Source organism: Polymorphum gilvum SL003B-26A1, assembly GCF_000192745.1.
Classification (GTDB): Bacteria; Pseudomonadota; Alphaproteobacteria; order Rhizobiales; family Stappiaceae; genus Polymorphum; species Polymorphum gilvum.
In genome coordinates this window covers 3291572-3346744 of the sequence record NC_015259.1, presented here as the reverse complement: position 1 = coordinate 3346744, position 55173 = coordinate 3291572, and the positions used below count along the sequence as shown (strand labels likewise).

Genomic DNA, 55173 nt, shown 5'->3' with positions numbered 1-55173 from the left:
GGCTTGTGCCACACTTGATCGCCCCGCGCAAGCGCTTATCGGCCTGATTTTCGTGCGCCTTTGTGGACAGCGCAGGCTACCATCTGCTCAACCGGCTTGGAGCTGCGGCGTGGCTGGGATAAAGCTGAAGGAATGAAGGAAAAGGACACCGGAAAGGACCAAGCCGCGGCCGGGCGCGAAGAGCGTCTTGCCGAGGCCCTGCGCGCCAACCTCAAGCGGCGCAAGCAGGCCGCGCGGATGCGAGCGCAAGCGCAGGCGGAGCAAGGCGTCGAGGCGAAGGACGGCGCCAAGGCCTAGGAGCCGGAACCGGCCGGGCCGGTTGCCTTGCGTCCGCCATTGTCACGGTGTAGAGGCGGACCGCAGGCTGTTTCGGAAGTCTGCCAGCAACAAGTCAGGGTGGTTTCATGGACAGCATCAAGATCGTCGGCGGCACGCAGCTCAACGGTGCGATTCCGATCTCCGGCGCCAAGAACGCCGCCCTGCCGCTGATGATCGCGTCCCTGCTTACCGACGAGACCCTGACGCTCGAAAACGTGCCGCGCCTGCGCGACGTCGCCCAGCTCACCCACATCCTGACCAACCACGGCGTCGACTATTCCGTCGACGGCAAGCGTCTCGGCCAGGACCAGCTGACCGGCCAGACGGTGCATCTGCGCGCCCGCGAGGTCGTCGACACCACGGCGCCCTACGAGCTGGTGTCGAAGATGCGCGCGAGTTTCTGGGTGGTCGGGCCGCTGGTCGCGCGCATGGGGCGGGCCCGGGTTTCGCTCCCAGGCGGCTGCGCCATCGGCACCCGGCCGGTCGACTTCTTCATCGAGGGGCTGAAGGCGCTTGGCGCCGACATCGACATCGACTCCGGCTATGTGGTGGCGCAGGCGCCGAACGGCTTGAGGGGCGGGCGCGTGACCTTCCCGAAGGTCTCGGTCGGCGCGACCCATACCCTGATGATGGCGGCCGCACTTGCGCGTGGCGAGACGGAACTGGTCAACGCGGCGCGCGAACCGGAGGTCGTGGACCTCGCCGACTGCCTTGTCGGCATGGGTGCCCGCATCGAGGGCGCGGGCACCGGCACAATCCGCATCCAGGGCGTCGAGCGCCTGTCCGGCCATCGCCATTCGGTCATCCCCGACCGGATCGAGACCGGAACCTACGCCATGGCCGTGGCCATGACCGGCGGAGATGTCGTGCTGGAGGGCGCGCGCGGCGACCTTCTGGAGGCCGCGCTCGACGTGTTGCGGCAGACCGGTGCCGAGATCACCGAGACCAATTCCGGGCTGCGGATCTATCGCAACGGCAACGGCATCGCCTCGGTCGACGTGACGACCGAGCCCTATCCGGGCTTCCCGACCGATCTGCAGGCCCAGTTCATGGCCCTGATGACCCGGGCCCACGGCCACAGCCGCATCACGGAGACGATCTTCGAGAACCGCTTCATGCACGTCCAGGAACTGGCGCGCCTCGGTGCCCGCATCCGCATCGATGGCCATACGGCGATCGTCGAGGGCGTGCCGGCCCTGCGCGGGGCACCGGTGATGGCCACCGACCTGCGCGCCTCCGTCTCCCTGGTCATCGCCGGGCTTGCCGCCGAGGGCGAGACCACGGTCAGCCGCGTCTACCACCTCGATCGCGGCTTCGAACGGCTGGAGGAAAAGCTTGGCCGGTGCGGCGCCCAGATCGAGCGGATCTCGGCCTGACCAACGGGCGGTTTTTCGCCGCAACCCGATTGTCAAAGCCGGCGAGAACCGCTAGGTCACACCCTCGGGGACGAGGGGAAGCCCTCGTTCCCGGGTCGATTCCGGGGACACTGCCGCAAAGCGATGGATCAGCTGAAGCTCGCCGCTCTCGACGAAGAAGACCTTGCCGTGATCTCAGCGCACGTTCAGGACGCGGTCCTGACCGTCGGCGATATCCGCTATCTTCCGCGGGAGAAGAAGGCGATCGTTGCTATGAACCGCTTCGTCTGGGACAAGGCCGCCGACAGACGCGCCGGCACCCATGAGCGCCGCCGGGCGGCGATGGCCTTCTCCCGCGTCATCTGCATGAGGGCGAACCACGTTCGCCAGGAAGCAAAGGACGCCGTGCTGGAGCTTCTTGCCGTCCGGTTCGTGCCGGGCGAGGCGCCGGCGGGAACAGTCCGGCTCGACTTCGCGGGTGGCGGCGTGATCGCCCTCGATGTCGAATGTATCGAGGTCCAGCTCGCCGATCTCGGCGCGGCCTGGGCGACGCCCCGCAAGCCGCATCACGATCTGGATTGAACAGCGGGCGGCGCGGCCGGCAAGCGGTCTGCGTGAGCCCTGATAGGAGACGAGCGCGTGGCCATCCGACTGTCGAGTGACCAGGCCGATTTCGAACCCCGCTTTTCCGCGTTGCTGGCCGGCAAGCGCGAGGTATCCGAAGACGTCGACCTGATCGTACGGGACATTCTCGACGATGTGCGCGCGCGTGGCGACGCGGCGGTCGTCGACTACACGAACCGCTTCGATCGGGTTTCGGTCACCGGCTTCGAGCAATTGACCGTGCGCCAGGACGAGATCGATGCGGCCATCGGCCAGGTTCCCGCCGAGACGCTCGACGCGCTGCGCTTCGCGCGTGATCGCATTCACGCCCATCATGCCCGACAGATGCCGAAGGACGACCGCTACACGGATCCGATCGGCGTCGAACTCGGCTCGCGTTGGACGGCGATCGAGGCAGTCGGTCTCTACGTGCCGGGCGGCCTTGCCAGCTATCCGAGTTCGGTTCTGATGAATGCTGTGCCGGCCCTTGTCGCAGGCGTCGAGCGCATCGCGATGGTGGTGCCGAGCCCGGACGGTGTCCTCAACCCGCTGGTGCTTGCGGCGGCCAAGGTGGCCGGGATCACCGAGATCTATCGCATCGGCGGCGCCCAGGCGATCGCGGCGCTCGCCTATGGCACGCAGTCGCTCGCCCCGGTCAGCAAGATCGTCGGGCCAGGCAATGCCTTCGTCGCGGCGGCCAAGCGGCGCGTCTTCGGTACCGTCGGCATCGACATGATCGCGGGCCCCTCGGAGATCCTGGTGGTGGCTGATGCGGAGAACGATCCGGACTGGCTCGCGGCGGATCTGCTCGCCCAGGCTGAGCACGATCCGGTTGCACAGTCGATCCTGATCACGGACGACGTCGGTCTGGCGCGGGCGGTGGAAGAGGCGGTCGACCGCCAGTTGCGGACGCTGCCGCGCGGCGAGGTCGCCGGCGCGAGCTGGCGCGATTTCGGTGCGGTCATCCTGGTCGCCTCGCTGGAGGAGGCGCTGCCGCTGGTCAACCGCATCGCGCCGGAACATCTGGAACTCGCCGTCGCCGATCCGGAGGCGCTGCTGGCCGGCGTCCGCAACGCCGGCGCCGTCTTCCTCGGGCGTTACACCCCGGAGGCGATCGGCGACTATGTCGGCGGCTCCAACCACGTGTTGCCGACGGCGCGCTCGGCGCGGTTTTCCTCGGGGCTTTCGGTGCTTGACTTTGTCAAGCGGACATCGATCCTTAAGTGCTCGGCGGAGACGTTGCGGGCGCTTGGTCCCGCGGCGATCGCCCTTGGCGAGGCCGAAGGACTTGGCGGTCACGCCCGGTCCGTTGCGATCAGACTGAACCTTTAGCAAGGGACGATCCGGACGGATGGGCGAGGACGGCCGCCAATCGAAGCAGGATGCCTGCGGCAAGCTGGTCGACGTCTTGCTCGACGAGATGTCGATCGCCCGCGCCACGCCGGATATCGAGCATGATCGGGCCGTCGCGATCTACGATCTGATCGAGGAGAACGCGTTCCAGCCGATCGGCCATCCGCCGGCCCGCTTCGTCCTGCGCCTTTCGGTGGTCGAGAAGAAGCTGGTGTTCCAGATCACCACAGAAGCAGGCGAGCATGTCGCGACCCACGTGCTGTCGCTGACGCCGCTGCGCAAGATCGTGAAGGATTACGATCTGATCTGCCAGAGCTATTACGACGCGATTCGCCACGCCACGCCGAGCCAGATCGAGGCCATCGACATGGGCCGGCGCGGGGTCCACAACGAGGGCTCCACCATCCTGATGGAGCGGCTGGATGGCAAGATCGCGGTCGACATGCCGACGGCGCGCCGGCTCTTTACCCTCGTCTACGCCCTGCACTGGAAAGGCTGACCGCTGTGGCCGGGCCGGGCACGCGTCCGACTGCGGTTCTGTTCGCCTGCGGCATGAACGCGGTGCGTTCTCCGATGGCGGCAGCGATCACCCGGCACCTGTTTGCCAACCGGATCTATGTCCGCTCGGCCGGGGTACGACAGGGGGAACGCGATCCGTTCGTTGACGCGGTGATGGCAGAGATCGGCATGGACACCAGCGCGCACCAGCCGAAGACCTTTGAAGATCTTGACGAATCTGGTTTCGATCTGATCATCACCCTGGCGCCGGAAGCGCATCACCGGGCGCTTGAGCTGACCCGTACGGAAGCGGTCGAAGTCGAATACTGGCCGACCATCGATCCGACCGTGGCGACCGGCAGTCGGGAACAGATCCTCAACGCTTATCGCCAGGTGCGCGACCAGCTGATGGCACGGATCAAGAAACGCCTGGCCTGGACACCGTCGCCGAGCGGGTGAAATGGCTGGCAGGAGCGCGTCGGCACGGATTGACGGGCGAAACATGACCCGTGGGACAACTGCGCTGTTCACTTTCTGGGCGCGATCCGTTAGGTTCCCGCCACCTCAAGACGGTTTGACCGGGATACCATATGGCCAAGGAAGAAGTACTTGAGTTTCCGGGGGTAGTCACCGAACTGCTGCCCAACGCGACCTTTCGCGTGAAACTCGAAAACGATCACGAGATCATCGCCCATACGGCAGGGCGCATGCGCAAGAACCGTATCCGGGTGCTTGCCGGGGACAGGGTGTTGGTCGAGATGACCCCCTACGACCTGACGAAGGGCCGGATCACCTATCGATTCAAGTAGGCCAGCGCGTTGTCCCGAACGCCGCATAAGGGGCGTTTCGGCGCCGGACGGACGGAACGATCATGAGCGACACGCCCCCGCTGATCCTGGCCTCGGGCTCCCCGCGCCGCTTGGCGCTGTTGCAGCAGATCGGCATCGATCCGGACCATCTCATCCCTGCGGACATCGAGGAAACGCCGCTGAAGGGCGAGAGGCCGCGCGCGCTCGCCAGCCGGCTCGCCCGCACCAAGGCGGTGACGGTGCGCCGCATCGCCGACGCGGATAGCGACCTCGCCCGCGCCCTGGTGCTGGCCGCGGACACGGTGGTCGCCGTCGGCAGCCGCGTGCTGCCCAAGGCGGAGCTGACGGAACAGGCCGAGGCCTGCCTGTCGCTGCTGTCCGGGCGGGGACATCGTGTCTATACCGGTCTTGCCGTGGCGCTGCCCGGATCGGGGACAGTGCGGCACAAGGTGGTCGAGACGCGCGTGCGCTTCAAGAAGCTGTCGCGCCGCGAGATGGACGACTACGTCGCCTCCGGGGAATGGCGCGGCAAGGCGGGAGGCTATGCGATTCAAGGACTTGCGGGCTGTTTCGTGGTCAAGCTGGCCGGCTCCTACCCCAATGTCGTCGGCCTGCCGCTGTACGAAACGGCGACCTTGCTCGCCTCCGCCGGCTACGACGTGCGCCGCCTGTGGCGGGATCCGCTGAAGATTCCGGCCTGACGGAAAACCTGTCGCCATGGCCGGAGAAAAGAAAAATAGCGAACAAGATAAACGCCGAATGCGGCCGTGCCCGATCTGCTCTAAGTTGTCGACGCTGGAGCACTATCCGTTCTGCAGTGATCGCTGTGCGAAGATCGATCTGAACCGCTGGCTGTCTGAAAGCTATACGATCCCCGTTGTCGAGACGGATGACGCGGTGCCCGACGAAGACTGACGGAAGACTGGATCAAAGCCCGCGTCGGCCTGCCGTCGTTCGGCCGCCTCACCACCTCACGACTCCCTCCGGCATCCCTCCGACATTCCTCCTGCTTGCCTGCGAAAACCGGCCTGAGATGTGCCGATGACCGGCCGATGAGTTGTCCCGATCCGTGCGCTCCGCATGGGCCGCCCGGACTGCCTGCAACTTGGGCAGGGGCTGTGAAAAAAAACTCTTGTGACGAAAAAATTTTCGCTGCCATACTTCTGTCGTGAACCGCGGCCGCCGGTCGGCATCCCCACCCCGACTGCGACCGGTTCGCACGGTCGCCTTCGGGCTTCTGCGACGGGGCGGTGCTTGACGGGGGCGGTGCTTGAAGCGGCCGCCTCGCACCGTCGGAAAAACCGTCGCATCCGTGTGTCAGACTTGAGCCGTCCCGACCGGCTATGGCGGGTCGTTTTTCTTGAGGTGAGGCGAGCAATGAAAAAGCTGTTTCTCGGAGCATCCGCCCTTTTCGCCAGCGTCGCGGTCTGCGCGCCGGCCTTGGCCGACTTTTCGCTGACGATCCTGCACACCAACGATCTGCACAGCCGGATCGAACAGGTGAACAAGTACGATTCGGCCTGCAGCGCGGAGGAGGACCAGAAGGGCGAATGCTTCGGCGGCGTCGCCCGGGTCAAGGCCAAGATCGAGGAGCGCCGCAAGGCGCTGACCGAGGCGGGCCGGAACGTGCTCGTGCTCGATGCCGGCGACCAGTTCCAGGGCTCGCTGTTCTACACCTCCTACAAGGGCAAGGCGGAAGCCGAGTTCATGACCATGATCGGCTACGACGCCATGGCGGTCGGCAACCACGAATTCGACGACGGCCCGGCAACGCTCGCCGACTTCATCGGCCTGGTCGACTTCCCGGTCCTGTCCGGCAACATCGACGTCATCGGCGAGCCGCTGCTCAAGGGCAAGGTGCCCGGCGCCGTCGTGCTCGAGGTCGGCGGCGAGAAGGTCGCCATTGTCTCGACCCTCGCCGAGGACACCGGCGAGACCTCGTCGCCGGGCAAGGGTGTGCGCTTCATCCGTTCCGAGGACTATCTCAAGGGCGTGGTCGACGCTTTCGAGCTGGCCGGCATCAACAAGATCATCGCGCTGACCCATGTCGGCTTGCCGCGCGACCGCGAGATCGCTGCCGCGGTTCCCGGCATCGACGCCATCGTCGGCGGCCATTCGCACACCCTGCTGTCGAACACCGACGACAAGGCCGCCGGGCCTTATCCGGTCATGGTCGGCAATCCGGACGGCGTCGAGGTGCCGATCGTCCACGCCTACGCCTACAGCAAGTATGTCGGCGAGATCGAGCTGACCTTCGACGCCGCCGGCACGCTGGTCTCTGCCAAGGGCGATCCGATCCTGCTCGACGCCTCTGTCGAGCAGGATGCGGCGGTCGCCGCGCGCGTCGCCGAACTCGCCGCGCCGCTGGAGGAGATCCGCGCCAAGGTGATCGGCAGCGCAGACGCGATCATCGACGGCTCGCGCGACAGCTGCCGGGCCGGCGAGTGCCCGATGGGCAACCTCGTCGCCGACGCCATGCTGGAGCGCGTCAAGGGCCAGGGCATCCAGATCGCGATCCAGAACGGCGGCGGCCTGCGCGCCTCCATCGACGCCGGCGAGGTGACCATGGGCGAGGTGCTGACCGTGCTGCCGTTCCAGAACACCGTGGCGACGTTCCAGCTCAAGGGCGCCGATATCGTCGCGGCACTGGAGAACGGGGTTTCCAGGGTCGAGGAGGGGGCCGGCCGCTTCCCGCAGGTCTCCGGCCTGCGCGTCAAGTGGACCCGCGCCCGGCCGGCCGGCGAGGGCCGCATCATCACCGTCGAGGTGCAGGACGGCGACGCCTTCGTGCCGATCGATCCGGACAAGGTCTATGGCGTGGTCACCAACAACTACATGCGCGCCGGCGGCGACGGCTATGCCGTGTTCGCCAAGGAGGGCATGAACGCCTACGACTTCGGTCCGAACCTGGAGGACGTGGTGGCCGAGGCGATCGCCGCCGCCGGTGCCTACCAGCCCTACACCGACGGTCGCATTACCGAGGTGCAGTAGGCCTCGCCCCCTTCCGCCTCTGCGCCGCCGCGCCGCTCCCATTGGTGCGGTGGCGCGTCCTCCCTTCCACCACTGCGGCATGGGTCCCCGCGAGGGGGGCCCGGCTCTGCGCTGCGCTTGGCCGGGGTAACGGTGGGGAGCGCAGGGCGTTGGCCGGAAAGGGAAAATCGGCCGCCGGCCAGGGCGGCGGCAGGGTGGCCCCAAGGCGGCTTCGGGGCGGGAAAAGTTTTGCCGGGGCGCTGGACAAGGTCCGGGCGATTTTCTATAAGACGCGGGCTTCCGGCGGTCGCCCGACCGCGCGAGCAGGCCCAGGTAGCTCAGTTGGTAGAGCAGCGGATTGAAAATCCGCGTGTCGCTGGTTCGATTCCGGCCCTGGGCACCATCCATCTCCTTGAGAAACAGACTGGAAATCGACCAGCAGCCGATTGCGCGACCTGGACGGGCACGCCCGACGATTGCTGGCGCGCCGGTATTGACTGCTGCCGATGCGTGGCCGCGTCGTTTTATCCCGGCCGGCGATTTGGTTTTGCCATGGTCTCTTGCTATGTCTGAAAGCGAACGGGCCGCTCCTTCCGGCAGCCCGGGCGCCGGTGATCGCGGCTGCCGCAGGGCGGTTGCGGCGCCTCGCGCGTGACCGACCGACCGGCCGACACCGCCCAGCCGACACCGCCCAGCCGACACGGAGACGACATGGCCGAGGCCTATCACGCAAAACCCGCCGACGACGTGCTTGCGGCGCTCGAGACGAGCGCCAGCGGATTGAGCCAGGAGGAGGCGGAGGCGCGGCTGCGCGCGCACGGGCCGAACCGGCTGCCCGAGGCGAAGAAGCGCCACGTGGTGCTGCGCTTCCTCGCGCATTTCCACAATGTCCTCATCTACGTCCTGCTCGCCTCCGCGGTGATCACTGCGGCGATGGAGCATTTCGTTGACACCGGCGTGATCCTGGCGGTGGTGATCGCCAATGCCATCATCGGCTTCATCCAGGAAGGGCGGGCCGAGAAGGCGATGGAATCGCTGCGCAGCATGCTGGCGCCCAAGGCCGCAGTGCTGCGCGACGGCACCCGCCGCAGCGTCGACGGCCAGGATCTGGTGCCCGGCGACATCGTGCTGCTGGAGGCGGGTGACAAGGTGCCGGCCGACATGCGGCTGCTGCGCGTGCACGGCTTGCAGGTGCAGGAGGCGATCCTGACCGGCGAATCGGTGCCGGTGGAGAAGGCGACCGCGCCGGGCGCGGAGGATGCCCCGCTCGGCGACCGCAGCGCGATGGCCTTCAGCGGCACGCTGGTGACCGCCGGCATCGGCCGCGGCGTCGTGGTGGCGACGGGGGCGAAGTCGGAGATCGGCCGCATCAGCAGCCTGCTGTCGGAGGTCGAGGTGCTGACGACGCCGCTGGTGCGCCAGATGGACGTCTTCGCCAAGTGGCTGACGGTGCTGATCCTGATCGTCGCCGCAGTGCTGCTGCTGTTCGGTTATTTCGTCGAGCATCACGAGTTCGCCGACATGTTCATGGCGGTGGTCGGCCTGTCAGTGGCGGCGATCCCGGAAGGCCTTCCGGCGGTGCTGACCATTACCCTGGCGGTCGGCGTGCAGGCGATGGCCAGGCGCAACGCCATCGTGCGCCGCCTGCCGGCGATCGAGACGCTGGGCTCGGTGTCGGTGATCTGTTCCGACAAGACCGGCACGCTGACCCGCAACGAGATGATGGTCGCCTCGGTTGCCGTCGATCGCGACCTGTTCGTGCTGGAGGGCGAGGGCTATGCACCCGAGGGCGCGATCCGGCTGAACGACCGGGTGATCGAGGGCCGCGACCACGCCCTGCTGCAGGAACTGGCGCGCGCCGCCGCCCTGTGCAACGATGCCGAACTCCACCTCAAGGAGGACGGCTGGATCGTCGAGGGCGACCCGATGGAGGGCGCGCTGCTGGCGCTGTCGGGCAAGGTCGGCCTCGATCCGCGCGCCGAGGCCGACGCCTGGGCCCGCACGGACGCCATTCCCTTCGACGCCAAGCACCGCTTCATGGCGACGCTCAACCACGACCACGAGAGGCGCGCCTTCGCCTTCGTCAAGGGCGCGCCGGAGCGCATCCTGGCGATGTGCGCCGAGCAGCGGGCGGCCGACGGCGGCACACAGGCGCTCGACGACGACCACTGGTACGAGACCGCCGAGGCGATCGCGGCACGCGGCCAGCGCGTTCTGGCCTTTGCGGTGCGTCCGGTCGAGGCCGATCACACCGTCCTGGACTTCTCCGACGTCGAGGGCTCCCTGATCCTCGTCGGCCTGGTCGGGCTGATCGATCCGCCGCGACCCGAGGCGATCGCGGCGGTCGCCGAATGCCGAGAGGCGGGCATCCGTGTCAAGATGATCACCGGCGACCACGCCGGCACGGCGGCCGCGATCGGACGCCAGATCGGACTGGAGAACCCGGACAAGGTGCTGACCGGGGCCGATCTCGACGCCCTTGATGAGACCGATCTCGCCGCGGCGGTGCTCGACACCGACATTTTCGCCCGCACCAGCCCCGAGCACAAGCTGCGCCTGGTCATGGCGCTGCAGTCGCACGGGCTGACGGTGGCGATGACCGGCGACGGCGTCAACGACGCCCCGGCGCTCAAGCGCGCCGATGCGGGTATCGCCATGGGCCGCAAGGGCAGCGAGGCGGCCAAGGAGGCGGCCGAGCTGGTGCTCGCCGACGACAACTTCGCCTCCATCGCCGCGGCGGTACGCGAGGGCCGCACGGTCTACGACAACATCAAGAAGGTGATCAGCTGGACGTTGCCGACCAACGCCGGCGAGGCGATGACCATCATCGTGGCGCTGCTGTTCGGCATGACGCTGCCGATCACGCCGATCCAGATCCTGTGGATCAACCTGGTCACAGCGGTGACGCTGGGGCTTGCGCTCGCCTTCGAGCCGACCGAGGAAAACACCATGCGCCGGCCGCCGCGCCCGCGCCACGAGCCGATCCTGACCGCGCATCTGGCCTGGCAGATCGTACTGGTCTCCGGCCTGTTCTTCGGCGGCGTGTTCGGCGTCTATGCCTATGCCACCGACCGCGGCTATCCGCTCGATCTCGCCCGCACCATGGCGATGAACACGCTGGTGGTGATGGAGATCTTCTACCTGTTCTTTGTCCGCAGCCTGTACGGGCCGTCGCTGACCTGGGCCGGCCTGCGCGGCACGCCGATGATCTGGACGATGGCGATCTCGGTGACGCTCGCCCAGTTCGCCATCACCTACGTGCCGCTCATGCAGCGCATCTTCGGCACCGCGCCGGTTCCGCTCGCCGACGGGCTGCTGATCGTCGGCGTCGGCGTGGTGCTGTTCGCGATCATCGAGGTCGAGAAGAAGCTGCGGCTGGTCGCCGCCGGCGGCACGCTGCGCTGAGGCCGGCCGGCGCCGGCCTTCTGCCCGCCCATGTTGCGATGCCGCGGCGTCCGGCCGGTCAGGCCGGCACCGCGACCCTGGCGCCCGGCGCGATCGTCGGCGGAGCCGCGTTGAGCGCCTCCATGGCGAAGCCGGCCGCCGCCTTGTAGCCGGCCATGAACGCGGCCCGCTCGTCGGGCGGGATGACGGCGTCGATATCGTCGAAGGCGCCGCCGCAGCGCTCGTCGACGAGGTTGAGCAGGCCGAACGGCCCGGCGCCGCGGTTGCGCAGGATGACCTGGGAGATCGGCCCGCACAGCCTGTCGTCATAGGCGGCGAGCGCCTCGGCGGTCACGCCGTGCTCGACCAGGCAGGCGCCGAGCACGCGGGCGTCGACGATCGCCTGGCTGGCGCCGTTGGAACCGGTCGGATACATGGCATGCGCCGCATCGCCCATCAGCGCCACCGGCCCGTCGCGCCAGGTCGGCACCGGGTCGCGGTCGATCATCGGGTTCTCGTAGGCAACGTCGGCGCCGCGCAGCAGCGCCGGCACGTCGAGCCAGTCCCATCGCCAGTCCTCGAAATGGGCGATGAAGTCGTCGATGGCGATCGGCCTGAACCAGCCGCTCGCCTTCCAGCCTTCCGAACCGTCGACGGTGACCTCGGCGATCCAGTTGATCGTCGCCAGGCCGCTCGCCGGATCGGGATGGGAGATCGGATAGATGACCATGCGCTGGCGGTGCGTGCCGAGGCCGACGAAGGACGAGCCGGTGCGGATCGGCCTCGCCTGCGTGGTGCCGCGCCACATGATCGCGCCGCCCCAGTGGATCGGTGGCTGGTCGGGATGCATCTGCGCGCGCACGGCAGAATGGATGCCGTCGGCGCCGATGAGCAGCGTGCCCGTCTCGCGCGCGCTCGAGCCGTCAGCGCGCTCGATGAGCGCCGTCACGTTGCCGTCGGCGTTGGTCTCGTAGCCGGTTACCCGGCAGCCGAGCCGGACCGCCCCGGCGCCGGCGCGGGCGACCAGCGTGTCGTGGAGCAACACGTGGAACAGGCCGCGGTGGACGGCGTATTGCGGCCAGCGGTAGCCGGCGAGCAGGCCGCGCGGCTCGCAATAGATGTCGTTGCCGTTCAGCCCGACCAGCGCCCATTCCTTCGCCGGCAGGCCGACCCGGTCGAGGGCGTCCGTGCCGATGCCGAGATCGCAGAGCTCGCGCACGGCGTTCGGCTGCAGGTTGATGCCGACGCCGAGCGGGCGCATCTCCCGCACGCTCTCGAACACCACGCAGGGCACGCCGATCTGATGCAGAGTCAGGGCCGTGGCAAGCCCACCGATGCCGCCGCCGGCAATCATCACGAGGGGTCGGCTCATCTCTCTCCCGTCCACTCAACAAGGTCGCGTTGTCTTAGCAGGACGCGGGCAGAGCACAAGCCGTTCCTTGGTCGGCTGCTCAGCGCGTGTCGTCGACCTCGACCCATTCGTAGCCGGTGATCATCGCCTTGAGATAGGCGGTCACCGTGGCGCCGGTGGTGGCCATGTAGACGTGCACGACCACGAACACCGCCATGGCATAGGCGGCGACCACATGGGTCCAGGCGACGGTCTCAAGCGGCAGCCCGGTCATGCCGTGTGCCGGGGCGGTTGCCCAATTTGACGCCGTTCGGGTCCGACGCCAGCAGTCGCTTTTCCCTTTCGAAACTGGACCGGCGTTTTCCAGTCTTGTTTCAAGATATTGAAATAAAAAGATAAAAAGGTATGTCGCGCGGTCGCGCTTCAAGAATGACCAGCGCGTTGCACAAATCTTAATCGCATCTCTTTCGGTCTTGCCGACTGCGCAAATGCGCGGCAGTGTCGGTCATCAGAGGCCATACGACACCGGCCACACAACACCGGCCATACAACACCGGAAGGGAACATCATGCGACGTCTCATCGGCTTTGCGCTTGCACTCGGACTGTCGGCATCGACCGCCGCGGCGGCGACCGACATCAAGTTCACGCTCGACTGGAAATTCGAAGGTCCGGCTGCGCCGTTCTTCATCGCCCTGGACAAGGGCTACTTCGAGGCCGAGGGCCTCAACGTCACCATCGACACCGGCGCGGGCTCGCGCGAATCGATCCCGCGCGTTGCGACCGGCGCCTACCAGATGGGCTTCGGCGACATCAATGCGCTGATCAAACTGATGGACGAGCAGCCGGACCTCAAGGTCAAGGCCGTCATGATGGCCTACGAGCGCCCGCCCTTCGCCATCATCGGCCGCAAGAGCCTCGGCATCACCGACGATCCGAAATCGCTGGAAGGCAAGACGCTCGGCGCGCCGCCGCCGGATGCCGCCTTCGGCCAGTGGCCGGCCTTCGCCGAGGTCGCCGGCCTCGACACCTCCAAGATCACCATCGAGAACGTCGGCTTCCCGGTGCGCGAGCCGATGCTCGCCCAGGGCCAGGTCCAGGCCATCTTCGGTTTCTCCTTCTCCTCGGTGCTCAACCTGAAGGCCCAGGGCATTGCCGAGGACGACATCGTCACGCTGATGATGGGCGATCACGGCCTCGACCTCTACGGCAACGTCGTCATGGTCAACACGGACTTCGCCGCCGCCAACCCGGACGCGGTCAAGGGCTTCGTCAAGGCGCTGGTGAAGGGCTACCTCGACGCCATCGCCGATCCGGCTGCGGCCATCCCCTACGTGATGAAGCGCAACGAGGTGCTGGACGCGGCGGTCGAGACCGAGCGTCTGGAGATGGCCGTTACCGACTCCATGGCCACGGCGGCCGTCAAGGCCAACGGCTTCGGCGGCGTCGACATGGACAAGCTGGCCAAGACCATGGAGTTCCTGAAGATCTCCATGGGCGTCAGCGCCAATCCGCCGGCGCCCGAGAAGGTCTTCGACCCGAGCTACCTGCCGCCGGTCGAAGAGCGGATGGTCAAGTAACCCGATCCCCGCGCGTCCGTCCGGACGTCCTCCGGGACGCCCGGACGGGTTTCTCCGTTCCAGAACACAGGCTTTCCCTTTGACCGGATTCGTCGATCTCAGGAATGTCCGCCTTTCCTACGGCGCCAGCGCGGATGCGACGCTGGCGCTCGACGGCCTGACCATGGCCGTGAAGAAGGGCGAATTCGCCGCCGTCGTCGGCCCGTCCGGCTGCGGCAAGTCCACCCTGATGAAGCTGGCGACCGGCCTGATGACGCCGCAGCAGGGCACCGTCGAGGTCGCCGGCAAGGAGGTCGCCGGCCCGGTGTCGATCGCCGGCATGGCGTTCCAGAACCCGTCGATGCTGCCCTGGCGCACGACGCTGCAGAACGTCATGCTGCCGCTGGAGATCGTCCAGCCGCATCGCGCGCGCCTGTCGCGCGAGCGCGACGCCTATGTCCGCAAGGCCGAGGACCTGCTCGCGGTGGTCGGGCTGAAGGGCTTCGGCGCGAAATTCCCCTGGCAGCTGTCGGGCGGCATGCAGCAGCGCGCCAACCTGTGCCGCGCGCTGGTGCACGACCCCGCACTCCTGATGCTCGACGAACCGTTCGGCGCGCTCGACGCCTTCACCCGCGAGGAACTGTGGCAGGTCATGCGCGACCTGCACGCGGAGAAGGGTTTCACCACCATCCTGGTCACCCACGACCTGCGCGAGGCGGTGTTCCTCGCCGACCGGGTCTTCGTCATGAGCGCGCGGCCGGGCAAGGTCATCGTCGAGCGCGAGATCGACTTCCCGCGCCCGCGGCCGATCGACCTGACCTACGAGGCGGCCTTCAACGACATCGTGCACGAGCTGCGCGGACACATTGCGGAAGCGAGAGCGGCGGCATGAACGAGCGCTGGATCAAGGCTGCCCCCTGGCTGTGGTCGGTCGGCCTGTTCGTCGTCTGGGAGGCGGCGGTCGCCGTCTTCGACTTCCCCGTCTACATCCTGCCGGCCCCGACCGACATCTGGGCGGCGATCGTCAAGTACTGGTCGCCGATCTGGAAGAACTCCCTGCAGACGCTGTTCACCACGCTGATCGGCTTCCTGCTGGCGGTCGTCGGCGGCCTGCTGCTCGGCCTCGCCATCGGCTGGAGCCGGGCGATCTACGCCGGCCTCTATCCGCTGATGATCGGCTTCAACTCAGTGCCCAAGGTGGCGGTGGTGCCGATCCTGGTCATCTGGTTCGGCATCGGCACGATCCCGGCGGTGCTCACCGCCTTCCTGATCGCCTTCTTCCCGATCGTGGTCAATGTCGCCACCGGGCTTGCGACCATGGAACCGGAGATGGAGGACGTGCTGAGGGCGCTGGGCGCCAAGAAGCTCGACATCATGCTCAAGGTCGGTATCCCGCGCTCGATGCCCTATTTCTTCGGCTCGCTGAAGGTGGCGATCACGCTCGCCTTCGTCGGCTCGGTGATCTCCGAGACCGTCGCCGCCAACGCCGGCATCGGCCACATGATGCTCGCCGCCCAGTCGCAGTTCAACGTGCCGCTTGTGTGGGCCGGCCTGGTTGCGCTCGCCGTGCTTGGCATCGTCATGTACGTGCTGATGGCCTGGCTGGAGATGCGCATGACCGGCTGGGCGCACCGCTCCGGCATGAACCGCGCCTGAGCGGCGTGCCCGAGCCGGAGCGAACGCCGCGCACGGCGGCAGCCCGCAAGGGAGGCATCGGCGTCCCTTTGGCTTCGCCTCGATGCAGACAGTCAGTCGTGGAAGGGCTTCGACACGGGGCCGTCGGCGGTCAGTTCGCAATAGGCAAGGGTCTGGTCGAGGCTCTGCGCCCTCCAGGCGAGCAGCCGCTCGGCGTAGCCGAGGCGCACGCGCAGGTAGCCTGGATCGCCGGACAGGTCGACCAGTTCGCCGGGGTCGTTGCGCAGGTCGTAGAGGAGCGGCGGCAGGCCGGCGAAATGGACATACTTGAACGCCTCGTCGCGGATCACGGCGAGGCTGCAGGCGCGCGAGGCAAGGCCGAAATGCCGCTCGCTCGTGCTGCCGGAAATGTCGCGGAAGTCGAACTCCCAGTGCGCGGCATCGCGCCAGCCGGGCGGCGCTGCGCCATCGAGGAAGGGCAGGAGGGAGCGCCCGTCCGGCGCGGTCTGAGGCGTCCCGTCCCACAGGTCGAGCAGGGTCGGGAACAGGTCGCTCGCCTCGGTGAAGGCGGCGACGCGGCGGCCATGGCCGGCCTTGCGGCCGGGCACGCGGACGACCAGAGGGATGTGGTAGCTCTGGTCGAACCAGCCGCCCTTGCCGAAGCTCCAGTGGTCGCCCATCATCTCGGCGTGGTCGGACGTGACCACGATCACCGTGTCCTCCCAGGCCCCGGCGGCACGGATCGCGGCGAAGATGCGGCCGAGCTGGGCGTCGACCTCCGAGATCATGCCGAAATAGATCGCCCGGATGACGCCATGATCCTCGGCGGTCCACTCGGCGCAGTCGCCCTTCATGCCGGCCAGGAACGACGAGCCCTTGGCGCGGGCGAACTCGTAGGCGAGATAGGGGTGCACCGCCGCCTCCGCCTCGCGGCTCGGCCGACGCACGAAGCCGTGCGGATCGGGCGCATACATCCGGTTGTAGGGTTCCGGCACCACGAAGGGCGGATGCGGGCGCAGGAACGAGATATGCGCGAACCACGGCCGCGTGCCGTCCTGCTCGCCCATCCAGCGCAGGAACTCGCCGGCCAGGAAGGCGGTCTGCGTCTCGTCGCTGGAATAGAGCGGCGGATCAGCGGTGACGGTGCCTGGCGCGTGGCCGACGGGCACGTGCACCCGTGCCGGATCCTCGATCCTGTGGCCGCGGCCCTCGAGCCAGGAGATCCAGGGGCGTTCGTGCTCGGGCAGCAACTGGCGCACGGTGAAGCCGGGCAGCACGCCCTCGTAGCTGGTCAGGTCCGGATCCTTTGGCGCGCGGTCGCGCGGATCGGGAGACACGTCGGTATAGCCGAACAGGGTCGGGTCGTAGCCGGCCCGGCGCGCCGCCCTGGCGACATTGTCGAGCGAGGCGGCCATCGGCGTGCCGTTGCGCGTCACCCGGTGGTTCATCTGGTAGAGGCCGGTATAGAGTCCTGCGCGCGCCGGCGAGCAGGGCGCGGCACCCGCGTAATGACGCTCGAACAGCACGCCTTCGGCGGCCAGCGCGTCGACGTTGGGGGTCCTGACCACCGGGTGGCCGACGGCGCCGAGCGCGCTGCCGCGCCACTGGTCGGCGGTGATGAGCAGGATGTTTGGCTTCCTTGACATGGCCCCTCCCGCGGGCTCAGCCTTGCGCCTCGAGGCGGTCGATCAGCGCCGGCAGATCGGCGACCGTGTCGATCAGGTGATCCGCACCGGCGGCCTTGAGCAGGGCGCCGGCCTTGGTGCGCAGCGCCTCGACCTCCTCGGCGCCCAGGGCGGCGAGCTGTTCCGGCGTCCTGCCGACCGCATTGCCGGACAGCGTGACGCCGACCGTGACGCAGCCGGCCGCGACCCCCTCGCCGATGCCGGGCTCCGTGTCGTCGACCTTGATCACCGCCGAGGGCGGATAGACGCCGAGATCGGCGAAGCACCTGTACATGCCGAGCGGCGACGGCCGGCCCTCGATCAGGTCGTCGGCGCAGACGAGATTGTCCGGCGCGTAGCCCTGGGCGGCAGCGACCGGCAGCACCCGCGCCATGATCGAGCGCGTGTAGCCGGTGGTCGAGCCGATCTTCAGCCCCCTGGCGCGCAGGGCGTCGATCGCCTCCCGGGCGCCCGGCACCAGCGTCGCATAGTCGGCGACGACCTCCTCGTTCATCGGCACGAACACCGCGTAGACGCGGTCGACGTCGGCGTCGGTCGGCGCGTGGCCGTGGACGGCCTGCCAGCGGGCGGCCATCGCCGGGGCGGTCATCATGGCCTTGATGTGGTCCCACTTGGCCATGCCCATCGGCGCGCGCGCCTCCTCGATCGTCGCCTCGACGCCGAAGCGCCCGAACGCCTTCACGAACACGCCCATCGGCGCGAAGGAGCCGAAGTCGATGACGGTGCCGGCCCAGTCGAACACCACTGCCTTGAACCTGCCCATGACGATGTCCCTATCCGAAAAGGCCCGAAACGGTTTCCTCGCCGATGCCGAAGGCGGTCGAGGCGCCGCAGCCGGCGGTGACGACGACGATGCGGGTCGCCGCGTCCGGCGCGTCGGTGAAGCGCCAGCGGTCGGCGGCGCTGGCATAGGTGCCGACCCAGTGTTCCTCGATCGTGCGGCCCGGCAGGTCGAGCACCTGGTCCATCTCGTCGAGGATGAGATCGCGCACGGCGACCGGCGCGAAGGGGTCAGGGGTGGTGTCGTAGTGATGGCTGTCGCCGACGACCAGCGAGCCGTCGGCCGACTGCACCACGATCAGGTGCACGCCGTTGGCGCGGTGCTCGGCCTGGTCACTGTCCAGACGCGCCTTCAGCGCAGCGGCTTCGGGCAGGTCGGCGTAACCCTTGTAGCGGGCAAGCCCGAGATCGGACATGACCGGCGCGGCGAAGGCCACCGGCGCGGCCGGGCGCACGCGCATCATCTGCAGCTTGCAGCGTGTCGCCCGGTAGGGCGCGATTCGGTCGGGGAACAGCGAGACGAAATCGTCGCCGGGACAGACGATCACGGTCTCGGCCTCGAGCACGCCGGCCGAGGTCTCGACCCTCGGCGTCGCCACCCGCGTCACGCTCGTCGACCAGCGGAACGCGACGCCGTGGGCCTCGGCCAGCCAGGCGGCGAGACGCGGGATCGCCGTCCTGCTCTCGACCCGCACCTCGTGCGGCGAATGGAGGACGCCGCTGAGCGCGTCCCTGCGCAGGGCGGGGATCGTCTCCTGCGCCTCGTCGAGCGTCAGCCGCCGGCACTCCGCCCCCATCTCGGTCTTCAGGAAGGCATCGATCACCGCCTCGGATTCCGGCCGGCGTGCGGTCACGACCAGGCCGCGCTGCAGGATCTCGATGCCGGCGGCCGGGGCCACCTCGCCCCAGATCTCCCGCGAGCGGCGGGCGAGCCGCCAGCAGTCGCCGGCCTCCTGGCCGGTGACGGTGACGAAGCCGAAGTTGCGGATCGAGGCGCCGTTGGCCTGTGTGTCGCGGTCGATGACGACGACCTTCCTACCCTTGCGGGCGGCGGCAAGGGCATGCGCGAGGCCGACAATCCCGGCGCCGACGACGGCGACATCGTATGACAAGGCCGAAAACCTCAGGACGTGGAAAAAAGCGGTCGAATCTATGTGAATGATAGCTCTATGCTGTTCGGAACATGAAGCTATTATGAAGCGTAGCCGGCTCCAGAAGCCGGTTGGGGGGTATTCAAGAAACTGTCACAAAACTGCAATCGATGTGTCGTCGGCTGTCGGTACTGGACCGGTCGTATCCTGTCCCGGACCGCTCCATGTCTCGTTGTCGAAGGCCTCGAGGACGTGGCGCCAGAAAGGCGAGGGTGGGTGTTTCGCGCCTGACGACGTCTGCCGGCATCGCCGCTGCTCCTGCATGGGGCCGGCCGACCGGGAGAGCCAGATCGGCTTGTGGCGGAGGGCCTGCAGTCGGCTCCTGCCTCGACGGTGCCGGCCAATGGCAGCATTGCCGACCTATCTGGCCGGCGGCGCGCGCAAACGGAATAAACACGAGCCGGTGCGGGGACATCGGCCAACCCAGGAGAAGCGAATGAACATCAGATTGAACCTTGTGGCGACGACCAGCCTCGTTGCCCTGCTGAGCGTTTCCGCCGCCTCGGCCCAGACGATGGAAGAACTCATCGAGGGCGCGAAGGCGGAAGGCATGCTGACCACCATCGCCCTGCCGCATGACTGGTGCGGCTATGGCGACATCATCGCCTCCTTCAAGGCCAAGTATCCGTTCCTGACCGTCAACGAGCTGAACCCGGACGCCGGGTCGGCCGACGAACTGGAAGCGATCCGCGCCAACAAGGACAACAAGGGCCCGCAGGCCCCCGACGTCATCGACATCGGCCTGTCCTTCGGCCCGCAGTCCAAGGCCGAGGGCCTGGTCCAGCCGTACAAGGTCTCCGTGTGGGATGAGATCCCGGATGCCGTGAAGGACGCCGACGGCTATTATTACGGCGCCTATTACGGCGTGATGTCCTTTGCCGTGAACACGGACCTGGTCGACAACGTCCCGACCGAGTGGGAAGACCTGCTGAAGCCCGAGTACGCCGGCCAGGTCGCGCTCGCCGGCGATCCGCGGGCCTCCAACCAGGCCATCCTGGGCGTTCTCTCCGCCGGCATGGCGCGCGGCGCCGCCGCCGGAACGGCCTCGGGCGAGGCCGGCCTCCAGTTCTTCAAAGAACTCAACGCCGCCGGCAACTTCGTTCCGGTGATCGCCAAGGCCGGCACCCTCGCCCAGGGCACGACGCCGATCATGGTGATGTGGGACTACAACGCCCTGGCCGCCCGCGACACGCTCGCCGGCAACCCGCCAGTCGAGGTCACCGTGCCGACCAAGGGCACGCTCGCCGGCGTCTATGTCCAGGCGATCAGCGCCTATGCGCCGCATCCCAACGCCGCCAAGCTGTGGATGGAGCACATCTTCTCCGACGAGGGCCAGAACGGCTACGTCAAGGGCTACTGCCACACCGCGCGCTTCAACACGATGGTCGCGCAGGGCAAGGTCCCGCAGGACCTGCTCGACGCGCTGCCGCCGGCGGAGCCGTACGAGAAGGCCTATTTCCCGACCGTCGAGGAGCAGGACGCCAACAAGAACGCCGTCGTCTCCGGTTGGGACTCGGTCGTCGGCGCCAACGTGCAGTAAGGCCCTCCGGGGACTGGAAACGGCTGCCCCGGCGGAACGCCGGGGCAGCCGCAACGTCCGTGCCGGCTGTCGAGCCCGCCGCGGACCAGATGCGGCGGAGCCTTCGCCGCCGGCCGACAGGGACACCGCCCGATGAGCATGGATTCGCGAGGGACGTCGCGGCACGTCAATCTCAACTGGCTGGGACTTCTGCCGTTTGCGCTGTTCGCGCTGCTGTTCCTGATCCTGCCGACGATGAAGATCGTCGTCGGGGCCTTCCAGACACCCGACGGCAGCTTCACCCTCGACAACCTGCGCGGGCTGAACACGCCGTCGATCATTTCGTCCTATGTGGTCTCGATCCAGCTCAGCCTGATCACCGCAGCGCTCGGCTGCCTGGTCGGCTTCGCCATGGCCGCCGCCGTCATCTTCGGCAAGCTGCCGCAGCAGGTGCGCGGACCGCTGATGACCTTCTCCGGCGTGGCATCGAACTTCGCCGGCGTGCCGCTGGCCTTCGCCTTTCTCGCCACGCTCGGCCCGGTCGGCCTCGTGACCGTCTGGCTGCGCGCCGAGTTCGGGATCAACCTGCGTGCCCTCGGCTTCAACCTGCTGTCCTTCTGGGGCCTCGTGGTCGTCTACCTGTTCTTCCAGATCCCGTTGATGATCCTCATCATCGCTCCGGCGCTCGACGGGCTGAAGCGCGAATGGCGCGAGGCCGCCGCGATCCTCGGCGCCACCGGCGCGCAGTACTGGCGCATGGTCGCCCTGCCGATCCTGTTCCCCTCGCTGCTCGGTACCTTCGCGCTGCTGTTTGCCAATTCCTTCGGCGCGATCGCGACGGCCTTCGCGCTGACCGGGCCGCAGCTCAACATCGTGCCGATCAAGCTGTTCGCGCAGATCCGCGGCGACGTGCTCGGCGACCCGCATCTGGGCTACGCCCTGGCCTTCGGCATGATCGTGATCACCGCCCTGGCCAACGGCCTCTACATCTGGCTGCGGGTACGCAGCGAAAGGTGGCTCAAATGACCCGTTTCTTCGCCTGGGGGACGCTCCTGCTCGGCTGCGTCTTCTTCGCGCTGCCGCTGGTCGGCATGACCGAGTTCAGCCTCAAGATGCGGCGCGGCGTCTATTCGCTCGACGCCTATGCCGTCGTGCTGGCCGATCCGCGCTTCCAGGCGACCTTCACCTATTCCGTGGTGATGGCGTTGGCGACCATCGTCTTCGGCGTGCTGCTGGTCGTGCCGACCGCCTTCTGGGTGCGCCTGAAGCTGCCGGCCGCCCGGCCGTGGATCGAGTTCATCACCCTGCTGCCGCTGGTGATCCCGGCCATCGTCGTCGTCTTCGGCTACATCCGGCTCTACAACACCTCATCGTTCCTGCCGCTGACCGGCAGCGTCACCGGTACCAACCTGCTGCTGATGTTCGGCTATGCCACGCTGGCGCTGCCCTACATGTACCGCGCCGTCGACACCGGCCTGCGCACCATCGACGTCGCCACCCTGACCGAGGCCGCGCAGAGCCTCGGCGCAGGCTGGGTGACCATCCTCGCGCGCGTCATCCTGCCCAACGTGATGGTGGCGGTCCTGTCGGGCGCGTTCCTGACCTTCGCCATCGTCATCGGCGAATTCACCATGGCGGCGCTGCTGAACCGCCCGGCCTTCGGGCCGTTCATGCAACTTCTGGGCGCCAACCGCGCCTACGAACCGGCGGCGCTCGCGGTGATCGCCTTCGCCATCACCTGGGCCTGCATGGCGCTGATCCAGCTGGCCACCCGGTTCTCCAGACACATGCGGGTCCAACGCTGATGGCCTTTCTCGATCTCAAGAATCTCCGCAAGTCGTTCGGCGCGCTGACCGTCGTCAAGGACTTCTCCCTGTCGGTCGAGGCCGGCGAGTTCGTCTCGCTGCTCGGCCCGTCGGGCTGCGGCAAGACGACCGTGCTGCGCATGGTGGCGGGCTTCGAGACGCCGAGTTCCGGTGCGATCGAGATCGCCGATCAGGACGTCACCAGGGTCAAGGCCAATGCCCGCAACATCGGCATGGTGTTCCAGGCCTATGCGCTGTTCCCCAACCTGACGGTCGCGCAGAACGTCGCCTTCGGTCTCAAGGTCAAGGGCATGAAGCGCGCCGAGACCGACGCCCGGGTCGCCGAAATGCTCAAGCTGATCGGTCTGCCCGATCTCGGCGGCCGCTATCCGTTCCAGCTGTCGGGCGGCCAGCAGCAGCGCGTCGCGCTGGCGCGCGCCCTGGCGCCGCGCCCGCGCGTGCTGCTGCTCGACGAACCGCTGTCGGCGCTGGACGCCAAGATCCGCGTCAGCCTGCGCGCGGAGATCCGCGAGATCCAGCGCGAACTCGGCATCACGACGATCTTCGTCACCCACGACCAGGAAGAGGCGCTGTCGATGTCGGACCGGATCGTGGTCATGAACGGCGGTGTGGCCGAGCAGGTCGGCGTGCCGTTCGAGATCTACAACCGCCCGGCGACCCGTTTTGTGGCCAATTTCGTCGGCACGCTCAACACCTTCCAGGCCCGCATCGACGACGCGGACCGTAGCGTCGTCAGCCTCGCCGGCGTGCCGCTGACCCTGCCCGGGGGCGGGCTCGACGGACGCGCCGGCGACAGCCTCGCGATCGCGCTGAGGCCCGAGGCGCTGCATCTGGGCCGTTACGACGGCTGCGAGGCGGTCCTGCCGGCGACCATCGAGGATGTCCATTTCATGGGCTCGATCATCCGCCTTCGCATCGACATCGCCGGCACCAGGGTGGCGCTCGACACGTTCAATCGCGTCGACCAGCCGCCGCCGACCGTGGGCAGCAGCATCGAAGTCAGCCTGTCGCCGCGCGACGTCATCGTGCTGCAGGGCTGAACGGGCAGGGGCCGCCGTCCCCGCCGCTAGCGCTGCGCCAGCATCCAGTTCAGCACCAGCCGCCAGTCGGTCATGCGTATCGGTGTGCCGTGGGTGCCGGTGTCGAACAGGGTGAACTTGACCGGATAGGACGGCGCGCGCTTCTTGATCGCCTCGAAGAAGCGCGCCTGCCCCTCCCAGTCGTAGACCTCGTCCGAACTGCCGTGGCCGAGATAGATCGGCACGTGACGGGCGCGATCGCTCAGCGTGGCGCTCGACAGGAACGCCTCGTCCTTCGGCGAGCCGAAGAACAGCACGCCAGACAGCAGGCGCGCGGCCGAGCCGTCCTTGAGCAGGTTCCAGCACAGGATGCCGCCCATTGAGCCGCAGGCGACCATGATCGGCGCGCCCGGCGAGTTGGCCGCATAGGTCCGGATCAGGGCCTTGACGTCCTCCGTGCCGCGCGGGCCGAAATCGGCGAACTCGGCCGACAGGTAGACGCCGCCGTTGCGCGACATCAGGTTCTTGATCCTGTTGAAGTTGCCGCCGAAGGTGACGTCGTTCATGCCCTGGAAGCGGTTGCCGCCCTGGCCGTGGATGTAGATCACCACCATGCGCGCGCCGCCGCCGGTCTTGCCGACGGCCATGAACTTCACCTTGCGCCCGTTGGCGGAGATCTCCAGGTCGGTCTGCGAACTGCGCGGGTGGTAGGAGACATAGTTGCCCCAGACCTCGCGCTCCGGCTCCTTGTCGCGCTGGTGCAGGTCGCGCTGCTTGACGTATTCGACCACCAGGAAGTCGCCGCCGTAATGCGAGGCGAGGATCTTCGGATAGGCGAACAGGCTGTCCTTGTACGACGGCAGGCCGTTGGCCTCGGCCCGACCGCCGCCGGCAAGGCCGAGCACGAGCGCGGCAAGGACCGCAAGGGCGGACGGGAAGCGGAGGGGCATGTCGCGTCGTCCTTTCGCTGGGACCGGGGCATCGTCGGCTCAAAAGTCTTACAAAAGCCCCCCGGCGGACGCAAACGCTCAGCGCGCCGGCGCCGGCGTTACGCACCGCGTTCGCCTTGCCGCCGTGGACGGACCTTGAGCCGGCGGCGCGCGGCGCAGGACTGTCCCTATTTCGTCAAAAGAGCATCGTTAAAAGTGACATGATCTCAGAAAAAGCATAGGTAGTTTTTTCGGTGAATATTGGATGCTAAATAGAAAAAATCGGTATTATGGATTTGTTAACCATAATTTACTGACACTCGCCTGCGACAAGGCCGAAAGCAGAACGCCGCCGGTTTTCGATCCAGGAGAGACGCCCATGCCCGTAATTTCCTTCGCAAACGCCAAAGGCGGAGCCGGAAAGACCACCGCGGCGCTGTTGCTGGCGACAGAAGTCGCCGAACGGGGAAAGACAGTCATCATCTTCGACGCCGATCCGCAGCGCTGGATCTCGACCTGGTCCGACCTGCCCGGCCGGCATCCCAACATCGAGGTGCAGAGCCAGCTGACTCCGGCGACCATCACCGACCAGATCCTGGACGCCACCCGGCAGGTCGACTATGTCATCGTCGACCTGGAAGGCACCGAGAACCTGATGGTCGCCAATGCGATCAGCGTGTCGGACCTGGTCGTCGTGCCGATCCAGGGCTCGTGTATGGACGCCCGTGGCGGCGCCAAGATCATCCGCCTGATCGCCAAGCTGGAGCAGGTCGTGCGCCACGACATCCGCCACTGCGTGGCGCTGACGCGCACCAATGCGGCGGTCACCACGCGGGCGCTGAAAGCGGTGCAGGACCATCTGGCGGTGAGCGGCATCGACGTGCTGCTGACGCCCATCGTCGAGCGCGCGGCCTACCGCGACATGTTCGAATTCGGCGGCGGGCTGGCCAACCTCGACCCGAAGACCGTCACCAACCTCGACAAGGCGCGTGAGAACGCAGAGATGTTCGCCGCCGAGGTGCTGGAACGCGCCGAGGTGCGCCGGCCGCGGCGCTGGTACGACGTGTTCCGCAAGGCGTCCTGACATCGTCGACGACGCTCGGGCGCGCCGCCTCAGCCCGGCGCGCCGAGCTGCCAGGCCTTGATCGCCTCGATCGGCCACAGCAGCATCAGAACGTTGAGCGCGAGATTGTCGCGGATCGCCCACAGCGCGACCAGTTCCAGAGCGATAGCGAGGGTGACCGACAACCACACCGGCGCGCGCATGGCGATCAGGATGCCGAAAACCGTCCAGACCAGGTCGAACAGCGAATTGATGACGCTGTCGCCGGCATAGCCCATGGCCAGCGTCGCCTCGCGGTAGCGCTCGATCACGATCGGCGTGTTCTCCAGGATCTCCCAGGCCGCCTCGATGGCGAGCGCATAGAAGCCGAGTTCGGGGCGCGGGCGGCTGCGCAGCACCAGCCACAGGCCGAAGTAGAACAGCAGCCCGTGCACCACGTGCGAGGGCGCGTACCAGTCGGCAATGTGCTGCGAACTCTCCGCGACGTTGTCCGCCGGCGTCCACAGCAGCACCGTGCCGCAGGGGCAGAGCGGTGGGCGGCCCATGGCGAGCAGGACGACGGCGGTGAGCGGGAACAGGAGCAGGCCGGCGATCACGGCCGCACGCAAGGTCAAGGGAGGGGCTACCTTTCGGCTGTCGGGCGGTGCGAGGATGGCGCGGCGCGTGCGCCGGCGCAAGGGTGGCCGGAACACCGGTGCGGCAGCAGTCAAATCTCCGCTGGCAATCGGCACCGATCCTGACTATGTCCTTGGCCAAAAGGAACCACCCCATGCCTGCCGCGGCCTGCCGCGCGCGCCGGACCTCTTCCGCGGATCGGCCTGCGCCCGCATGCGGCAGGCGCCGGCGCGCCCGGAACTGGAGGCAGCATGACCACCCTCGAAGCGCCCTCGCGCGCCGCCGGCGCCGCGGCCGCGCCCTATCTCAAGCGGCGCACCTTCGCCATCATCTCGCATCCAGACGCGGGCAAGACGACGCTGACCGAGAAGCTGCTGCTGTCGGGCGGCGCGATCCGGGCCGCCGGCGCGGTGCGCGCGCGGGGCGAGCAGCGGCGCGCGCGCTCCGACTGGATGAAGATCGAGCAGGAACGCGGCATCTCGGTGTCGTCCTCGGTGATGACCTTCGAGCGGAACGGCATCGTCTACAACCTGCTCGACACGCCCGGCCACGAGGACTTTTCCGAGGATACCTACCGCACGCTGACCGCCGTCGACGCGGCCATCATGGTCATCGACGCCGCCAAGGGCATCGAGACGCAGACACGCAAGCTGTTCGAGGTGTGCCGGCTCCGCGACATCCCGATCATCACCTTCGTCAACAAGATCGACCGCGAGGGCCGGCACGCGCTGGAGATCCTTGACGAGATCCAGGAGGCGCTGGCGCTCGACGTCAGCCCGCAGACCTGGCCGGTCGGCATGGGCTCCGACTTTTTCGGAGTCTACGATCCCCGGGTGAACCGGTTCTACACCAGCGAGGGCGAGCGCGGCGGCCCGTTCCGCCAGACCAGGGACGTCTCCGGCCTCGACGATCCGATCCTGACCGGAACGGTCTTCGATCGCGTCATGGAGGAACTGACCGAAAACGTCGAACTGGGCAGCGAGGGCTACGCCGCCTTCGACCGGGATTCCTTCCTGGAAGGCCACCTGACGCCGGTGTTCTTCGGGTCCGCCCTGCGCGACTACGGCGTCGAGGAACTGCTCGATTTCATCGCCGACCATGCGCCGCCGCCCCATTCCCAGCCGGCCACCGGCGGGCGCCGCATCATGCCGGACGAAAAGGCCGTCACCGGCTTCGTTTTCAAGGTGCAGGCCAACATGGACCCCAAGCACCGCGACCGCATCGCCTTCGTGCGCCTGTGCTCGGGCACCTTCCGGCGCGGCATGAAGCTCAAGCACGTGCGCGCCGGCAAGACCATCGCCGTCACCGCGCCGATCTTCTTCTTCGCCGAGGAGCGCGAGATCGCCGAGGAAGCCTATCCGGGCGACGTCATCGGCGTGCCCAACCACGGCCAGCTGCGCGTCGGCGACACGCTGACCGAAGGCGAGGAGATCCACGTCACCGGCCTGCCGGCCTTCGCGCCGGAAGTGCTGCGCCGCGTGCGCCTGTCCGACACCATGCGCGTCAAGCAGATGCGCCAGGGTCTGCAGGATCTCGCGGAGGAGGGACTGGTGCAGATCTTCAAGCCCGACCTCGGCTCCAACTGGATCGTCGGCGTCGTCGGCATGCTGCAGCTCGACGTCGTCGTTGACCGGCTGAAGGCGGAATACGGCACCGAGATCGGCTTCGAGACCGTGCCCTATACCACGGCGCGCTGGATCGAATGCGACGATCCGCAGAAGCTTTCCAAGTTCATCGAGGCCAACCGCATGTCGGTCGCCAACGACCGCGACGACAAGCCGGTGTTCCTGTTCAAGAGCGGCTGGGAAGTGAACTATGTCGGCGAGAAGAACCCGGACATCCGCTTCCGCGAGACCCGAGAGATCGTGCACACGGAGTGATCGGCGGCGGGACGGCGCTAGAGCATAGTCTTGTCGAGCAAGCGGGTCCGCTTGATTGGAAAGCGCTCTGGCCCTCGCTCTCTCAGTGGCGCCCGGTCGTCGCGCGCCGCCTGGCGAGCCACCAGCCGTACTGCTGCGGCCAGGACTCGAACGCGGACTCGGCGCCGAGGGCGTCCGCTGCATGGAGCGGCCAGTTAGGATCGGACAGGATCTCGCGGCCGAGCGCGACGATGTCGGCCTTGCCCTCGGCGACGATGGCGGCGGCCTGCGCCGGCTCGGTGATCAGGCCGACGGCCTGGGTCAGGAGGCCGGTCTCGGCGCGGATGCGCGCCGCATAGGGTACCTGGAAGCCGGGCGGCGGCGTGCGGCCGGCGGTGGCGGGACCCGAGATGCCGCCCGAGGAGCAGTCGATCACGTCGACGCCGAGCCGGGCGAGTTCGCCGGCGAGCCAGACGCTGTCGTCGAGGGTCCAGCCGTCGGGCGCCCCGTCGACGGCGGAGATGCGCACGAACAGCGGCTTGTCCGCGGGCCAGGCGGCGCGCACGGCCTCCACCGTCTCGAACAGGGCGCGCGCGCGGCCGGCGCGATCGCCGCCGTAGCCGTCGGTGCGCCGGTTGGACACGGGCGACAGGAAGCTCGCCAGCAGGTAGCCGTGGGCGGCGTGGATCTCGGCGACGTCGAAGCCGCACCAGGCGGCGCGCCGGGCCGCGGCGGCGAAGTCCTCGACGGTGCGCGCGATGTCGGCCGGCGTCATTGCGCGCGGCGTCAGCCAGCCGTCGGCGACGGGCAAGGCGGAAGGCGCGACGATGTCCCAGGCGACGTCGCCGCGCGCCCGGTCCGCCTCGCTCAGCGCGGCGTTGCCGAACCAGGGCCGCTGCATCGACGCCTTGCGCCCGGCGTGGCCGAGCTGGATCGCCGGCACCGCGCCCTGGGCGCGCAGGAAGGCGGTGATGCGGGCGAGCGCGGCGGCGCGGTCGTCCGACCAGATGCCGAGATCGCCGTGGGTGATGCGGCCGTCCGGCGAGACGGCGGTCGCCTCGGTGAAGACAAGCCCGGCGCCGCCCTGCGCGAACTTGCCGAGATGGACGAGGTGCCAGTCGGTGGCGAAGCCGTCGCCGGCTGAATACTGGCACATGGGCGAGACCGCGATGCGGTTCTTCAGCGTAACGGAGCGCAGGCTGAGCGGCGAGAACAGGGCGATGGTCATGGCAAAGTGCTAGAGGATGCGGCCGGGCCGATCAAGCCGCCTTGCGTGCGGCGTGGTTTCCGTTTTCCCGTTCCGGCGGGCTCGGCTACAGTCCGTCCGACATCAGAGGAGGACGTCATGGTCGCACGCATGCCCGGTTTGGTTTTCGTTCACGGCGCCTGGCACAACCACGAGACCTGGGACCACGTCCTGCCGCACCTGCACGACCGCGGCATCGTCACCACCGTGTTCGACATGCCGGGTGCGGGCGTCAACGCCAGGCTGCCGGCGTCCTACATTGTCCGGCCGCTGGACAGGCAGGCCTTTGCCGCCGAGCCGTCGCCGAACGCCGGCGTCACCCAGGACGAGCGCACCGACTTCGTCATCGGCAAGGTGCGCGAGACGGCGGAGAAATGCGGCGGAAAGGTCGCCATCGCCGGCCACTCGCTCGGCGGTGCCACCGTCTCCCATGTGGTCGAACGGGTGCCGGAACTGATCTCGGCGGCGGTCTACATCGGCGCCTTCCTGCTGCCGCCGGGCATGCCGCCGGTCGCCATGATCCGGGACGACTCGATGAAGGAGGCGCTGGTGCCGGGGCTGTTCTTCGCCGATCCCCCGGCGATCGGCGCCATGCGCGTCGACTTCCGCTCCGAGGATCCGGACTACCGCGCGCGCCTGCGCGAGGCCTACGCCGGTGACGTCGGCGAGGAGATGTTCGGCAAGGCGATCGCGCACTTCCACTGCGACGAGCCGGCCCAGGTGACGCTCGTGCCCTCGTCGGTGACCCGCGAGCGCTTCGGCACCGTGCCGCGCCATTACATCCACTGCACGCAGGACCGTGCGGTGACGCCGGCGGGGCAGAAGAAGATGATCGCGCTGACGGACGCGGCGATGGGCAATGCGACCCGCGTCCACGTCATGGCGACCAGCCACTCGCCCTTCGACGCCGACCCGAAGGGTCTTGCGGACATCCTTGCCGGCATCGCACAGGCTTGACCGGCGTCGGATGGTTTCCGGACACGGGCCGGAGAGATTCGGGACGGAAGCAGGACACGTTGGCCGGAACCCGACGCAGCCCTCAGGCGGCCTCGGCGTCTCCGGGCGCGGTCTGCCAGCCGAGGTCGGTCAGGGTGACGATGCGGTTGCCACGCAGGTCCGTGGCGCAGACCAGGAAGCCCCGTTCCTCCATATGCGCCAGCAGCCAGCGGGCGCGTCCCGGCGAGCGCGTGCCGTAGGCCTTGGCGATCTCGGCGTTCGGCGGGCAGGGCGCCTTGGCGAGCGCCGCCTTGGCCAGCAGCAGGTAGACGCCGCGCATGTCCTCGGGCAGTTCGCCGGCGATCAGCGCCGCCCGCTCCCAGTCGGTGGTGTCGATCTCGCCGCTGTCGACCCCGGCGCGGGCGACCGACAGTTTTTCGCGGAAGCTTGCCAGATCCGGAACGCCGCCGGGCAGCTTGGCGATGCGGCAGCGGACCTGGAAGTCCTGGTAGAGCGCGGCGGTCGGCTGGAACGCGGCCTCCGGTTCCGCCAGGATCTCGGCCAGGATTTCGTCGATGGCGGCGTCACGCCCGGCCAAATCTATCTCCGGCTCGGGCTCCGCCGGTGCGACGGTGCGGCCGGTGCCGGCAGACGAAAGCCTGCTGAGCACCTCGGCGGTCGAGACAGGCTCGGGCGCGCGCGGGCGGATGCGCACCGCCTCGTCGGGGGACGGCGTGAAGATCAGGTCCTTGGCGTCTTCGGCCGGCTGTTCGGGCAGCGGCGTCAGCTTGGGTCCGCCGCCGCGCCCGACCGTTTCGACGGGCCCGATGCGGATCGGTACCGGACGGCGCGACAGCGCCGGGCCGAGGGCTACGAAATGGCCGCGGTCGAGGTTGCGGAACGTTTCCGCCTGGCGCCGCTCCATGCCGAGCAGATCGGCCGCACGCGCCATGTCGATGTCGAGAAACGTCCGCCCCATCAGGAAGTTGGAGGCTTCCGCCGCGACGTTCTTGGCCAGTTTCGCCAGACGCTGGGTGGCGATGATGCCGGCAAGGCCGCGTTTGCGGCCGCGGCACATCAGGTTGGTCATGGCCCCGAGCGAGCGCCGGCGGGCCTCCTCGCTGACCTCGCCGGCGGCTGCCGGTGCGAACAGCTGAGCCTCGTCGACGACGACCAGCATCGGGTACCAGAGGTCGCGGTCGGCCTCGAACAGTCCGTCGAGGAAGGCGGCGGCGGCTTTCATCTGCCGGTCGGCGTCGAGCCCTTCCAGGTTGAGCACGACCGACACCCGGTGCTGGCGCACGCGCGCGGCGATCATCTGCAGGTCGCGTTCGGTGCCGACCGCATCGACGACGACATGGCCGAACCTGTCGGCTAGGCTGACGAAATCGCCCTCCGGATCGATGATCGCCTGCTGCACCCAGCTCGCCGACTGTTCGAGCAGGCGGCGCAGCAGATGCGACTTGCCGGATCCGGAGTTGCCCTGCACCAGGAGGCGCGTTGCCAGCAGTTCCTCCAGATCGAGCCCGGCCCGTGCCCCGCCCGCCATTTCGCCGATATCGATGCTGACCGTCATTCCCAGTTCCGCTGCGTCCGCGTGGCTTGGTCCGTCCGGCCAGGCGTCCGCGCTACACCCTCGTCCGTCTCGTCGCTCGTACGACGCGGGAGAATCCGCGATTCGCTGCCAAGGTCACAAGGCCGACCCGGCGGGGCGGCGGGTAAAAGGCCGGTTCGCCACAGGAAATCTGGTTCAAGCCGACAGGACATCGGCATAGGTTTCGCGCAAGGCGTTCTTCTGGATCTTGCCCATGGTGTTGCGCGGCAGGCTGTCGACGACGACGACCCTCTTGGGCTGCTTGAAACGGGCGAGCCGGTCCTGAAGTGCGCCGATCACGGCGCCTTCGTCGAGCCTCGCTCCCGGCCGCGGCGCCACCACCGCCACCACGCCCTCGCCGAAGTCGGGATGCGGCACGCCGATGACCGCGCTTTCCGCCACGCCAGGAATCTCGTCGATCAGCGCCTCGACCTCCGCCGGATAGATGTTGAAGCCGCCGGAGATGATCAGGTCCTTCGACCGGCCGACGATCGAGACGTAGCCCCGCTCGTCGACGAGACCCATGTCGCCGGTGACGAAATAGCCGTCGGTGCGGAACTCCTCCTCCGTCTTCTTCGGCATGCGCCAGTAACCCTGGAACACGTTCGGCCCCTTGACCTCGATGATGCCGACCTCGCCGGCCGGCAGTTCGCGCCCGGTGTGCGGATCTGCGATCCGGACGCCGACGCCCGGCAGCGGGAAACCGACCGTGCCGGCGCGGCGCTCGCCCTCGTAGGGGTTGGACGTGTTCATGTTGGTTTCGGTCATGCCGTAGCGTTCGAGGATGGCATGGCCGGTGCGGGCACTGAATTCCTTGTGCGTTTCGGCGGAGAGCGGCGCCGATCCGGAAATGAACAGCCGCATGTGCGCGACCAGGTCGCGGGTGAACTCCGCCGACCCGAGAAGCCGGGTGTAGAAGGTCGGCACGCCCATCATCGAGGTCGCCCGCGGCAGGAGCTCGAGCACGGCGTCGAGATCGAACCTGGGCAGGAACAGCATCGAGCCGGCAGCGAGCAGAAGCGTGTTGGTGGCGACGAACAGGCCGTGGGTGTGGAAGATCGGCAGCGCGTGCAGCAGCACGTCATCGGCCGAGAAGTGCCAGTATTTCACCAGTGTGCGGGCATTGGAGGTCAGGTTCTCGTGGGAGAGCATGGCGCCCTTGGAACGCCCGGTGGTGCCCGAGGTGTAGAGGATAGCCGCCAGATCGTCGGCGTCCCGCGCGACATCCGGGAACTGCGGATCGGCGTCGTCGATCGCCCGACGCAGTGAGCCCTCCCCGTCGGCGTCGAGCGTCTCGACCCGCGCGCCGACCCTGGCCGCGGAGGCTTCCAGCGCCGCCCTCCGGTCGGGACCGCAGACCACCACGGCGGGTTCGGCATCGGTGATGAAATAGTCCATTTCCGCCGGCGTGTAGGCGGTGTTGAGCGGCAGGAACACCGCACCGGCACGCACGGTGCCGAGATAGAGCATCAGGGCTTCCGGCGTCTTTTCCACCTGCGCGGCGACCCGGTCGCCCGGCGCGACGCCGAGGGCGGCGAGCGCATTGGCGACCTGTCCGGACAAGGTCTCGACATCGCCATAGGTCAGGATCCTACCCTCAGGCGTTTCGAGGAAGGTCTTGGCTCGATGCGGCATCGCCGAGCGGATCTCGGAGTAGAGATGATTGGTCATTTCGTGTCCATCGGCACCGGTTGTCTCGTCTCGGGTATGGCGCGCGCCAGCTTCGTCACCTGGGAGCTTGCCGCAACCGCACCCGTGGCCGCGAAGGCCTCGTGATTCTTCTCGATGTACTTCAGATCATAAAGATAGTTGACCATCAGGCCATGCGCCTGGGCAAGCCCGTTCGGGGACAGATCGCCGCGCCAGTTGACGCGTTCCAGCCGGGCGCCGTTGCCGATGTGGAAGCGCGCCACCGGATCGATCGGCCGTCCGCGACCGTCCTTCTCGCGCAGCAGGTAATGGGCGCCGAGCGCGGTCAGGGGCTCGCGCAATGAAGCGTCCGCGTGCTCCGGCCACGATGGGGCGGCCAGCAGCGCCCGCGCTTCCTGCGACAGCATCCCGGCCGCGGGGCTGTCGTCCGAGGCAAGCTGGCCTTCGAGCCAGCGTGCGAAGCCGGGAACCGGCGACAGGGTCACGAATGTCTTCAGGCCCGGCAGCGCGCGGCGCAGTTCCTCGACCACCTGCTTGATCAGGAAGTTGCCGAAGGAAATCCCCCGCAATCCCTTCTGGCAGTTCGTGATCGAGTAGAAGACCGCCGTCGCGGCCTCGTCGACCCGCAACTGGTCGCGCTGTTCCGCCAGAATCGGCGCGATCGCGGCCGGCATGTCGCGGGTCAGCGCCACCTGGACGAAGATCAGCGGATCGTCGACCAGTGCCGGGTGGAAGAAGGCATAGAGCCGCCGGTCCTGGACGTCGATCCGCCGCCGCAGGTCGTCCCAGTCGCGGATCTCGTGCACCGCCTCGTAGCGGATGATCTTCTCCAGGATGGCGGCGGGCGTCGACCAGTCGATGCGCTGCATGACCAGGAAGCCCCGGTTGAACCAGGACGAGAACAGGTGCTCGAAATCCCGGTCGACCTCGCGCAGGTCCGGGTGCTCTGCGAGATGATCCAGCAGGTCGGCACGCATGTCGACCAGGGCCCTGGTGCCGCCGGGAGCCAGGTTCAGGCGTCGGATCAATTCCTGCCGGCGCGGTTCCGAGACGTCGTGTAGGCGGCGCAGCAAGGTCAGGTTGCCCGGATCGATGCGCAAAGCATCGGCGACCTCGGAGACTTCGGCGATGTCCGCCCCGAAGCGGGTCAGGAGCGCCGTGAAGAAGGCTGCCCGTCCGGCACGGGCGAGCATTCGGTAGCCCGCCAGCACGTCGCCGGCGAGCGCCACGCCCGACGCCTCGCCGCGGCCGGACAGGAGCGCCTCGCACAGGTCGACCACGGGCGTCTCGCCGCTTTCGCGGTTGCGGCGCGGGTCTAGGAACTGCCGTCCTTGCTCGGCGATCGAGGTCAGGAGTTCGCGGAAGAAGCTGGTGTTTCTGGTGGTCATGGCGCCGATCCGAACAGTATGCGAGGCAGCCAGATCATGCTGCCTCGTAGCCCGCAGAAAAGCATGATCGACGCCACCCTGCATAGCACATAGGCCGGCGAGCGCGCCGGGTCGCCACCGGTGACCCGGCGGCGCGATCCATCCCGGCATTGCCCTGTGACGCGACGGCACAGGTTGTCCTGTCCGTTTCAAGCTGGCAGAGTCTCCGTTACACCCCTTTCAGTCTTCGAGGGACGATGAGAGACCAGACATCAGCCGAGCGGATCGCAGACGGCGCCGTGCATGTGATCGGCATAGGCCTTGGCCTTGCGGCGACGATTGCCCTGATGATCCTGCTGTTTCCGAACCCGGAGGCCGGCCGCGTGGCGAGCGTGATGATCTATGCCGCCTGCCTGATGCTGATGCTGGTCTGCTCGGCGCTCTACAACGTGCTGGCCAAGAACAACCATGACAGCATCTTCCGCCGGCTGGACCATGCCGCGATCTTTCTCATGATCGCCGGCACCTACACCCCGTTCGCGACGATGGTGATCGGCGGCTGGCCGGGCGGCGTCGTCCTGACGGTGGTCTGGATCGGAGCCCTGATCGGGGCGACGCTGAAGCTGATCCGGCTCAAGCGCTTCGACAAGCTGACCGTGCCCCTCTGTCTCGCGCTCGGTTGGGTGATCGTGTTCGCCTACAAGCCGCTGATCACCAATGCGTCCAACCTCGGCTTCTGGCTGCTGATCGCCGGCGGCCTGCTCTATTCCGTCGGCACCATGTTCTATGCCTGGAAGTCGCTGCCGTTCCAGAACGCGATCTGGCATGGTTTCGTGCTGGCGGCCGCCATCTGCCATTTCGGCGCGATCGTGACGGACGTCGCGCTTCCGCCGCTCGGCGGCGCGTGAGGACCCAGGGTCCAACGCAACACGCCCGGCGGTGGGCCGGGCGCCTTCATGGTCCGATTCCGGTTCCGGCTTCGGCCCGTCGCCGTCAGGCCGGCGTGGTTCCGTCGCCGCCGAGCACGATCACCTTGGTGTTCATCGGAACGCGTGCGTAGAGATCGATCACGTCCTGGTGCCACATGCGGATGCAGCCGCTGGAGACGTTCTTGCCGATGCTCGACGGCTCGTTGGTGCCGTGGATCCGGTAGAGCGTGTCGACGTTGCCCTGCCACAGATAGAGCGCCCGGGCGCCGAGCGGGTTCTTCGGCCCGCCTTCCATGCCGTCGTCGCCGTATCTGGCCAGCTCCGGCCGGCGCGCGATCATCTCTTTGGGAGGCCGCCAGACCGGCCACTCCTGCTTCATGCGGATGACCGCGTCGCCCGACCAGGCGAAGCCCGCCTTGCCGACGCCGATGCCGTAGCGCAGGGCCTTGCGGCGGGACAGGATCCAGTAGAGGAACTTGTTCTGCGGGTCGACGACGATGGTGCCCGGTATTTCCCGGTTCTCGTAGTCGACCACCTGACGCCAGTAACGACGGTCGAACGCCTTGTAGTTGATGGCCGGGATGTCGAAGTCGCCGTCCTTGCGCGCCGCATAGGCAAGGTCATAGTCGAAGCGCTCGTCCGGCAGTGGCGGCTGGTCGTGCAGGCCGACCGTGTTGCAGCCCGCCAGCGTGAGAGCCAGCGTCGCTCCCGCGCCGCCCAGAAGCGCGCGGCGGGAGATGGGGAGTGCTGAAAAATGCATGGTCGTATCAGTCGGCGCGGCCATCGAACCACCTGTTCAAATCTCAAACCGAATCGTGCCGGTTCGTGTCACTCTAGCGCCGAGAATCCTTAAAAATGCAACACCGAACCGGCCGCTCGCAGCCAATTGAACGCCTGCGCAGCAAACCGGCCACAGGCCACGTCGCCTGGCCCGCTTGCCAGGGCGCTGCGGCCGGTGACACACTGGCGTCCCCCGCGTTTCGCCGGGCCGCAGGGCCCCGACGTCCCTCCCATCCTCGAGGCTCTTCGTGCCGATGACCGACCCATCCGCTCCCCTCGTGCCCGTATTCGACGGTCACAACGACACCCTGCTCAGGCTCGAGATGCGCGCCGGTACGGCCAGGGAGCGGTCGTTCTTCGCGCTTGCCGATCACGATCACATCGACCTGCCACGGGCGCGTGCCGGCGGCTTCGCCGGCGGCCTGTTCGCGATGTTCGTGCCGTCTGTCCGCGACCTGGACTTCTCCCGCACGCTCGGTCCCGACGACCCGCGTGCCTTCGCCGGAATCTCCCAGGCTGAGGCGCTCGACTACACGCTGCGGCTGATGGCGCGCGCTCTGCGCATCGAGGCTGCCTCCGCAGGCGAGGTCCGGATCGCCCGCTCGTCCGCCGATATCCGCGCCTGCATGGCTGCGGGGCAACTCGCGATGGTGCTGCACATCGAGGGCGCGGAGGCGATCGACCCGAACTTCGCGGCCCTCGATATCCTCCATGCCGCGGGGCTGCGGTCGATCGGTCCGGTCTGGAGCCGGAAGAACATCTTCGCCGACGGCGTGCCGATGGCGTTTCCGTCGTCGCCGGACACGGGCGGTGGATTGACCGACCTCGGGCGGGAGCTGATCCGGCGCTGCGATGCCATGGGAATCCTGATCGACCTGTCACACATCACCGAGCGCGGATTTTGGGATGTGGCGGAGATATCCGACAGGCCGCTGATCGCGTCCCATTCGAACGCGCATGCCTTATGCCCCAGTGCGCGCAATCTCACCGACCGGCAGCTTGACGCGATCGCGGAGCGCGGCGGGCTGGTCGGGCTCAACTTCCATGTCGCCTTCCTGCGCGAGGACGGCCGGCACAGCACCGACACGCCGCTGGAGACCATCGTGCGCCATGCCGACCACCTGATTGCGCGGATGGGCGAGGATCACGTCGGCTTCGGGTCGGATTTCGACGGCTGTCTCGTCCCAGGGGCGCTGAAGGACGTGTCCGGCCTGCCGACCCTGATCGACGCGTTCCGGCGTGCCGACTACGGCGAACCGCTCATCCGTAAAATTGCCAGTGAAAACTGGCTGAGGGTCATGGAGCGGAGTAGACTTTAGGCGTAGCGCCGCGCCGCTCGCGAAAATTTTATTAGATCTCCCCCAGCCGCTCCGTGTTCTGTTTGGGGGAGCGAAAAGTTCGTCTTTGCGCTGAAGTTTCAACATGTAGCTCGGCATGCCGAGGTGGGTTCGGAGCGTGTATACACTACTCAACAAGAAAGAATTACCGGGTCTATTGGGTATATAACGTATTCAGCGGCAAGAAAGACTTGTGTAGGAGATCGGTCAGGTCCTTCGTCCCACGCCCGCGCCCCGCATTTGCCCCGGCTGCGCACTGCCTCTCCCGAGCCGGCGGGCAGATCCGTCCGCAAGGATTGCCCGCCATCGAAAGGTCGAGCCACACAATCATGAGTGCCCCCGCCCCGAGCCTGCACACCGTCTTTCCGATCGAGAGCGGACGCAAGTCGGCCCAGATCTATTCTTGCCTCAAGCGGAAGATCGTTCTCGGTCTGCTCTCCGGCGACAGCATTGTCACCGAACAGGCGCTGGCCCAGGACCACGGCTGTTCCCAGGGCACGGTTCGCGAGGCGCTGCTGCGTCTGGAGCAGGACGGACTGGTCTGCCGCAACGGCTATCAGGGCACCTATGTGACGCGAACGACGGACGACGAGGCCGAACTGCTGGTCCGTCTGCGCGTCGATCTGGAATGCGCCGGAATCGCGCGGGCCTGCGGACGTCTCGACCCCGACTCCCGCGATTTCCTCACCCGCTCAATCGTCGAGTACCACAGGTTCCGCGACAGCGGCGACGTGTTCATGCTCACCGAGATCGATCGTGTGTTCCATCTGCGCGTGTTCGATCTCGCCGGCCTGCCCAACCTGGAGCCGCTGCTGGCGCGGGTGCTGCTGCAATTGCACCGCTACACGATCTCCAGGACCAGGGGACATATCCTCTGGAAGGACATGCAGACCGACCCTCATGCCGAGATCATCCGCGGTCTGGAGAGCGGCGATCCGGAGCTCTGTCGGCAACTTGTCACCGACCACATCGCGGGGAACATCCTGCTGTTCGCCCCGCTTATCCACCAGAGGGTGTTCGGCCGGAACGCCGGATGAGCCGCTGTCGCCTCCTCAAAAGGGATGAAATCGGCGTCTAGGCGGGCTAAAAGGGCTGCGAAGACCGTCCTGACGGGCGCCGGAAACCCGCCGGAAACCCACCGGCCCGCTGCCGGAGGACGGCGAACCTTCGTGCATTCCTTGACCCTTGTCCGGACCCCATGGCCCCACCGCTCCTGATCCTGCGCGACATTCACCTGACCTTCGGCGCGACGCCGCTGCTGACTGGCGCCGACCTCACCGTCTCCGAGGGCGACCGCCTGTGCCTGGTCGGGCGCAACGGCTCGGGCAAGTCGACGCTGCTCAAGATAGCCGCCGGCATGGTCGAGCCGGACCGGGGCGAGCGCTTCGTGCAGCCGGGCAAGACCATCCGCTACCTGCCGCAGGAACCTGACCTGTCGAGTTTCGCGACGACGCTCGACTATGTCAACGACGGCCTGGCGCCGGGCGACGACCCCTATCGCGGCCAGTACCTGCTCGACGTGCTCGGCCTGACCGGCAGGGAGGCGCCTGAAACCCTGTCCGGCGGCGAGGCGCGCCGGGCTGCGCTGGCGCGCACGCTGGCGCCCGAGCCGGACATCCTGCTGCTCGACGAACCGACCAACCACCTCGACCTGCCGGCGATCGAATGGCTGGAAGACGAACTCAGGGGACTGAGGTCGGCGATCGTGCTGATCTCGCACGACCGACGCTTCCTGGAGATCCTGTCGCGCGCCACGGTGTGGATCGACCGCGGCACGTCGCGGCGCCTGGACAAGGGTTTCGCCCATTTCGAGGCCTGGCGCGACGAGGTGTTCGAGCAGGAGGAGCGCGACCAGCAGAAGCTCGCCCAGAAGATCAAGATGGAAGAGCACTGGATGCGCTACGGCGTCACCGCCCGGCGCAAGCGCAATATGCGCCGGGTGCGCGAACTGGCGGCGCTGCGCGAACAGAAACGCGCCCACCGCGGCCCCCAGGGCAGCGCGAAGATGGCGGCGACAGAGGGCGAGACCTCCGGCAAGCTGGTCATCGAGGCCAAGGACATCGCCATGGCCTACGACGGCCGGCCGGTCGTGTCCGGCTTCTCGACCCGCATCCAGCGCGGCGAGCGCATCGGCCTGATCGGCCCCAACGGCGCGGGCAAGACGACGCTGCTGAAGATGCTGATCGGCGAACTCGCCCCCGACACGGGCAGCGTCCGGCTCGGCGCCAACCTGCAGATGGTCACCCTCGACCAGAAGCGCGAGAAGCTCAATCCCGACGACACGCTGGCCAGCGTGCTGACCGGCGGGCGCGGCGACACGGTGGTGCTCGGCGCCGAGACCAAGCACGTCATGTCCTACATGAAGGACTTCCTGTTCGCGCCCGAACAGGCGCGCACGCCGGTCGGCGTGCTGTCGGGCGGCGAGCGGGCGCGGCTGATGCTCGCCCGCGCGCTCGCCACGCCGTCGAACCTGATGGTGCTCGACGAGCCGACCAACGACCTCGACCTGGAGACCCTCGACCTTCTCGAGGACCTGCTCGGCGACTACGACGGCACGGCGCTGGTCGTGTCCCACGACCGCGATTTCCTCGATCGCGTCGCGACCTCGGTGATCGTGTCGGAAGGCGGCGGCCGGTGGACGGAATACGCCGGCGGCTATTCCGACATGCTCGCCCAGCGCGGCGAGGGCGTCACTGCCCGCAAGGTGGACAGGCAGGCCGCTTCGAAACCCGCGAAGAATGTCGCGGCGCCCGCCGCCAGACCGCCAGCGAAAGCCAAGCTGTCGTTCACCCAGCAGCATCTGCTGAAGACCCTGCCCGAAACCATCGAGAAGCTGGACGCACAGCTGGAAAAGCTGCAGGCCGACATGGCCGATCCCGATCTCTATTCCAGGAACCCGGATAGGTTCGCGAGGCTCTCCGCCGAGATCACCAAGCTGACGGAAGAGAAGGACGCGGCCGAGGAGCAGTGGCTGGAACTGGAGATGTTGAAGGAAGAAGCGGAAGGGTGAGGCGGCGAGCCGGGGTTCGTCGCTGCGTCAGTAGAGATCCGGCCATGCGGCTCACGTCGCCGGCGGCGGGACATTGCCGGAGGGCGGGGCGAATATCTTCGCGACGTCGCGCTCATCCAGCAGCCGCCACGTGCCTTCCGCCAGGCCGTCCAGCGTCAGGGCGCCGATGCGGATGCGGGCAAGGGCGGTGACGTGGTTGCCGGTGGCGGCGAACATGCGGCGGACCTGGTGGTAGCGACCCTCGTGCAGGGTCAGGCGGGCGCGCCGCTCGCCGAGCACCTCCAGTTCGGCCGGCTTCAGCGGCTTGTCCTCGCCGTCGAGCATCAGCGTTCCGGAGGCGAACTGCGCCGCCTCGTCGCCCTTGAGCGGCCGGTCGAGTTCGGCCTCGTAGACCTTGGGCACTTCCGATTTAGGCGCGATGATCCGGTGCAGCAGGACGCCGTCGTCGGTGAACAGCAGCGCGCCGGAGGTGTCGCGGTCGAGCCGGCCGACGGTGGACAGCACCGGCTTCCTGAGGCGGAACCGATCCGGCAGGAGGTCGTAGACCAGCCGACCCCGGTCCTTGGTCGAGCAGGTGTAGCCGACCGGCTTGTTGAGCAGCAGCACCATGCCCGGGGCGGGGTCGAGCGGCTCGTCGTCGAACAGGATGTCCTCGTGCGGCGTCCTGGCGTCCGCCGTCAGCGGGCGCCCGGCGCGGTCGGTCACCCAGCCGTTGCGGATGGCCAGCGCGACTTCCTTGCGGGTGCCGTAGCCGAGGTTGGCGAGCAGCCGGACCAGCCTCATCCCTGCCGCCTCGCCTTGACCGCGTGGAGCACCTTGTAGCCGCCCTCGTCGGCGACCATGTCGACGCTGGCATAGAGCTCGCCGAGCGTGCGCTCGTAGGGCAGGTGCCGGTTGGCGACCATCCACAGCGACCCGCCGGGCCGTAATCCGCCGGCCGCGGCGCGGATGAAGGCCTGGCCGATGTCGGCCCGGTCCGCCTTGCCGCCGTGGTGGAACGGCGGGTTCATGACGACGAAGTCGTAAGGACCCTTGAGGCCGCGCGTGACGTCCTGCCAGTGGAAGCCGAGCGCCCGGCCGGCCGCCACGGATTCGAGGTTCTCCCGGGCGAGGTCCAGCGCCCGTTTTTCGGCCTCGTAGAGATCGAGGGCGGCGACCTTCGGGCACGTGTCCAGCACCACGGCGGCGAGATAGCCGAAACCGGCGCCGAGGTCGGCGCCGCGTCCCGCGAGCGTCGCGGGCAGCCGCTCGGCGAGCAGGGCGGAGGCCGGGTCGACATGGTCCCACGAGAACACGCCCGGTCGGCTGACGAAGCGGCCGTCCAGGATCGCGCGCGGCGCGTCGAGGACGCGCCAGTCGGCGAGCAGGGCGGCGTCGACAGTCCGCTCCGTGACCGTCGCCCAGAACACGCGGCACTTGTGCTTGGACAGCTTGTCCACGGGACCGGCCAGGGTGGCGAGGTCGGCCTCGCAGGCGCGCGCGCCCTCGGTGTTGGGCACGCAGGCGACCACGACGCCGCCGTCGGTGGCGAGGTCCACGGCCCGTGCCAGCAGGGCGCGGGCCTCCTGTTTCTGGCGCGGCGGCAGCACGAGGACGAGCGCGAAGCGTCCCTCCGCCGCCTCTACGACCTCGCAGCCAGCGGCGAGAAGCGCGTCGCGGTCGGGCGCGAAGGTCTGTTCGCAGACGAGCCGGTCGCGCGGGAAGAGGCCGAGCGCCGGGCCGGCCCGCGCGCGCAGGAACAGCGCGCGGCCCTCCGCAGGCAGCGCCAGGTTGCCGGCCTCGAGCGGCAGCAGCAAGGTGTCGAGCGCGGGATCGGTCATGGCGTGTTTTTCTTTCGTGGGCTCTGGAGCGGGCAGGGGCCGCCGGCAGGCGCCGGCCGCGCCGTCATAGCCGCAGCGGGCGGCACGGTCAAAAGCCGGTGGCGGACTCGATCGCCTTGCCGTCGACCAGAAGCCGCAGCGGGGTCGACCGTCCGCCGCGGGTGACGGCGGCGACCAGGTGCATCCGCTCCGGCGCGATCTCCTCGATCGCCCGGCCCTCGCCCTCGGGCACGAAGAAGGCGTCGAGGCCGTAGTCGACGGCAAGCGGTGCGCCGGCCTCGCGGCCGTAGTCCACCGTGCCGGCGATTGCCAGGCGTCCGTCGGCCGGTGCCGCGTCGAGCACTGCCGTCGGCTGGTGGATGCCGTTGGCGTCGGCTTCCAGGACGACATGGACCCGCGCGCCTGCCTCCAGGCGTCGATCGAGGCCCGGCAGGTCGCCGTCCAGGTGCGCGATCGCCAGGTTGATGATGACATAGTCGCCGCGCAGCAGGTCGCGCGGGTCGACCGGGCGCACCTCCAGCGTCACCTCCTGCCCGGTGGCGTGGATGGTCAGCCGCTCGGCCAGCGGTACGGCGATCAGGCCGAGTTGGACCAGTGCCAGCAGGCCCCAGCGCAGCCAGGGCGAGGCGAGGACGGAGGTGCTCACGATACGTCCTCCTGCCTGCGCGCGGCCGCGCGGCGCAGGCTGCGGGCGGTGACGAGGGCCATGGCGATCAGCACCAGCCCGGCGACGAGGAAGAATACCGCCTGGCCGAGCAGGGTGCCGATGGTCACGCTGAGCAGCCACAGCACGACCACGGTCAGGGCGATGTGGCCGCCGAGCGTCCAGGCCGAGACATGGGCGAGGATGCCGGCCATGCTGACCGCGACAGTGGCGCCGAGCGCCAGCGCGGCGGCCGGGATCATCGCCTGCGGGGCGGCGAGCGAGACGAGCACGGCGGCGAGACAGGCGGCGACGGCGCCGACGGTCAGGCGATGGCGCGCCTCGCGCGCACCGGCGGCGAGCAACATGCCGGAACCGAGCACGGCGGCAACCAGCAGCAGGGCGACGGCGGGGGCGGCAAGCGCCGTTCCGAGCGAGGCCTCGCCGATCTCGGAGATTCCGACAAGGGCGACGACCACCGCCAGCAGCAGCACCGCCATCGCCAGTTCCTGGGCCGAGCGCGCCAGCAGCAGCAGGCCCGGTCCGGCGAAGACGGAGGCGCGGCCGTCCCGCGGCCGGCGCTCGAGCAGCGCGCCGAACACCACCAGGGCCGCCGACAGGGCGGCGAAGCCGAGCAGCGCGGCGGCCAGCGCGGCGTCGTCGAGCCGGTCGGCGCCCTCGACGATCCAGCGGCCGAAGGTGACATAGAGCAGCGACAGCGCCGCCCAGCGCGACAGCCGTGCGGGATGGACGAGCGGATGGGCGAGGACGGCGGCCAGCAGGGCGAAGCCGATCAGCCCTTCGACGAGGGTTTCGGCGCCCAGTTCGCTGCGCATCGTCTGCCACTGGATGGCGGCGACGGCGGCGACCACCAGCGCGGCGCGCGAGCCGGCGAGCCAGGCCGCCGCGATGGCGCCGAGGCAGACGAGCAGCGCGCCTCCGGCCCAGTCCTGGGGCAGATGGAAGATCTGGCCGACCAGCGCCAGCCCGCCGACGAAGACCAGCGTGGCGAAGGCGGTGGCGAGATCGGCGATGCCCCTGCGCCCGGCATCGGCGGCCCAGGCGGCGGCGCCATGGGAGAGCAGGACGGCAAGTGCGATGCCGGCGAGCTTGAGCGCGCGCGGGATGGCATCCCAGTTGGCGGCGATGAAGGCGGCGAGCGCCAGCGCCATGCAGACGACGCCGATGCCGGCGAGCGCCATCGGCAGGCGCGAGCGGCCGTCGCCGGCGGCCAGCGAGGCGAGGATGCGGGTCGCTCCCTCCGGCGCGACCCAGCCGTTGGCGACCCAGGTTTCCATGTCGGCCTTGAGCCGGCGCGCGTAGATCTGATCGAACATGGTGCTGCCGCGTCCGCGTTTGCGATCCCTACGCATAGCCGAGGCGCCGCCCCGTTGACAGAGCCTTGTGCGCCGGTTTCGATCGCAGGCAGGAAAACGTCGCCGACCGGCCCGAGTCGGCGCCACCCGGGGAAACGCCATGAACCTTGCCCGCATGCTCGGCAAACGCGCCGAAGACGATCGCCCCGTCCGCGTCGGCCTGATCGGCGGAGGCAAGTTCGGTTCGATGTACCTGACCCAGGCGCGGCTGACCACGGGCATCCATGTGCTCGGCATCGCGGATCTCGACATTCGCCGCCTGCGCGGGACGCTGCGGCGCGCCGGCTGGCCGGACGAGCAGACCGACACGGCTTCCTTCTCCGATGCCCTGGGGTCGGGGCGGACGTTCCTGACCGACAGCGCTGAGGCTCTGATCGCCGCCGATGGCCTCGACGTGCTGATCGACGCGACCGGCGATCCGGCCGCCGGCATCCGCCATTGCCTGGCGGCGATCCGGAACGGCCGCCACGTCGTCATGGTCAACGTCGAGGCGGATGCGCTGGCCGGCCCGCTGCTCGCCTGCCGCGCGCAAGCCGCCGGCCTCGTCTACAGCCTCGCCTGGGGCGACCAGCCGGCGCTGATCGCCGAGCATGTCGACTGGGCGCGCACCTGCGGCTTCGAGGTGGTCTGCGCCGGCAAGGGCACGCGCTACCTGCCGCATTATCACCAGCTGACGCCCGACACCGTGTGGGAGACGCTGCAGAGCTACCTGGCGCTCAAGGATCCCTCGCAGATCAACCTGAAGATGTTCAACTCCTTCCTCGACGGCACCAAGTCGGGTATCGAGATGACGGCGGTGTGCAACGCCACCGGGCTGATCCCGCAGGACGACGGCCTCGGTTTCCCGCCGGCGAGCCGCTTCGAACTGTCGTCGGTGTGCCGGCCGAAGGAGTACGGCGGCACGCTGAGCCGCACGGGCACGACCGAAGTGGTGTCCTCGCTCGCCCGCGACGGCTCTGACGTGCCACACCATCTCGCCATGGGCACCTATGTCGTGATCGAGGCGCAGACCGACTACGCGCGCCAGTGCTTCACCGAATATCACATGCTGGAAGATGACAGCGGTCGCTTCGCCGCGCTCTACCGGCCGACGCACATGATCGGCATGGAACTCGGCGTGTCGGTCGCCTCGGCGGCACTCCGCCGCGAGCCGACGGGCGCGCCGGTCGGCTTTCATTCCGACGTGGTGGCGACGGCCAAGAAGCCGATGAAGGCCGGCGACATGCTGGACGGGGAGGGCGGCTTCACGGTGTGGGGCAAGCAGTGCCCGGCGAGCGTGTCGCTTGCCCGCGGCCACCTGCCGCTCGGACTCGCTCACCACGTGACGCTGACGCGCGACGTCGCCGAAGGGCAGATGCTGACCTGGGACGACGTGGTGATCGACGAGACCGACGATGCCTACCGCTTCCGCCGGGAGATGGAGCAGGCCTTCGCTTAGCGCGCCTTGCGCAGGCGCGGCGGTGGCAGTTCGAACGGCACGGCGCCGGGCTCGGGCGGCGCGGGCGGCAGATCGGGCTCGGCGAGCAGGTAGCGCAGCTGGGCGATTTCGACCTCCAGCCCCTCGATGGTGCGGGTCAGCACGCTGTCGAGATAGCTGCCCGCCGGTGCGTTCTCGCGGATGCGGATCGCCCGGGCAAGCGCGGCGCGCAGATAGGTCATGACGTCGTCGACCTCGATCCGGGTCAGGCTGGTTTCGGCAAGCGGGGTCATGGCCGAGTCTGTTCCGTTGTTCCTGGTTTGTTCTAAACTTGTAGCGTAGAGTCGCGCCGGAGACAAGAGGAGGGGCAGGCACGGCCTCCCGGCACTCACGGCCGCAGCTCTTGACCTCGGTCGATGAAAAAGTTACATGTGCAACTAATTTCCGGCCGTGAGCGAGGAGGGATCACCATGAGCCAGAATGCGCTTCAGTACATGCCCGGCTTCGGCAACGACTTCGAGACCGAGGCGCTGCCCGGCGCGCTGCCGCAGGGCATGAATAGCCCGCAGAAATGCAATTACGGACTCTACGGCGAGCAACTGTCCGGCACCGCCTTCACGGCGCCCTCGCACCAGAACGAGCGCACCTGGTGCTACCGCCTCCGCCCGTCCGTGAAGCATTCCGGCCGCTACGCCAAGATCGACGTGCCGCTGTGGAAGACGGCGCCGCACGTGCTGCCGGACGTCGTCTCGCTCGGCCAGTACCGCTGGGATCCGGTGCCGCATTCGGGCGAGGCGCTGACCTGGATCACCGGCATGCGCACCATGACCACTGCCGGCGACGTCAACACCCAGGTCGGCATGGCGAGCCACGTCTACCTGGTCACCCGCTCGATGGAGGACGAGTATTTCTTCTCCGCCGACAGCGAGCTGCTGGTCGTGCCGCAGGAGGGCCGCCTGCGCTTCTGCACCGAACTCGGCCTGATCGACCTGGAGCCGAAGGAGATCGCGATCATCCCGCGCGGCCTGCTCTACCGGGTCGAACTCGTCGACGGCCCGGCGCGCGGCTTCGTGTGCGAGAACTACGGCCAGAAATTCGAGCTGCCCGGCCGCGGTCCGATCGGCGCCAACTGCATGGCCAACCGGCGCGACTTCAAGACCCCGGTCGCCTGGTACGAGGACCGCGAGGTGCCGTCGACGGTGACGGTCAAGTGGTGCGGCCAGTTCCACCGCTGCGAGATCGGCCACTCGCCCCTCGACGTCGTCGCCTGGCACGGCAACTACGCGCCGGTGAAATACGACCTGCGCACCTATTGCCCGGTCGGCGCGATCCTGTTCGACCATCCCGACCCGTCGATCTTCACCGTGCTGACCGCGCCGTCCGGCGTGCCGGGCACCGCCAACATCGATTTCGTGCTGTTCCGCGAGCGCTGGATGGTGGCCGAGAACACCTTCCGTCCGCCGTGGTATCATCGCAACATCATGTCGGAGCTGATGGGCAACATCTACGGCCAGTACGACGCCAAGCCGCAGGGCTTCGTGCCCGGCGGCATGAGCCTGCACAACTGCATGCTGCCGCACGGCCCCGACCGCAACGCCTTCGAGGGCGCGTCGAACGCCGACCTGAAGCCGGAGAAGCTGGACAACACGATGTCCTTCATGTTCGAGACCCGCTTCCCGCAGCACCTGACCGAGTTCGCCGCCAAGACGGCGCCGCTGCAGGACGACTATGTCGACTGCTGGGCGGGGCTGGAGAAGAAGTTCGACGGCACGCCGGGCACCAAGTGATACGGGTCCAGCCCGGACGGCCGGCCCTGTTGCACGGCGGGGCACGACAAGACACGAGGGAGACACGATGAAACTCGCGACGCTCAAGGACGGCACGCGCGACGGCAGGCTGGTCGTCGTCAACAGGAGCCTGACCCGCTGCACGGAGGCGACCCACATCGCGCCGACGCTGCAGACCGCGCTCGACGACTGGGCGCATGCTGCGCCGAAGCTCGTCGTGCTGGCCGAAAGCCTGGAGCACGACGCCGTGCCGTCGATGCGCTTCCATGAGCACAACGCTTTGTCGCCGCTGCCGCGCGCCTACCAGTGGGCGGACGGCTCGGCCTACGTGAACCACGTCGAACTGGTGCGCAAGGCGCGCGGTGCGGAGATGCCGGAGACGTTCTGGACCGACCCGCTGATGTACCAGGGCGGCTCAGACACGTTCCTCGCGCCCCGCGATCCGATCCGCATGGCCGACGAGGCCTGGGGCATCGACATGGAGGGCGAGGTCGCGGTGATCGTCGACGACGTGCCGATGGGCGCCAGCCGCGACGAGGCGCAGGCGGCCATCCGGCTGATCATGCTGGTCAACGACGTGTCGCTGCGCGGCCTGATCCCCGCGGAACTGGCCAAGGGCTTCGGCTTCTTCCAGTCCAAGCCGTCGTCGGCCTTCTCGCCGGTGGCCGTCACGCCGGACGAACTGGGCGACGCTTGGGACGGCGGCAAGGTTCACCTGCCGCTGCGCGTCGACCTCAATGGCGAGGCCTTCGGGCGCGCGGATGCGGGCGTCGACATGACCTTCGACTTTCCGACGATCATCGCTCATGCCGCGAAGACCCGGCCGCTCGGCGCCGGCGCCATCGTCGGCTCGGGCACGGTTTCCAACAAGCTCGACGGCGGTCCGGGGAAGCCGGTCGCCGAGGGCGGCGTCGGCTATTCCTGCATCGCCGAGGTGCGCATGGTCGAGACCATCACGCAGGGCGCGCCGAAGACGCCGTTCATGCGCTTCGGCGACACGGTGCGCATCGAGATGCTGGACCGGGACGGCCATTCCGTCTTCGGCGCGATCGAGCAGACGGTGGAGAAGTACGAGCGCCCCTAGGCCCGGCGAGGGGGCTTCCGGCACTCTCCGCGCCCCTCAAGACGGAGGGGGCGGCGCCGGGGACAGGGACGGGGCAGGGTGCTAGACAGGCGCGACCGCCCCGACGGGCGGTATCGAACGAGAGGTCGAAAGACATGAACAAGTCCTGGCTGCCTTGCGCAACCCTCCTGCTGCCTGTCCTCCTGCCTGTGCAAGTGTTTGCCGCCGACGCGACCGCGCCGGTGCGCGAGATCATGACCGCCGCCGAGGCCAACTGGGCCGAAACGCCCGGCGACTATCAGGATTACTTTTCCGAAGATCGTCTGGCGCGGCTCTACAGCGCCGATTTCGTCGCCCGCTACCGCAAGGCGGCCGAGGTGCCCTTTTCCAAGGAAATGGGCACGCCATTCGACTACGACGTCATCGTCAACGGCCAGGACGGCTGCCCGCTCAAGGACCTGAGTATAGCGGCCGGGCCGACCGAGGGCGCGGCGACCGTGGTCGTCGCGCGCTTCCAGGGCCTGACCTGCTTCGGCAGCGAGGTCGAGTACCAAGCCTATTCGGAGACCCGTTTCCGCGTCGTGACCGAGGCCGGCCGTCCGGTGGTCGACGACATCCTGCTGTCGATGGACGGCGAGACGCTGTCGCTGAAGGCGGAAATGGACGCCATCGCGGCCAACTGAACGAACCAACCGGACGCCCGCGACGGACCGGCCGCGGGCGCGCCGACAACCGGGAGAGACCCATGACCAAGCAATTCGCCTCCGCCGGCGACCTGACCGAGAAGACCATTTCCTTCACCGAGATCGGCCGCGACCTGTGGGCCTTCACGGCCGAGGGCGATCCCAACTCGGGCGTCATCATCGGCGACGACAGCGTGATGATCGTCGAGGCGCAGGCGACGCCGCGGCTCGCCAACAAGGTGATCGAGAAAGTGCGCTCGGTCACCGACAAGCCGATAACCCACCTGGTGCTGACCCACTACCACGCAGTTCGCGTGCTCGGCGCCTCGGCCTACAAGGCGCCGACCGTTATCATGGGCGACGTTGCCCGCGCCATGGTCGCCGAACGCGGCCAGGAGGACTGGGACAGCGAATTCGGCCGCTTCCCGCGTCTTTTCGAGGGCCACGAGAGCATTCCCGGCCTGACCTGGCCGACCACCACCTTCTCCGAGCGCATGACGGTCTATCTCGGCAAGCGCCGGGTCGACCTGATGCATCTCGGCCGGGCGCACACCGCCGGCGACATCGTCGCCTACGTGCCCGACGAGGAGGTGATGTTCACCGGCGACATCGTCGAGTACCACTCCGCCTGCTACTGTGGCGACGGCCACTTCGCTGACTGGGGCGACACGCTCGACGCCATCAAGGCGTTCGATCCGCATGCGATCGCGCCGGGCCGCGGCGACGCGCTGATCGGGCGCGACATGGTCGAGGCGGCGATCGAGAGCACCCGAGACTTCGTCGACAGCACCTACCAGGCGGCGGCACGCGTGGCTGCGCGCGGCGGCACGCTGAAGGAGGCCTGGGATGCGGTGCGCGCGGCCTGCGATCCGAAGTTCAAGGACTTCGCCATCTACGAGCACTGCCTGCCGTTCAACGTCGCGCGTGCCTTCGACGAGGCACAGGGCATCGACATGCCGCGGGTGTGGACGGCGGAACGCGACCGCGAGATGTGGACCGCGCTGCAGGGGTGAGGCGATGGCGCAGGCCTGTTCCTATTTCGGCGCGATGGCTCGCAACAACGCCTGGGCCAACGCGCAGCTGCTGGGGGCCTGCGCCGCGCTGACCCAGGAGGATTTCGTCGCACCGCGCACGGGCTTCTTTCCTTCGATCAAGGCGACGCTGAACCATATCCTGGCCGTCGACCGCTATTACCTCGACGGCCTGCGCCACGGCGGGCGCGGTGCGGAACTGTTTCTGGCCACCGACTACGGCAGCGTGGACGACCTGGAGCCGGCTCAGGCCGAGCAGGACGCCGCCCTTACCGCGTTCTGCGACGCGCTGGCGCCGCAGGATCTGGAGCGAACCGTCGCCTTCGACCGCGGCGAGGGCGGGATCTGGCACGAGCGCATCGACCTGGTGCTGCTGCATCTTTTCCAGCACCAGGTGCATCACCGCGGCCAGGTCCACGCCATGCTGGCGGGGACGCCGGTGGCGCCGCCGCAGCTCGACGAGTTCTTCATCGATTTCGATCGCGACCCGCAGGCGGGCGCCGTGTTCGGAGGGGACAGATGAACGGATCTCGGGCCGGGGCCCGCGGCGAGGGCGGGCGTTGGAGAGCGATGTCAGATCACATCGACATCATAGGCGCGAAAGGCCGGGTCGACGGTGAGGATCGTCAGGCCCTCGACCCGGGCCTGGGCGATGAGCATGCGGTCGAACGGGTCGCGGTGATGAAGCGGGAGATGCCTGACGGCCGCAATGTGCGGCACCAGGATGGGCGGGGTTTCAAATCCGGTCTCGGCCAGCCTGGCAGCGACGTCGTCTACGGTTTCGAGCTTGCCCAGACTTGCCTTTATCGCCATCTCCCAAACGGTGGCAAAGCTCACATGGACCACAGCGTCGGAGGCGAGGATCTCGGCATGATCCGGGTGCAGCCGCGGGTCGTCGTGTCACCACCACAAGAGAACATGCGTGTCGACCAGATAGGCATCGCTCACTTGAGGTATTCGGTCCATTCGAGGCCGAGGACATCAAAATCGTCCGACATCCGAAGCGGAACCTGCGCGAAGGCGCCAATCCTCCGACGCTTCGGCTTGTCCTCCGTTTCCGGGCCGAGCCGGACATACGGCTTGCCGTGCCGCGTGACATGGATCTCCTCGCCGGCGGCGGCACGTTTCAGGAGCTCCGAGAAGCGGGCCTTGGCCTCGGCGACCGAGACGGTGATCCCGTCCTTGCTCGCCTTCTCCGGCCGGCTGTGCTCGTTCATGGCCATGCTCCTTTCTGGCCAGAATTTAGGTCATTTTCCGACGCCCCACAAATCAACTTCGCTCTACGGCATGACGAGGGCCTGATGTCCAAGATCTTCGAAACCCCGCTCTATCCCTATGTCCGCAGCGCCGACCAGGATGCCGCCGCGCCGGTGCGCCATCCGGTCGTCGTCATCGGTGCCGGACCCATCGGGCTCGCCGCCGCCATCGACCTGGCCCAGCACGACGTGCCCGTCGTGGTGCTGGACGAGAACGACAAGGTCAGCTGGGGGTCGCGGGCGATCTGCTTCGCCAAGCGGCCGCTGGAGATCCTCGACCGGCTCGGCTGCGGCGATCCGATGGTCGACAAGGGGGTGGTCTGGAACACCGGCAAGGTGTTCTTCGACGAGCGACAGGTCTACAGCTTCAACCTGCTGCCGGAGGACGGCCACAAGCGGCCGGCCTTCATCAACCTGCAGCAGTATTACTTCGAGCTCTACCTGGTCGAGCGCCTGCTGGCGCTGAAGGCCGAGGGCCGGCCGGTCGAGATCCGCGGCGGCAACAAGGTCGTCACCGTGGCACCCAAGGCCGACGGCGTCGCGCTCACCGTCGACACGCCCGACGGGCCCTATCGGCTCGAGGCCGACTGGCTGATCGCCTGCGACGGCGCCGGCTCGCCGGTGCGCGCGATGATGGGACTCGACTTCGTCGGCCGGGTGTTCGAGGACAACTTCCTCATTGCCGATGTCGTCATGAAGGCCGACTTCCCGACCGAACGCTGGTTCTGGTTCGACCCGCCGTTCAACCGCAATCAGTCCGCCCTGCTGCACAAGCAGCCCGACGACGTCTGGCGCATCGACCTGCAGCTCGGCTGGGACATCGACAAGGAAAAGGAAAGGCGGCCGGAAAACGTCATTCCCCGCCTCAAGGCCATGCTGGGCGACGACGTCGAATTCGAACTGGAATGGGTGTCGATCTACACCTTCCAGTGCCGGCGCATGGAGAAGTTCCGCCACGGCCGGGTGATCTTCGCCGGCGACAGCGCCCACCAGGTGTCGCCGTTCGGCGCGCGCGGCGCCAACTCCGGCCTGCAGGACACCGACAACCTGATCTGGAAGCTGAAGCTGGTGATCGACGGCAAGGCGTCGGAAAGCCTGCTCGACAGCTACGACGTCGAGCGCATCCACGGCGCCGACGAGAACATCCTGAATTCGTCGCGCTCGACCGACTTCATCACGCCGAAGTCCGAGATCAGCCGGATCTTCCGGGACGCGGTGCTGGATCTGTCGGAGACCTACGAATTCGCCCGGCCGCTGGTGAATTCCGGCCGCCTGTCGGTGCCCTGCACCTACGACGGCTCGCCGCTCAACGGTCCGGACGCACCCGGCCTGCCGGCGCGCAGCCGGCCGGGCTCGCCCGCGATCGACGCACCGGTCGCCGGCGGCTGGCTGCTCGACCGGCTCGGCGGCCGCTTCCAGCTGGTCGGCATCGACGTCCCGATTCCCGCCTCGCTGGAGGAGGGCGGCATCGCGATCGACGGCCTGGCCCTGTTGACCGCCGATGATCCGAGCGGCGCGCTGAAGGCCCGCTATCTCGGCGAGGCGGCGGGCGCCGTCTACCTGATGCGCCCCGACCAGCATGTCGCGGCGCGCTGGACCGCCTTCGACGAGCAGGCGGTGCGCGCCGCGCTCAACGTCGCCACCGGCCGCGCCCGACGCCGCGCCTGAGGAGGAACACCATGACGGACCTGATCACCACGGCCAACATCGTCGCTGCCGACGACTTCTACGCCGACCTTCTTGCCGCCCACGAGGGGCTCACCAAGGCGGAGAGCGATGCTCTGAATGCCCGCCTCATCCTGATCCTCGCCAACCAGATCGGCGACCGCCAGGTGCTCGGCCAGGCGCTCGCCGCGGCGGCCGGCCGGCGCGCGGATCGTTCCTGACCGGCATGATGCCGGCGACCACGGAGGACTGCCCTATGAAGATCGAGAAGATCCATCACGTCGCCTATCGCTGCAAGGACGCGAAGGAGACCGTCGAGTGGTACACTAAGAACCTCAACATGGACTTCATCCTGGCGATCGCCGAGGACCACGTGCCCTCGACCCATGAGCCGGATCCGTACATGCACATCTTCCTGGATGCGGGCGACGGCAACGTGCTCGCCTTCTTCGAGCTGCCGACCAAGCCGGAGATGGGACGCGACCCGAACACGCCGGTATGGGTGCAGCACATCGCCTTCAAGGTGAAGGATCGCGACACGTTGCTGCAATTCAAGGACAACCTGGAGAAGAACGGCATCCAGGTGCTCGGCGTCACCGACCATTCCATCTTCCATTCGATCTACTTCTTCGACCCCAACGGCCACCGCATCGAACTGGCCTGCCCGGACCCGGATGAGGACGCGATGCTGAAGAAGCTCGACGCGGTGAAATGGGACATGCTGGAGGAATGGTCCAAGACCAAGAAGGCGCCCAGGCACGCCGCCTGGATGCACGAAAAGGAACTGTCGGACGTCTGAGGCAAGGCGCCGCCGCCAGAACCGGGCCCGGACCCGGCGCGGGCCGGGCGACGAGGCCCATGCCGGCGGTGTCCATGCCGGCGGTGTTCGGGACACGGCGGAGTCCTTCGCGGACGCAGAGCCTGCGTTCGCCACGCCGGAGGATTCCGGTGCCTGCGACCGGAAGCAGGGCTTCGTCGGCGCCCTGGCCTCGGCGGGTTCGCGTGTCCTGTCGTCGCGGAATGGAGCGAGGCTCCGGGCAGGGTCCGCTGAGCGGTGTCTGATGACCGTCCCGCGGCTGCCGGCAAGTCTTGTGCCGCGACAGGGATGCGAAGCGCCGGCCGGTATGTACGGATTATTACGTATTCGCGCTCGAAGGCTGCGTAGTTCCGAAGGTTTTCGGAGTCGCGGGCGCCTTGATCTGTTGACTGGCTTTTGATGCAATATTGAGCGATTCAAATCGATAAAATCAGCAGCTCAGACGATTACGATTTGGAAACGGGAGTTGGGGTTGAATGGCGCGGG

General features: G+C 68.0%; 53 protein-coding genes and 1 tRNA gene. 35 read left to right on the top strand and 19 right to left on the bottom strand.

Annotation, left to right across the window (positions count from 1 at the left end; translation table 11 throughout):
* Positions 1-132 precede the first annotated feature (132 nt).
* From SL003B_RS23630 to SL003B_RS15620, 12 genes are all read left to right on the top strand, one after another.
* A complete protein-coding gene (locus SL003B_RS23630; protein ID WP_169313681.1) occupies positions 133-297 on the top strand; it encodes a hypothetical protein in 165 nt (54 codons plus the stop codon).
* A gap of 107 nt (positions 298-404) precedes the next feature.
* Complete coding sequence (gene murA / locus SL003B_RS15670; RefSeq protein WP_013653839.1) at positions 405-1694, top strand: UDP-N-acetylglucosamine 1-carboxyvinyltransferase; 1290 nt, start codon at positions 405-407, stop codon at positions 1692-1694.
* 123 nt (positions 1695-1817) lie between these two features.
* Positions 1818-2255 carry a DUF2948 family protein gene (locus SL003B_RS15665; protein ID WP_013653838.1) on the top strand — a complete coding sequence of 146 codons (438 nt, stop codon included), beginning with the start codon at positions 1818-1820 and terminating at the stop codon, positions 2253-2255.
* Between the two features lie 57 nt (positions 2256-2312).
* Positions 2313-3608 (top strand): histidinol dehydrogenase, encoded by a 1296-nt coding sequence (gene hisD / locus SL003B_RS15660; protein ID WP_013653837.1) that lies wholly within the window; start codon positions 2313-2315, stop codon positions 3606-3608.
* A gap of 19 nt (positions 3609-3627) precedes the next feature.
* On the top strand, positions 3628-4128 hold the full coding sequence (locus SL003B_RS15655; RefSeq protein ID WP_013653836.1) for a UPF0262 family protein: 501 nt from the start codon (positions 3628-3630) through the stop codon (positions 4126-4128).
* A 5-nt stretch (positions 4129-4133) separates the two neighbouring features.
* A complete protein-coding gene (locus tag SL003B_RS15650; protein WP_013653835.1) occupies positions 4134-4586 on the top strand; it encodes an arsenate-mycothiol transferase ArsC in 453 nt (150 codons plus the stop codon).
* A gap of 131 nt (positions 4587-4717) precedes the next feature.
* Positions 4718-4936: a translation initiation factor IF-1 gene (infA, locus tag SL003B_RS15645; protein ID WP_013653834.1), complete on the top strand. Its 219-nt coding sequence runs from the start codon at positions 4718-4720 to the stop codon at positions 4934-4936.
* A 62-nt stretch (positions 4937-4998) separates the two neighbouring features.
* On the top strand, positions 4999-5637 hold the full coding sequence (locus tag SL003B_RS15640) for a Maf family nucleotide pyrophosphatase (protein ID WP_013653833.1): 639 nt from the start codon (positions 4999-5001) through the stop codon (positions 5635-5637).
* A 16-nt stretch (positions 5638-5653) separates the two neighbouring features.
* The gene (gene yacG / locus SL003B_RS15635; protein ID WP_013653832.1) at positions 5654-5851 is read left to right on the top strand and encodes a DNA gyrase inhibitor YacG; all 198 of its coding nucleotides are present in this window, start codon (positions 5654-5656) and stop codon (positions 5849-5851) included.
* A 462-nt stretch (positions 5852-6313) separates the two neighbouring features.
* Positions 6314-7927 carry a bifunctional metallophosphatase/5'-nucleotidase gene (locus SL003B_RS15630; protein ID WP_013653831.1) on the top strand — a complete coding sequence of 538 codons (1614 nt, stop codon included), beginning with the start codon at positions 6314-6316 and terminating at the stop codon, positions 7925-7927.
* A 306-nt stretch (positions 7928-8233) separates the two neighbouring features.
* Positions 8234-8309, top strand: a tRNA-Phe gene (locus SL003B_RS15625).
* A 308-nt stretch (positions 8310-8617) separates the two neighbouring features.
* On the top strand, positions 8618-11311 hold the full coding sequence (locus SL003B_RS15620) for a cation-transporting P-type ATPase (RefSeq protein ID WP_013653830.1): 2694 nt from the start codon (positions 8618-8620) through the stop codon (positions 11309-11311).
* A 58-nt stretch (positions 11312-11369) separates the two neighbouring features.
* Here the strand turns inward: SL003B_RS15620 and SL003B_RS15615 are convergent, their stop codons facing one another.
* Together SL003B_RS15615 and SL003B_RS23565 are read right to left on the bottom strand one after the other, a co-directional pair.
* Positions 11370-12662 carry a flavin-dependent oxidoreductase gene (locus tag SL003B_RS15615; RefSeq protein ID WP_041375585.1) on the bottom strand — a complete coding sequence of 431 codons (1293 nt, stop codon included), beginning with the start codon at positions 12660-12662 and terminating at the stop codon, positions 11370-11372.
* A 79-nt stretch (positions 12663-12741) separates the two neighbouring features.
* Complete coding sequence (locus SL003B_RS23565; RefSeq protein ID WP_158306640.1) at positions 12742-12915, bottom strand: cytochrome b family protein; 174 nt, start codon at positions 12913-12915, stop codon at positions 12742-12744.
* 294 nt (positions 12916-13209) lie between these two features.
* Between SL003B_RS23565 and SL003B_RS15610 the strand changes: the two genes are divergently transcribed.
* The 3 genes from SL003B_RS15610 (at position 13210) to SL003B_RS15600 (ending at position 15855) form a co-directional block, all read left to right on the top strand.
* Positions 13210-14220, top strand: coding sequence for an ABC transporter substrate-binding protein (locus SL003B_RS15610; RefSeq protein ID WP_013653828.1), 1011 nt, complete (start codon positions 13210-13212; stop codon positions 14218-14220).
* Between the two features lie 79 nt (positions 14221-14299).
* Positions 14300-15091, top strand: coding sequence for an ABC transporter ATP-binding protein (locus SL003B_RS15605; RefSeq protein WP_013653827.1), 792 nt, complete (start codon positions 14300-14302; stop codon positions 15089-15091).
* A complete protein-coding gene (locus SL003B_RS15600; RefSeq protein ID WP_013653826.1) occupies positions 15088-15855 on the top strand; it encodes an ABC transporter permease in 768 nt (255 codons plus the stop codon). The genes SL003B_RS15605 and SL003B_RS15600 overlap by 4 nt, the downstream gene beginning before the upstream one ends.
* 92 nt (positions 15856-15947) lie before the next feature.
* Here SL003B_RS15600 and SL003B_RS15595 read toward each other — a convergent pair whose 3' ends face one another.
* Genes SL003B_RS15595 through SL003B_RS15585 form a run of 3 tightly spaced genes read right to left on the bottom strand, consistent with a single transcriptional unit; the run spans position 15948 to position 19411 of the window.
* A complete protein-coding gene (locus SL003B_RS15595) occupies positions 15948-17480 on the bottom strand; it encodes an alkaline phosphatase family protein (RefSeq protein WP_013653825.1) in 1533 nt (510 codons plus the stop codon).
* Positions 17481-17496: 16 nt separating this feature from the next.
* On the bottom strand, positions 17497-18282 hold the full coding sequence (gene phnX / locus SL003B_RS15590; protein WP_013653824.1) for a phosphonoacetaldehyde hydrolase: 786 nt from the start codon (positions 18280-18282) through the stop codon (positions 17497-17499).
* A gap of 10 nt (positions 18283-18292) precedes the next feature.
* Complete coding sequence (locus SL003B_RS15585) at positions 18293-19411, bottom strand: TIGR03364 family FAD-dependent oxidoreductase (protein ID WP_013653823.1); 1119 nt, start codon at positions 19409-19411, stop codon at positions 18293-18295.
* Between the two features lie 475 nt (positions 19412-19886).
* On the opposite strand from SL003B_RS15585, the gene SL003B_RS15580 reads away from it, so the two are divergent.
* The 4 genes from SL003B_RS15580 to SL003B_RS15565 all read left to right on the top strand — a co-directional run bounded on the left by SL003B_RS15580 (position 19887) and on the right by SL003B_RS15565 (position 23835).
* Positions 19887-20990: an ABC transporter substrate-binding protein gene (locus SL003B_RS15580; protein ID WP_013653821.1), complete on the top strand. Its 1104-nt coding sequence runs from the start codon at positions 19887-19889 to the stop codon at positions 20988-20990.
* 132 nt (positions 20991-21122) lie between these two features.
* On the top strand, positions 21123-21995 hold the full coding sequence (locus SL003B_RS15575) for an ABC transporter permease (protein ID WP_013653820.1): 873 nt from the start codon (positions 21123-21125) through the stop codon (positions 21993-21995).
* On the top strand, positions 21992-22774 hold the full coding sequence (locus SL003B_RS15570; RefSeq protein ID WP_013653819.1) for an ABC transporter permease: 783 nt from the start codon (positions 21992-21994) through the stop codon (positions 22772-22774). The genes SL003B_RS15575 and SL003B_RS15570 overlap by 4 nt, the downstream gene beginning before the upstream one ends.
* Positions 22774-23835, top strand: a complete 1062-nt coding sequence (locus SL003B_RS15565) for an ABC transporter ATP-binding protein (protein WP_013653818.1) — start codon at positions 22774-22776, stop codon at positions 23833-23835. The genes SL003B_RS15570 and SL003B_RS15565 overlap by 1 nt, the downstream gene beginning before the upstream one ends.
* Before the next feature lie 26 nt (positions 23836-23861).
* Here the strand turns inward: SL003B_RS15565 and SL003B_RS15560 are convergent, their stop codons facing one another.
* The gene (locus SL003B_RS15560) at positions 23862-24764 is read right to left on the bottom strand and encodes a phospholipase (protein ID WP_013653817.1); all 903 of its coding nucleotides are present in this window, start codon (positions 24762-24764) and stop codon (positions 23862-23864) included.
* A gap of 358 nt (positions 24765-25122) precedes the next feature.
* Between SL003B_RS15560 and SL003B_RS15555 the strand changes: the two genes are divergently transcribed.
* On the top strand, positions 25123-25827 hold the full coding sequence (locus SL003B_RS15555) for a ParA family protein (protein ID WP_041375583.1): 705 nt from the start codon (positions 25123-25125) through the stop codon (positions 25825-25827).
* Between the two features lie 29 nt (positions 25828-25856).
* Here SL003B_RS15555 and SL003B_RS15550 read toward each other — a convergent pair whose 3' ends face one another.
* The gene (locus SL003B_RS15550) at positions 25857-26420 is read right to left on the bottom strand and encodes a DUF2585 domain-containing protein (RefSeq protein ID WP_013653815.1); all 564 of its coding nucleotides are present in this window, start codon (positions 26418-26420) and stop codon (positions 25857-25859) included.
* Between the two features lie 252 nt (positions 26421-26672).
* On the opposite strand from SL003B_RS15550, the gene SL003B_RS15540 reads away from it, so the two are divergent.
* Complete coding sequence (locus SL003B_RS15540) at positions 26673-28301, top strand: peptide chain release factor 3 (RefSeq protein WP_013653813.1); 1629 nt, start codon at positions 26673-26675, stop codon at positions 28299-28301.
* Positions 28302-28383: 82 nt separating this feature from the next.
* Here the strand turns inward: SL003B_RS15540 and SL003B_RS15535 are convergent, their stop codons facing one another.
* Entirely contained in the window at positions 28384-29508 is a 1125-nt protein-coding gene (locus SL003B_RS15535; protein ID WP_013653812.1) for an NADH:flavin oxidoreductase/NADH oxidase, read from the bottom strand.
* Positions 29509-29625: 117 nt separating this feature from the next.
* Here SL003B_RS15535 and SL003B_RS15530 point away from each other — a divergent pair, with 117 nt between their 5' ends.
* Positions 29626-30483, top strand: coding sequence for an alpha/beta fold hydrolase (locus tag SL003B_RS15530; RefSeq protein ID WP_013653811.1), 858 nt, complete (start codon positions 29626-29628; stop codon positions 30481-30483).
* Positions 30484-30565: 82 nt separating this feature from the next.
* Here SL003B_RS15530 and SL003B_RS15525 read toward each other — a convergent pair whose 3' ends face one another.
* The 3 genes from SL003B_RS15525 to SL003B_RS15515 all read right to left on the bottom strand — a co-directional run bounded on the left by SL003B_RS15525 (position 30566) and on the right by SL003B_RS15515 (position 35094).
* Positions 30566-32038 carry a helicase HerA domain-containing protein gene (locus SL003B_RS15525; protein WP_013653810.1) on the bottom strand — a complete coding sequence of 491 codons (1473 nt, stop codon included), beginning with the start codon at positions 32036-32038 and terminating at the stop codon, positions 30566-30568.
* Between the two features lie 174 nt (positions 32039-32212).
* Complete coding sequence (locus SL003B_RS15520) at positions 32213-33727, bottom strand: malonate--CoA ligase (RefSeq protein WP_013653809.1); 1515 nt, start codon at positions 33725-33727, stop codon at positions 32213-32215.
* Entirely contained in the window at positions 33724-35094 is a 1371-nt protein-coding gene (locus tag SL003B_RS15515) for a malonyl-CoA decarboxylase (protein ID WP_013653808.1), read from the bottom strand. Before SL003B_RS15515 ends, SL003B_RS15520 begins: the two co-directional genes overlap by 4 nt.
* A 236-nt stretch (positions 35095-35330) precedes the next feature.
* Between SL003B_RS15515 and trhA the strand changes: the two genes are divergently transcribed.
* Positions 35331-35981, top strand: a complete 651-nt coding sequence (trhA, locus tag SL003B_RS15510) for a PAQR family membrane homeostasis protein TrhA (protein ID WP_013653807.1) — start codon at positions 35331-35333, stop codon at positions 35979-35981.
* Positions 35982-36066: 85 nt separating this feature from the next.
* Here the strand turns inward: trhA and SL003B_RS15505 are convergent, their stop codons facing one another.
* Positions 36067-36786 carry a L,D-transpeptidase gene (locus tag SL003B_RS15505; RefSeq protein ID WP_148259328.1) on the bottom strand — a complete coding sequence of 240 codons (720 nt, stop codon included), beginning with the start codon at positions 36784-36786 and terminating at the stop codon, positions 36067-36069.
* A 250-nt stretch (positions 36787-37036) separates the two neighbouring features.
* On the opposite strand from SL003B_RS15505, the gene SL003B_RS15500 reads away from it, so the two are divergent.
* From SL003B_RS15500 to SL003B_RS15490, 3 genes are all read left to right on the top strand, one after another.
* On the top strand, positions 37037-38101 hold the full coding sequence (locus SL003B_RS15500; RefSeq protein WP_041375582.1) for a dipeptidase: 1065 nt from the start codon (positions 37037-37039) through the stop codon (positions 38099-38101).
* A gap of 347 nt (positions 38102-38448) precedes the next feature.
* A complete protein-coding gene (locus SL003B_RS15495) occupies positions 38449-39156 on the top strand; it encodes a GntR family transcriptional regulator (protein ID WP_013653804.1) in 708 nt (235 codons plus the stop codon).
* 161 nt (positions 39157-39317) lie between these two features.
* Positions 39318-41129, top strand: coding sequence for an ABC-F family ATP-binding cassette domain-containing protein (locus tag SL003B_RS15490; protein WP_013653803.1), 1812 nt, complete (start codon positions 39318-39320; stop codon positions 41127-41129).
* A gap of 51 nt (positions 41130-41180) precedes the next feature.
* On the opposite strand, the gene SL003B_RS15485 is transcribed toward SL003B_RS15490, so the two are convergent.
* The 4 genes from SL003B_RS15485 to SL003B_RS15470 all read right to left on the bottom strand — a co-directional run bounded on the left by SL003B_RS15485 (position 41181) and on the right by SL003B_RS15470 (position 44929).
* On the bottom strand, positions 41181-41912 hold the full coding sequence (locus tag SL003B_RS15485) for a pseudouridine synthase (RefSeq protein ID WP_013653802.1): 732 nt from the start codon (positions 41910-41912) through the stop codon (positions 41181-41183).
* On the bottom strand, positions 41909-42949 hold the full coding sequence (locus SL003B_RS15480) for a class I SAM-dependent methyltransferase (protein ID WP_013653801.1): 1041 nt from the start codon (positions 42947-42949) through the stop codon (positions 41909-41911). Before SL003B_RS15480 ends, SL003B_RS15485 begins: the two co-directional genes overlap by 4 nt.
* An 88-nt stretch (positions 42950-43037) precedes the next feature.
* Positions 43038-43595 carry a GDYXXLXY domain-containing protein gene (locus SL003B_RS15475; protein ID WP_013653800.1) on the bottom strand — a complete coding sequence of 186 codons (558 nt, stop codon included), beginning with the start codon at positions 43593-43595 and terminating at the stop codon, positions 43038-43040.
* Positions 43592-44929 (bottom strand): DUF2157 domain-containing protein, encoded by a 1338-nt coding sequence (locus SL003B_RS15470; RefSeq protein WP_013653799.1) that lies wholly within the window; start codon positions 44927-44929, stop codon positions 43592-43594. Before SL003B_RS15470 ends, SL003B_RS15475 begins: the two co-directional genes overlap by 4 nt.
* Before the next feature lie 139 nt (positions 44930-45068).
* Between SL003B_RS15470 and SL003B_RS15465 the strand changes: the two genes are divergently transcribed.
* On the top strand, positions 45069-46406 hold the full coding sequence (locus tag SL003B_RS15465) for an NAD(P)H-dependent oxidoreductase (protein ID WP_013653798.1): 1338 nt from the start codon (positions 45069-45071) through the stop codon (positions 46404-46406).
* On the opposite strand, the gene SL003B_RS15460 is transcribed toward SL003B_RS15465, so the two are convergent.
* Positions 46403-46678 carry a hypothetical protein gene (locus SL003B_RS15460; RefSeq protein WP_013653797.1) on the bottom strand — a complete coding sequence of 92 codons (276 nt, stop codon included), beginning with the start codon at positions 46676-46678 and terminating at the stop codon, positions 46403-46405. The genes SL003B_RS15465 and SL003B_RS15460 overlap by 4 nt on opposite strands.
* Before the next feature lie 177 nt (positions 46679-46855).
* Between SL003B_RS15460 and hmgA the strand changes: the two genes are divergently transcribed.
* From hmgA to SL003B_RS15435, 5 genes are all read left to right on the top strand, one after another.
* On the top strand, positions 46856-48172 hold the full coding sequence (hmgA, locus tag SL003B_RS15455) for a homogentisate 1,2-dioxygenase (protein WP_013653796.1): 1317 nt from the start codon (positions 46856-46858) through the stop codon (positions 48170-48172).
* A 67-nt stretch (positions 48173-48239) separates the two neighbouring features.
* A complete protein-coding gene (locus SL003B_RS15450) occupies positions 48240-49256 on the top strand; it encodes a fumarylacetoacetate hydrolase family protein (protein WP_013653795.1) in 1017 nt (338 codons plus the stop codon).
* 134 nt (positions 49257-49390) lie between these two features.
* Entirely contained in the window at positions 49391-49918 is a 528-nt protein-coding gene (locus SL003B_RS15445) for a hypothetical protein (protein ID WP_013653794.1), read from the top strand.
* Positions 49919-49980: 62 nt separating this feature from the next.
* Positions 49981-50931 carry an MBL fold metallo-hydrolase gene (locus SL003B_RS15440; protein WP_013653793.1) on the top strand — a complete coding sequence of 317 codons (951 nt, stop codon included), beginning with the start codon at positions 49981-49983 and terminating at the stop codon, positions 50929-50931.
* A gap of 4 nt (positions 50932-50935) precedes the next feature.
* Positions 50936-51472: a DinB family protein gene (locus tag SL003B_RS15435; RefSeq protein ID WP_013653792.1), complete on the top strand. Its 537-nt coding sequence runs from the start codon at positions 50936-50938 to the stop codon at positions 51470-51472.
* A 50-nt stretch (positions 51473-51522) separates the two neighbouring features.
* Here the strand turns inward: SL003B_RS15435 and SL003B_RS15430 are convergent, their stop codons facing one another.
* Together SL003B_RS15430 and SL003B_RS15425 are read right to left on the bottom strand one after the other, a co-directional pair.
* Positions 51523-51834, bottom strand: coding sequence for a type II toxin-antitoxin system VapC family toxin (locus SL003B_RS15430; RefSeq protein WP_277914630.1), 312 nt, complete (start codon positions 51832-51834; stop codon positions 51523-51525).
* Between the two features lie 59 nt (positions 51835-51893).
* Positions 51894-52166: a type II toxin-antitoxin system Phd/YefM family antitoxin gene (locus SL003B_RS15425; protein WP_013653790.1), complete on the bottom strand. Its 273-nt coding sequence runs from the start codon at positions 52164-52166 to the stop codon at positions 51894-51896.
* Between the two features lie 84 nt (positions 52167-52250).
* On the opposite strand from SL003B_RS15425, the gene SL003B_RS15420 reads away from it, so the two are divergent.
* The 3 genes from SL003B_RS15420 to SL003B_RS15410 are packed head-to-tail and all read left to right on the top strand — an operon-like array spanning position 52251 to position 54669.
* The gene (locus SL003B_RS15420) at positions 52251-53873 is read left to right on the top strand and encodes an FAD-dependent oxidoreductase (protein WP_013653789.1); all 1623 of its coding nucleotides are present in this window, start codon (positions 52251-52253) and stop codon (positions 53871-53873) included.
* A gap of 11 nt (positions 53874-53884) precedes the next feature.
* A complete protein-coding gene (locus SL003B_RS15415) occupies positions 53885-54091 on the top strand; it encodes a DUF2783 domain-containing protein (protein ID WP_041375580.1) in 207 nt (68 codons plus the stop codon).
* A 35-nt stretch (positions 54092-54126) separates the two neighbouring features.
* Positions 54127-54669 carry a VOC family protein gene (locus tag SL003B_RS15410; protein ID WP_013653788.1) on the top strand — a complete coding sequence of 181 codons (543 nt, stop codon included), beginning with the start codon at positions 54127-54129 and terminating at the stop codon, positions 54667-54669.
* Positions 54670-55173 lie beyond the last annotated feature (504 nt).

Bases quoted from the DNA above. Each gene is read 5' to 3' on its own strand.
- SL003B_RS23630 (WP_169313681.1), top strand. From the start codon at position 133: ATGAAGGAAAAGGACACCGGAAAGGACCAAGCCGCGGCCGGGCGCGAA.
- murA (WP_013653839.1), top strand. From the start codon at position 405: ATGGACAGCATCAAGATCGTCGGCGGCACGCAGCTCAACGGTGCGATT.
- SL003B_RS15665 (WP_013653838.1), top strand. From the start codon at position 1,818: ATGGATCAGCTGAAGCTCGCCGCTCTCGACGAAGAAGACCTTGCCGTG.
- SL003B_RS15655 (WP_013653836.1), top strand. From the start codon at position 3,628: ATGGGCGAGGACGGCCGCCAATCGAAGCAGGATGCCTGCGGCAAGCTG.
- infA (WP_013653834.1), top strand. From the start codon at position 4,718: ATGGCCAAGGAAGAAGTACTTGAGTTTCCGGGGGTAGTCACCGAACTG.
- SL003B_RS15640 (WP_013653833.1), top strand. From the start codon at position 4,999: ATGAGCGACACGCCCCCGCTGATCCTGGCCTCGGGCTCCCCGCGCCGC.
- yacG (WP_013653832.1), top strand. From the start codon at position 5,654: ATGGCCGGAGAAAAGAAAAATAGCGAACAAGATAAACGCCGAATGCGG.
- SL003B_RS15630 (WP_013653831.1), top strand. From the start codon at position 6,314: ATGAAAAAGCTGTTTCTCGGAGCATCCGCCCTTTTCGCCAGCGTCGCG.
- SL003B_RS15620 (WP_013653830.1), top strand. From the start codon at position 8,618: ATGGCCGAGGCCTATCACGCAAAACCCGCCGACGACGTGCTTGCGGCG.
- SL003B_RS15615 (WP_041375585.1), bottom strand. From the start codon at position 12,662: ATGAGCCGACCCCTCGTGATGATTGCCGGCGGCGGCATCGGTGGGCTT.
- SL003B_RS23565 (WP_158306640.1), bottom strand. From the start codon at position 12,915: ATGACCGGGCTGCCGCTTGAGACCGTCGCCTGGACCCATGTGGTCGCC.
- SL003B_RS15610 (WP_013653828.1), top strand. From the start codon at position 13,210: ATGCGACGTCTCATCGGCTTTGCGCTTGCACTCGGACTGTCGGCATCG.
- SL003B_RS15600 (WP_013653826.1), top strand. From the start codon at position 15,088: ATGAACGAGCGCTGGATCAAGGCTGCCCCCTGGCTGTGGTCGGTCGGC.
- SL003B_RS15595 (WP_013653825.1), bottom strand. From the start codon at position 17,480: ATGTCAAGGAAGCCAAACATCCTGCTCATCACCGCCGACCAGTGGCGC.
- phnX (WP_013653824.1), bottom strand. From the start codon at position 18,282: ATGGGCAGGTTCAAGGCAGTGGTGTTCGACTGGGCCGGCACCGTCATC.
- SL003B_RS15580 (WP_013653821.1), top strand. From the start codon at position 19,887: ATGAACATCAGATTGAACCTTGTGGCGACGACCAGCCTCGTTGCCCTG.
- SL003B_RS15575 (WP_013653820.1), top strand. From the start codon at position 21,123: ATGAGCATGGATTCGCGAGGGACGTCGCGGCACGTCAATCTCAACTGG.
- SL003B_RS15570 (WP_013653819.1), top strand. From the start codon at position 21,992: ATGACCCGTTTCTTCGCCTGGGGGACGCTCCTGCTCGGCTGCGTCTTC.
- SL003B_RS15565 (WP_013653818.1), top strand. From the start codon at position 22,774: ATGGCCTTTCTCGATCTCAAGAATCTCCGCAAGTCGTTCGGCGCGCTG.
- SL003B_RS15560 (WP_013653817.1), bottom strand. From the start codon at position 24,764: ATGCCCCTCCGCTTCCCGTCCGCCCTTGCGGTCCTTGCCGCGCTCGTG.
- SL003B_RS15555 (WP_041375583.1), top strand. From the start codon at position 25,123: ATGCCCGTAATTTCCTTCGCAAACGCCAAAGGCGGAGCCGGAAAGACC.
- SL003B_RS15540 (WP_013653813.1), top strand. From the start codon at position 26,673: ATGACCACCCTCGAAGCGCCCTCGCGCGCCGCCGGCGCCGCGGCCGCG.
- SL003B_RS15535 (WP_013653812.1), bottom strand. From the start codon at position 29,508: ATGACCATCGCCCTGTTCTCGCCGCTCAGCCTGCGCTCCGTTACGCTG.
- SL003B_RS15530 (WP_013653811.1), top strand. From the start codon at position 29,626: ATGGTCGCACGCATGCCCGGTTTGGTTTTCGTTCACGGCGCCTGGCAC.
- SL003B_RS15525 (WP_013653810.1), bottom strand. From the start codon at position 32,038: ATGACGGTCAGCATCGATATCGGCGAAATGGCGGGCGGGGCACGGGCC.
- SL003B_RS15520 (WP_013653809.1), bottom strand. From the start codon at position 33,727: ATGACCAATCATCTCTACTCCGAGATCCGCTCGGCGATGCCGCATCGA.
- SL003B_RS15515 (WP_013653808.1), bottom strand. From the start codon at position 35,094: ATGACCACCAGAAACACCAGCTTCTTCCGCGAACTCCTGACCTCGATC.
- trhA (WP_013653807.1), top strand. From the start codon at position 35,331: ATGAGAGACCAGACATCAGCCGAGCGGATCGCAGACGGCGCCGTGCAT.
- SL003B_RS15505 (WP_148259328.1), bottom strand. From the start codon at position 36,786: ATGGCCGCGCCGACTGATACGACCATGCATTTTTCAGCACTCCCCATC.
- SL003B_RS15500 (WP_041375582.1), top strand. From the start codon at position 37,037: ATGACCGACCCATCCGCTCCCCTCGTGCCCGTATTCGACGGTCACAAC.
- SL003B_RS15495 (WP_013653804.1), top strand. From the start codon at position 38,449: ATGAGTGCCCCCGCCCCGAGCCTGCACACCGTCTTTCCGATCGAGAGC.
- SL003B_RS15490 (WP_013653803.1), top strand. From the start codon at position 39,318: ATGGCCCCACCGCTCCTGATCCTGCGCGACATTCACCTGACCTTCGGC.
- SL003B_RS15485 (WP_013653802.1), bottom strand. From the start codon at position 41,912: ATGAGGCTGGTCCGGCTGCTCGCCAACCTCGGCTACGGCACCCGCAAG.
- SL003B_RS15480 (WP_013653801.1), bottom strand. From the start codon at position 42,949: ATGACCGATCCCGCGCTCGACACCTTGCTGCTGCCGCTCGAGGCCGGC.
- SL003B_RS15470 (WP_013653799.1), bottom strand. From the start codon at position 44,929: ATGTTCGATCAGATCTACGCGCGCCGGCTCAAGGCCGACATGGAAACC.
- SL003B_RS15465 (WP_013653798.1), top strand. From the start codon at position 45,069: ATGAACCTTGCCCGCATGCTCGGCAAACGCGCCGAAGACGATCGCCCC.
- SL003B_RS15460 (WP_013653797.1), bottom strand. From the start codon at position 46,678: ATGACCCCGCTTGCCGAAACCAGCCTGACCCGGATCGAGGTCGACGAC.
- hmgA (WP_013653796.1), top strand. From the start codon at position 46,856: ATGAGCCAGAATGCGCTTCAGTACATGCCCGGCTTCGGCAACGACTTC.
- SL003B_RS15450 (WP_013653795.1), top strand. From the start codon at position 48,240: ATGAAACTCGCGACGCTCAAGGACGGCACGCGCGACGGCAGGCTGGTC.
- SL003B_RS15445 (WP_013653794.1), top strand. From the start codon at position 49,391: ATGAACAAGTCCTGGCTGCCTTGCGCAACCCTCCTGCTGCCTGTCCTC.
- SL003B_RS15440 (WP_013653793.1), top strand. From the start codon at position 49,981: ATGACCAAGCAATTCGCCTCCGCCGGCGACCTGACCGAGAAGACCATT.
- SL003B_RS15435 (WP_013653792.1), top strand. From the start codon at position 50,936: ATGGCGCAGGCCTGTTCCTATTTCGGCGCGATGGCTCGCAACAACGCC.
- SL003B_RS15425 (WP_013653790.1), bottom strand. From the start codon at position 52,166: ATGAACGAGCACAGCCGGCCGGAGAAGGCGAGCAAGGACGGGATCACC.
- SL003B_RS15420 (WP_013653789.1), top strand. From the start codon at position 52,251: ATGTCCAAGATCTTCGAAACCCCGCTCTATCCCTATGTCCGCAGCGCC.
- SL003B_RS15415 (WP_041375580.1), top strand. From the start codon at position 53,885: ATGACGGACCTGATCACCACGGCCAACATCGTCGCTGCCGACGACTTC.
- SL003B_RS15410 (WP_013653788.1), top strand. From the start codon at position 54,127: ATGAAGATCGAGAAGATCCATCACGTCGCCTATCGCTGCAAGGACGCG.